The 54462-nt window shown below is 72.2% G+C and carries 58 protein-coding genes (2 of these 58 only partly in view); 36 read left to right on the top strand and 22 right to left on the bottom strand.

The features are described from left to right. From JOD46_RS05020 to JOD46_RS05035, 4 genes are all read left to right on the top strand, one after another. Positions 1-482 carry the final stretch of a substrate-binding domain-containing protein gene (locus tag JOD46_RS05020; protein WP_204392094.1) on the top strand. 616 nt of this gene lie to the left of the window's left edge, so the window shows 482 of its 1098 coding nt (coding positions 617-1098); the start codon falls outside the window, past its left edge; the stop codon is at positions 480-482. A gap of 117 nt (positions 483-599) precedes the next feature. Then, the gene (locus JOD46_RS05025; protein ID WP_307834914.1) at positions 600-1640 is read left to right on the top strand and encodes an ABC transporter permease; all 1041 of its coding nucleotides are present in this window, start codon (positions 600-602) and stop codon (positions 1638-1640) included. Next, positions 1637-2452 carry an ATP-binding cassette domain-containing protein gene (locus JOD46_RS05030; RefSeq protein ID WP_204392098.1) on the top strand — a complete coding sequence of 272 codons (816 nt, stop codon included), beginning with the start codon at positions 1637-1639 and terminating at the stop codon, positions 2450-2452. The genes JOD46_RS05025 and JOD46_RS05030 overlap by 4 nt, the downstream gene beginning before the upstream one ends. Next, the gene (locus tag JOD46_RS05035) at positions 2449-2805 is read left to right on the top strand and encodes a putative quinol monooxygenase (RefSeq protein ID WP_204392100.1); all 357 of its coding nucleotides are present in this window, start codon (positions 2449-2451) and stop codon (positions 2803-2805) included. Before JOD46_RS05030 ends, JOD46_RS05035 begins: the two co-directional genes overlap by 4 nt. Positions 2806-3063: 258 nt before the next feature. On the opposite strand, the gene JOD46_RS05040 is transcribed toward JOD46_RS05035, so the two are convergent. Then, positions 3064-4086, bottom strand: a complete 1023-nt coding sequence (locus JOD46_RS05040) for an LLM class flavin-dependent oxidoreductase (protein ID WP_204392102.1) — start codon at positions 4084-4086, stop codon at positions 3064-3066. 141 nt (positions 4087-4227) lie between these two features. Between JOD46_RS05040 and JOD46_RS05045 the strand changes: the two genes are divergently transcribed. Further along, positions 4228-5094, top strand: coding sequence for an AraC family transcriptional regulator (locus tag JOD46_RS05045; protein WP_204392104.1), 867 nt, complete (start codon positions 4228-4230; stop codon positions 5092-5094). A gap of 30 nt (positions 5095-5124) precedes the next feature. Here JOD46_RS05045 and JOD46_RS05050 read toward each other — a convergent pair whose 3' ends face one another. After that, positions 5125-5727, bottom strand: a complete 603-nt coding sequence (locus tag JOD46_RS05050; RefSeq protein WP_204392106.1) for a helix-turn-helix domain-containing protein — start codon at positions 5725-5727, stop codon at positions 5125-5127. A gap of 77 nt (positions 5728-5804) precedes the next feature. On the opposite strand from JOD46_RS05050, the gene JOD46_RS05055 reads away from it, so the two are divergent. From JOD46_RS05055 to JOD46_RS05065, 3 genes are all read left to right on the top strand, one after another. Then, on the top strand, positions 5805-6731 hold the full coding sequence (locus tag JOD46_RS05055; protein ID WP_204392108.1) for an NAD(P)/FAD-dependent oxidoreductase: 927 nt from the start codon (positions 5805-5807) through the stop codon (positions 6729-6731). A 62-nt stretch (positions 6732-6793) separates the two neighbouring features. Beyond that, complete coding sequence (locus tag JOD46_RS05060) at positions 6794-7069, top strand: putative antibiotic biosynthesis monooxygenase (RefSeq protein WP_204392110.1); 276 nt, start codon at positions 6794-6796, stop codon at positions 7067-7069. Positions 7070-7140: 71 nt separating this feature from the next. Then, positions 7141-8049, top strand: a complete 909-nt coding sequence (locus JOD46_RS05065; protein ID WP_204392112.1) for a hypothetical protein — start codon at positions 7141-7143, stop codon at positions 8047-8049. A 10-nt stretch (positions 8050-8059) separates the two neighbouring features. Here the strand turns inward: JOD46_RS05065 and JOD46_RS05070 are convergent, their stop codons facing one another. Next, on the bottom strand, positions 8060-9064 hold the full coding sequence (locus tag JOD46_RS05070; RefSeq protein ID WP_204392114.1) for a hypothetical protein: 1005 nt from the start codon (positions 9062-9064) through the stop codon (positions 8060-8062). 175 nt (positions 9065-9239) lie between these two features. Between JOD46_RS05070 and JOD46_RS05075 the strand changes: the two genes are divergently transcribed. Genes JOD46_RS05075 through JOD46_RS05105 form a run of 7 tightly spaced genes read left to right on the top strand, consistent with a single transcriptional unit; the run spans position 9240 to position 17378 of the window. Beyond that, positions 9240-10484 (top strand): ABC transporter substrate-binding protein, encoded by a 1245-nt coding sequence (locus JOD46_RS05075; protein WP_239562590.1) that lies wholly within the window; start codon positions 9240-9242, stop codon positions 10482-10484. An 8-nt stretch (positions 10485-10492) separates the two neighbouring features. Then, positions 10493-11509, top strand: coding sequence for a carbohydrate ABC transporter permease (locus tag JOD46_RS05080; RefSeq protein WP_204392118.1), 1017 nt, complete (start codon positions 10493-10495; stop codon positions 11507-11509). Then, a complete protein-coding gene (locus JOD46_RS05085) occupies positions 11506-12438 on the top strand; it encodes a carbohydrate ABC transporter permease (RefSeq protein ID WP_204392120.1) in 933 nt (310 codons plus the stop codon). Before JOD46_RS05080 ends, JOD46_RS05085 begins: the two co-directional genes overlap by 4 nt. Beyond that, the gene (locus JOD46_RS05090) at positions 12435-14195 is read left to right on the top strand and encodes an amylo-alpha-1,6-glucosidase (protein WP_204392122.1); all 1761 of its coding nucleotides are present in this window, start codon (positions 12435-12437) and stop codon (positions 14193-14195) included. Before JOD46_RS05085 ends, JOD46_RS05090 begins: the two co-directional genes overlap by 4 nt. Positions 14196-14254: 59 nt before the next feature. Further along, entirely contained in the window at positions 14255-15559 is a 1305-nt protein-coding gene (locus tag JOD46_RS05095) for an ABC transporter substrate-binding protein (protein WP_204392124.1), read from the top strand. Between the two features lie 2 nt (positions 15560-15561). Further along, positions 15562-16485 carry a carbohydrate ABC transporter permease gene (locus tag JOD46_RS05100; RefSeq protein WP_307834915.1) on the top strand — a complete coding sequence of 308 codons (924 nt, stop codon included), beginning with the start codon at positions 15562-15564 and terminating at the stop codon, positions 16483-16485. Beyond that, positions 16482-17378, top strand: coding sequence for a carbohydrate ABC transporter permease (locus tag JOD46_RS05105; protein ID WP_204392126.1), 897 nt, complete (start codon positions 16482-16484; stop codon positions 17376-17378). Before JOD46_RS05100 ends, JOD46_RS05105 begins: the two co-directional genes overlap by 4 nt. A 7-nt stretch (positions 17379-17385) precedes the next feature. Here JOD46_RS05105 and JOD46_RS05110 read toward each other — a convergent pair whose 3' ends face one another. Next, positions 17386-18042, bottom strand: coding sequence for a GntR family transcriptional regulator (locus tag JOD46_RS05110; protein ID WP_204392128.1), 657 nt, complete (start codon positions 18040-18042; stop codon positions 17386-17388). Between the two features lie 133 nt (positions 18043-18175). Here JOD46_RS05110 and JOD46_RS05115 point away from each other — a divergent pair, with 133 nt between their 5' ends. From JOD46_RS05115 to JOD46_RS05135, 5 genes are read left to right on the top strand one after another with little or no spacing between them, the layout of a single operon-like run. Continuing rightward, a complete protein-coding gene (locus JOD46_RS05115) occupies positions 18176-20239 on the top strand; it encodes a beta-galactosidase (protein ID WP_307834916.1) in 2064 nt (687 codons plus the stop codon). Positions 20240-20249: 10 nt separating this feature from the next. Beyond that, the gene (gene gcvPA, locus JOD46_RS05120) at positions 20250-21677 is read left to right on the top strand and encodes an aminomethyl-transferring glycine dehydrogenase subunit GcvPA (protein WP_204392130.1); all 1428 of its coding nucleotides are present in this window, start codon (positions 20250-20252) and stop codon (positions 21675-21677) included. Continuing rightward, positions 21674-23248: an aminomethyl-transferring glycine dehydrogenase subunit GcvPB gene (gcvPB, locus tag JOD46_RS05125; protein WP_204392131.1), complete on the top strand. Its 1575-nt coding sequence runs from the start codon at positions 21674-21676 to the stop codon at positions 23246-23248. The genes gcvPA and gcvPB overlap by 4 nt, the downstream gene beginning before the upstream one ends. A 1-nt stretch (position 23249) precedes the next feature. Further along, entirely contained in the window at positions 23250-24389 is a 1140-nt protein-coding gene (locus JOD46_RS18880; RefSeq protein WP_204392133.1) for an ATP-NAD kinase family protein, read from the top strand. Continuing rightward, positions 24379-25137: an SDR family NAD(P)-dependent oxidoreductase gene (locus JOD46_RS05135; RefSeq protein WP_204392135.1), complete on the top strand. Its 759-nt coding sequence runs from the start codon at positions 24379-24381 to the stop codon at positions 25135-25137. The genes JOD46_RS18880 and JOD46_RS05135 overlap by 11 nt, the downstream gene beginning before the upstream one ends. 11 nt (positions 25138-25148) lie before the next feature. Here JOD46_RS05135 and JOD46_RS05140 read toward each other — a convergent pair whose 3' ends face one another. The 4 genes from JOD46_RS05140 to JOD46_RS05155 form a co-directional block, all read right to left on the bottom strand. Next, the gene (locus JOD46_RS05140; protein ID WP_204392137.1) at positions 25149-25556 is read right to left on the bottom strand and encodes a VOC family protein; all 408 of its coding nucleotides are present in this window, start codon (positions 25554-25556) and stop codon (positions 25149-25151) included. A gap of 65 nt (positions 25557-25621) precedes the next feature. Then, positions 25622-26599: a zinc-binding dehydrogenase gene (locus tag JOD46_RS05145; RefSeq protein WP_204392139.1), complete on the bottom strand. Its 978-nt coding sequence runs from the start codon at positions 26597-26599 to the stop codon at positions 25622-25624. 74 nt (positions 26600-26673) lie between these two features. Beyond that, positions 26674-27162 carry a MarR family winged helix-turn-helix transcriptional regulator gene (locus JOD46_RS05150; RefSeq protein ID WP_239562592.1) on the bottom strand — a complete coding sequence of 163 codons (489 nt, stop codon included), beginning with the start codon at positions 27160-27162 and terminating at the stop codon, positions 26674-26676. An 88-nt stretch (positions 27163-27250) separates the two neighbouring features. After that, entirely contained in the window at positions 27251-28111 is an 861-nt protein-coding gene (locus JOD46_RS05155) for an alpha/beta fold hydrolase (RefSeq protein WP_204392141.1), read from the bottom strand. An 81-nt stretch (positions 28112-28192) separates the two neighbouring features. On the opposite strand from JOD46_RS05155, the gene JOD46_RS05160 reads away from it, so the two are divergent. Then, positions 28193-28999, top strand: coding sequence for a patatin-like phospholipase family protein (locus JOD46_RS05160; protein ID WP_204392143.1), 807 nt, complete (start codon positions 28193-28195; stop codon positions 28997-28999). Positions 29000-29031: 32 nt separating this feature from the next. Here JOD46_RS05160 and JOD46_RS05165 read toward each other — a convergent pair whose 3' ends face one another. Further along, a complete protein-coding gene (locus JOD46_RS05165; protein ID WP_204392145.1) occupies positions 29032-29343 on the bottom strand; it encodes a hypothetical protein in 312 nt (103 codons plus the stop codon). Between the two features lie 110 nt (positions 29344-29453). Next, positions 29454-31190, bottom strand: a complete 1737-nt coding sequence (locus JOD46_RS05170; RefSeq protein ID WP_204392147.1) for an L-aspartate oxidase — start codon at positions 31188-31190, stop codon at positions 29454-29456. A gap of 71 nt (positions 31191-31261) precedes the next feature. Here JOD46_RS05170 and JOD46_RS05175 point away from each other — a divergent pair, with 71 nt between their 5' ends. The 6 genes from JOD46_RS05175 to JOD46_RS05200 all read left to right on the top strand — a co-directional run bounded on the left by JOD46_RS05175 (position 31262) and on the right by JOD46_RS05200 (position 38220). Next, complete coding sequence (locus JOD46_RS05175) at positions 31262-32254, top strand: LysR family transcriptional regulator (RefSeq protein ID WP_204392149.1); 993 nt, start codon at positions 31262-31264, stop codon at positions 32252-32254. Between the two features lie 203 nt (positions 32255-32457). Beyond that, positions 32458-33810, top strand: coding sequence for a sensor histidine kinase (locus tag JOD46_RS05180; RefSeq protein WP_204392150.1), 1353 nt, complete (start codon positions 32458-32460; stop codon positions 33808-33810). 32 nt (positions 33811-33842) lie between these two features. Continuing rightward, on the top strand, positions 33843-34442 hold the full coding sequence (locus JOD46_RS05185) for a VOC family protein (protein ID WP_204392152.1): 600 nt from the start codon (positions 33843-33845) through the stop codon (positions 34440-34442). Between the two features lie 108 nt (positions 34443-34550). After that, positions 34551-35588, top strand: a complete 1038-nt coding sequence (locus JOD46_RS05190; protein WP_204392154.1) for an iron ABC transporter substrate-binding protein — start codon at positions 34551-34553, stop codon at positions 35586-35588. A 77-nt stretch (positions 35589-35665) separates the two neighbouring features. After that, positions 35666-37141 (top strand): ABC transporter permease, encoded by a 1476-nt coding sequence (locus JOD46_RS05195; protein ID WP_307834917.1) that lies wholly within the window; start codon positions 35666-35668, stop codon positions 37139-37141. Beyond that, positions 37138-38220: an ABC transporter ATP-binding protein gene (locus JOD46_RS05200; protein WP_204392156.1), complete on the top strand. Its 1083-nt coding sequence runs from the start codon at positions 37138-37140 to the stop codon at positions 38218-38220. The genes JOD46_RS05195 and JOD46_RS05200 overlap by 4 nt, the downstream gene beginning before the upstream one ends. A gap of 28 nt (positions 38221-38248) precedes the next feature. Here the strand turns inward: JOD46_RS05200 and JOD46_RS05205 are convergent, their stop codons facing one another. Together JOD46_RS05205 and JOD46_RS05210 are read right to left on the bottom strand one after the other, a co-directional pair. Continuing rightward, a complete protein-coding gene (locus JOD46_RS05205; protein WP_204392158.1) occupies positions 38249-38602 on the bottom strand; it encodes a hypothetical protein in 354 nt (117 codons plus the stop codon). Beyond that, positions 38599-39588: an SDR family NAD(P)-dependent oxidoreductase gene (locus JOD46_RS05210; protein ID WP_204392159.1), complete on the bottom strand. Its 990-nt coding sequence runs from the start codon at positions 39586-39588 to the stop codon at positions 38599-38601. The genes JOD46_RS05205 and JOD46_RS05210 overlap by 4 nt, the downstream gene beginning before the upstream one ends. Positions 39589-39640: 52 nt before the next feature. Here JOD46_RS05210 and JOD46_RS05215 point away from each other — a divergent pair, with 52 nt between their 5' ends. Further along, on the top strand, positions 39641-40216 hold the full coding sequence (locus JOD46_RS05215) for a TetR/AcrR family transcriptional regulator (protein ID WP_204392160.1): 576 nt from the start codon (positions 39641-39643) through the stop codon (positions 40214-40216). Continuing rightward, positions 40216-41094, top strand: coding sequence for a LysR family transcriptional regulator (locus tag JOD46_RS05220; RefSeq protein ID WP_204392161.1), 879 nt, complete (start codon positions 40216-40218; stop codon positions 41092-41094). Before JOD46_RS05215 ends, JOD46_RS05220 begins: the two co-directional genes overlap by 1 nt. 19 nt (positions 41095-41113) lie before the next feature. On the opposite strand, the gene JOD46_RS05225 is transcribed toward JOD46_RS05220, so the two are convergent. After that, the gene (locus JOD46_RS05225) at positions 41114-41407 is read right to left on the bottom strand and encodes a putative quinol monooxygenase (protein ID WP_204392162.1); all 294 of its coding nucleotides are present in this window, start codon (positions 41405-41407) and stop codon (positions 41114-41116) included. A 68-nt stretch (positions 41408-41475) separates the two neighbouring features. Beyond that, a complete protein-coding gene (locus tag JOD46_RS05230) occupies positions 41476-42150 on the bottom strand; it encodes a type 1 glutamine amidotransferase domain-containing protein (protein ID WP_204392163.1) in 675 nt (224 codons plus the stop codon). 202 nt (positions 42151-42352) lie between these two features. Here JOD46_RS05230 and JOD46_RS05235 point away from each other — a divergent pair, with 202 nt between their 5' ends. From JOD46_RS05235 to JOD46_RS05250, 4 genes are all read left to right on the top strand, one after another. Next, positions 42353-43279: a lytic transglycosylase domain-containing protein gene (locus tag JOD46_RS05235; RefSeq protein ID WP_204392165.1), complete on the top strand. Its 927-nt coding sequence runs from the start codon at positions 42353-42355 to the stop codon at positions 43277-43279. Positions 43280-43376: 97 nt separating this feature from the next. Beyond that, a complete protein-coding gene (locus JOD46_RS05240; protein WP_204392173.1) occupies positions 43377-44219 on the top strand; it encodes an aldo/keto reductase in 843 nt (280 codons plus the stop codon). Between the two features lie 2 nt (positions 44220-44221). Then, the gene (locus tag JOD46_RS05245; protein ID WP_204392175.1) at positions 44222-44965 is read left to right on the top strand and encodes a formylglycine-generating enzyme family protein; all 744 of its coding nucleotides are present in this window, start codon (positions 44222-44224) and stop codon (positions 44963-44965) included. Between the two features lie 39 nt (positions 44966-45004). Continuing rightward, a complete protein-coding gene (locus JOD46_RS05250; RefSeq protein ID WP_204392177.1) occupies positions 45005-45481 on the top strand; it encodes a DNA alkylation repair protein in 477 nt (158 codons plus the stop codon). Positions 45482-45499: 18 nt separating this feature from the next. Here JOD46_RS05250 and JOD46_RS05255 read toward each other — a convergent pair whose 3' ends face one another. Both JOD46_RS05255 and JOD46_RS05260 read right to left on the bottom strand, forming a co-directional pair. Continuing rightward, positions 45500-46930, bottom strand: a complete 1431-nt coding sequence (locus JOD46_RS05255) for an APC family permease (RefSeq protein WP_204392179.1) — start codon at positions 46928-46930, stop codon at positions 45500-45502. A gap of 121 nt (positions 46931-47051) precedes the next feature. Next, positions 47052-48029 (bottom strand): MarR family transcriptional regulator, encoded by a 978-nt coding sequence (locus tag JOD46_RS05260; protein ID WP_204392181.1) that lies wholly within the window; start codon positions 48027-48029, stop codon positions 47052-47054. 86 nt (positions 48030-48115) lie between these two features. Between JOD46_RS05260 and JOD46_RS05265 the strand changes: the two genes are divergently transcribed. Together JOD46_RS05265 and JOD46_RS05270 are read left to right on the top strand one after the other, a co-directional pair. Further along, entirely contained in the window at positions 48116-48697 is a 582-nt protein-coding gene (locus JOD46_RS05265) for a dihydrofolate reductase family protein (RefSeq protein ID WP_204392183.1), read from the top strand. 7 nt (positions 48698-48704) lie between these two features. After that, positions 48705-49178 (top strand): pyridoxamine 5'-phosphate oxidase family protein, encoded by a 474-nt coding sequence (locus JOD46_RS05270; RefSeq protein WP_307834918.1) that lies wholly within the window; start codon positions 48705-48707, stop codon positions 49176-49178. A 23-nt stretch (positions 49179-49201) separates the two neighbouring features. Here JOD46_RS05270 and JOD46_RS05275 read toward each other — a convergent pair whose 3' ends face one another. From JOD46_RS05275 to JOD46_RS05300, 6 genes are read right to left on the bottom strand one after another with little or no spacing between them, the layout of a single operon-like run. After that, a complete protein-coding gene (locus tag JOD46_RS05275; protein WP_204392187.1) occupies positions 49202-49963 on the bottom strand; it encodes an ABC transporter permease in 762 nt (253 codons plus the stop codon). Beyond that, a complete protein-coding gene (locus JOD46_RS05280; protein ID WP_204392188.1) occupies positions 49960-50691 on the bottom strand; it encodes an ABC transporter ATP-binding protein in 732 nt (243 codons plus the stop codon). Before JOD46_RS05280 ends, JOD46_RS05275 begins: the two co-directional genes overlap by 4 nt. Further along, a complete protein-coding gene (locus tag JOD46_RS05285; RefSeq protein ID WP_204392191.1) occupies positions 50684-51283 on the bottom strand; it encodes a TetR family transcriptional regulator in 600 nt (199 codons plus the stop codon). Before JOD46_RS05285 ends, JOD46_RS05280 begins: the two co-directional genes overlap by 8 nt. Positions 51284-51331: 48 nt before the next feature. Then, complete coding sequence (locus JOD46_RS05290; protein ID WP_204392193.1) at positions 51332-51964, bottom strand: TetR/AcrR family transcriptional regulator; 633 nt, start codon at positions 51962-51964, stop codon at positions 51332-51334. A 15-nt stretch (positions 51965-51979) separates the two neighbouring features. After that, the gene (locus tag JOD46_RS05295; protein ID WP_204392195.1) at positions 51980-53278 is read right to left on the bottom strand and encodes an ABC transporter permease; all 1299 of its coding nucleotides are present in this window, start codon (positions 53276-53278) and stop codon (positions 51980-51982) included. Then, the gene (locus tag JOD46_RS05300) at positions 53275-54018 is read right to left on the bottom strand and encodes an ABC transporter ATP-binding protein (RefSeq protein WP_204392197.1); all 744 of its coding nucleotides are present in this window, start codon (positions 54016-54018) and stop codon (positions 53275-53277) included. Before JOD46_RS05300 ends, JOD46_RS05295 begins: the two co-directional genes overlap by 4 nt. Positions 54019-54130: 112 nt before the next feature. On the opposite strand from JOD46_RS05300, the gene JOD46_RS05305 reads away from it, so the two are divergent. Then, positions 54131-54462: the start of an RNA polymerase subunit sigma-70 gene (locus tag JOD46_RS05305; protein ID WP_307834919.1), read on the top strand. Its footprint extends 604 nt past the window's final position; 332 of the gene's 936 nt are visible here — the first part of the coding sequence; the start codon lies at positions 54131-54133; the stop codon falls past the right edge of the window.

The raw sequence follows: 54462 nt of genomic DNA on the forward strand, positions 1-54462 counted from the left end.
CGAAGAACGGAGACGAGGAGTCGACCGGAACCTACTCCGGCGGCGACTACGAGATCGTCGGCAACGAGGCCTCGCAGGGTGCCGAGGATGGCGGTCGCTCCGCCGCCGAGACGCTGCTGTCGAAGAACCCGGACATCAACGTCGTCTACACCATCAACGAGCCGGCCGCTTACGGCGCCTACGAGGCGTTCAAGGCCGCGGGCAGCACCGACGGGCTCATCGTCGTCTCGGTCGACGGCGGCTGCGCGGGCGTCGACGCGGTGACCGAGGGCATCATCGGGGCGACGAGCCAGCAGTACCCGCTGAAGATGGCGGAGCTCGGCGTCCAGGCCGTCTACGACCTCGTCACCACCGGTGAGACCCCCGAGGTCAGCGAGGGGCTCGACTTCTACAACACGGGCGTCGCGCTCGTCACCGACGACCCGCAGGACGGCGTCGAGTCGATCGACACCGCCGAGGCCGGCGACATCTGCTGGGGCTGATTCCGACGGCCGCGTGAGCGCGCGGTCGGGCGACGGATGCCTTGGCAGCCGATCCGCCCGACCGCGCGCCCCGCGCGCAGCATCCGCCACCTCTCGCACTCTCGGAACGGAGCCAACGTGACTCAGCACACGACCGAGCCGTCGACATCGGCGCTCGACCTGGCCGAGGAATTCCTCGACCGCACCACCCCGCTCAGCCGCATACGCAACACGCTGCACCGGCACCCGGCCATCAGCCCGGCCATCGTGCTCGTCGTCGCGGTGATCGTGTTCGGCCTGCTCAACGATCGATTCCTCAACCCGACGAACCTCTCGCTCATCACCCAGCAGGTCGCCGTCGTCGGCACCATCGCCGTCGCCCAGACGCTCATCATCCTCACGGCGGGAATCGACCTGTCGGTCGGCGCCGTCATGGTGCTGAGCTCGATGGTGATCGCGCAGACCACGGTGCAGATGGGCCTCCCCGCCGTCCTCGGCCTCTTCCTCGGTCTGGTCGTCGGCATGGCCGCCGGCGCGCTCAACGGCGCACTCGTGACGCGTCTGAAACTGCCGCCCTTCATCGTCACGCTCGGCACGCTCAACATCTTCCTCGCCCTCACCCTGCTCTACTCGGGCGGCGCCACCGTCCGGGGAGGCGAGATGCCCGAACTGCTCACCTGGACCGGCGCGACCTTCCCGCTCTTCGGCGTCAACATCTCGGTCGGCGTGATCATGATGCTGCTGCTCTACGTCGTCATGTCCTACGTCCTGCACAAGACGGCGTGGGGACGCCACGTCTACGCGGTCGGCGATGATCGCGAGTCGGCGCGCCTGGCGGGCATCAGCGTGAACCGGGTGCTCATGAGCGTCTACCTCGCGGCGGGTGCGATCATCGCGATCGGCGCCTGGATTCAGATCGGCCGCTCGAACGCGGCGTCCCCGAACGCGGGCGCCGACCTCAACCTCGACTCGATCACCGCCGTCGTGATCGGTGGCACCAGCCTCTTCGGCGGACGCGGAACCGTGTGGGGCACGCTGCTCGGCGCCCTCATCGTCGGCGTCTTCCGCAACGGCCTCGCCCTCGCCGGACTCGACGTGCTCTGGCAGACCTTCGCGGTCGGCGTCCTCATCGTCGTGGCGGTCTCCGTCGACCAGTGGATCAGGAAGGTACGCGCATGAACGCCGATCGGACCGTGAACGAGACATCCGCAGAGGTTGCGGCGAACGAGGACGGCCGCGAGCCGATCCTCCGCGCACGCCGACTGGTCAAGACGTTCGGTCGGGTGGTGGGTCTCGACGGGGTGAGCCTCGAGCTCTACCCGGGCGAGGTGCTCGCCGTGATCGGCGACAACGGCGCCGGCAAGTCGACCCTCATCAAGTGCCTGACCGGCGCGGAGATCCCCGACGAGGGCCAGATCTGGCTGGATGGCCGCGAGGTGCACTTCAAGCGCCCGCAGGACGCGCGCGCCGCCGGCATCGAGACCGTCTACCAGAACCTCGCGGTCTCGCCGGCCCTCGACGTGGCATCGAATCTCTACCTCGGTCGCGAGATCCGCAAGAAGGGCGTGCTCGGCTCGGTCTTCCGCCTCGTCGACCAGAAGGGCATGCGGGAGAGCGCGAAGCGCGAACTCACCTCGCTCGGGATCTCGACCTTGCAGGATGTCACGGTCGCCGTCGAGAACCTGTCGGGCGGCCAGCGGCAGGCCGTCGCCGTCGCCCGCGCGGCGGCGTTCGGCTCGAAGGTCGTCGTGCTCGACGAGCCCACCGCGGCGCTCGGCGTGCGCGAGTCGAACCAGGTGCTCGAGCTCATCATGAGCCTGCGCGACCGTGGCATCCCGGTCATCCTCATCTCGCACAACATGCCGCACGTGTTCGAGGTGGCCGACCGCATCCACGTGCAGCGCCTCGGCAAGCGTGCGGCGACGATCACGCCGCAGTCGCACACCATGACCGATGCGGTGGCGATCATGACGGGAGCGAGCAAGGGATGAGGGACGCCACGGAGGGCGGGACGGTCGAGCTCGTCGCCGAGTTCACGGCGCTGCCCGGTCACGAGGACGAGGTCGAGGCGCTGCTCGCGGACCTGGCGGTCGCAGTTCGAGCCGAGCCAGGATGCCTCGTGTTCGACTCCTACGCCGTGACCGCCCCACCGCCGGTGGCGGAGGAGGCGGCCGCACCCGCCCCCGACGGGCGACGCTTCGTCGTCGTCGAGTCGTACCGCGACACCGAGGCGTTCGAAGCGCACCTCGGGCAACCTCACGGCGCGGTGTTCAACGCGGCGCTCGGGCCGCTGATCGCGGAGCCGACCGGATCGGTCCTGCGATTCCTGCGGCCGGTGCGATAGGGGTCGCTCCGGCGACGGAACGCGGCGGGCCGCGCGAGTCAGGACTCGCGCGGCCCGCCGGCGTCCCCGGTGTCGCCCGCGCGACGCGGGGCGGTTCGAGCCGCCGTCGCCCTGGTCGTCGGGTCCGATCAGCCGCAGCTCAGGGTGCGGTCCAGTCGAGCAGGAGGTCGAGGACGGCCTCGGGTCGTTCGAGCGCCGGGAGGTGTGCGACGTCCGGCAGCGTCTGCGGAGCAGGTCAGCGGATGGCGCGGGTGCGCTCTATCGCCACCCGAGCCCCGGCGCCACATGCGTCAGGATCGACTCGAGCACGTGCGCGTTGTAGTCGACGCCCAGCTGGTTGGGCACGGTGAGCAGGAGGGTGTCGGCGGCCGCGATCGCCTCGTCCTCGCGCAGCTGCTCGATGAGGACATCGGGTTCGGCGGCGTAGCTGCGGCCGAACACCGCACGGAAGTCGTCGATCACGCCGAACTGGTCGGAGCGGTCGCCGCCGCCGACGAAGTACCGGCGGTCCAGGTCATTGACGATCGCGAAGATCGAGCGGCTCACCGAGACGCGCGGCTCGCGCTCATGCCCCGCCTCGGCCCAGGCCGCGCGGAACGCCTCGATCTGCTTGCGCTGCTGCACGTGGAAGGGCTCGCCCGACTCATCCTCCTTGAGCGTCGAACTCATGAGGTTCATGCCCTGCTCGGCCGCCCACACGGCGGTCGCGTCGGAACCCGCGCCCCACCAGATGCGGTCGCGCAGGCCGGGCGACTGCGGCTGGATGCCGAGCGGCCCCGGGTGCGGGTTCGGGAACATCGGGCGCGGGTTCGGCTCGGCGAACCGTGCGCCGTCGATGACCTTCAGGAACACCGTGGTGTTGTCGCGCGCGACATCCGCCATCGTCGACCCCTCGGGGGCCTCGTAGCCGAAGTAGCGGTAGCCCTCGATGACCGACTCGGGTGAACCACGCGAGACGCCCAGCTGCAGGCGGCCGCCCGCGATGAGGTCGGCGGCGGCGGCATCCTCGGCCATGTACATCGGGTTCTCGTAGCGCATGTCGATCACGCCCGTGCCGAGCTCGATGCGACTCGTCTTCGCACCCGCCGCCGCGAGCAGGGGGAACGGGCTCGCGAGCTGGTTCGCGTAGTGGTGCACGCGGAAGTAGGCGCCGTCGGCACCGACCTCCTCGGCCGCGACCGCCAGGTCGATCGACTGCAGCAGCACATCCGACGCCGATCGCGTCTGCGAGCCGGGGGAGTCCGACCAGTGGCCGAACGAGAGGAAACCGATGCGCTTCATATGGGGCTTCAACGCTGGGCGCGGCGGGGCATTCCACGGATGGCGCGGACGGCCCGGTGCGCCAACCGACCGAATCGGACCACGATAGTCGGGTGCGCGCGCTGCGCGACGAGCAGGCTGGAGGTCGAAAGGGGGGTCACCGTGATCGGGGCATTGAACGGACTCGTCGAGCACATCGAGTCGCACCTCACCGAGGAGATCGACATCGCGGCTCTGGCGGCCGACGCCGGCACGACGGAGTACCACCTGCGCCGGATGTTCTCGTCGCTGGCCGGCATGCCGTTGTCGGAGTACATCCGACGACGACGCATGACCGTCGCAGCGTCGGAAGTGATCGCGGGCCGCGAACTGCTCGACGTCGCCGTGCGGTCCGGGTACGGCTCGGCCGAGGCCTTCGCCCGGGCGTTCCGCTCGGTGCACGGCGTCGGCCCCGGCGACGTGCGCCGAGACGGTGGTCCCCTTCGCAGCCAACCACAACTCAGGTTCCGCCTGACGATCGAAGGGAACACGCCCATGGACACTCGCATCGCCGATCGACCCGGCTTCCGACTCGTCGGGCACGCCGCGCGCGTGCCGCTCATCCATGACGGACCCAACCCGCACATCCAAGCGCACATCGCCTCGCTGCCGGAAGCCGAGCACCTTCGGCTGAAGGTACTCGGGGACACCGAACCGACGGGCATCCTGCAGGTGACCGACGACGTCGATCCGGATTCCGCCGAGGGCACCGAACTCACTTACCTGCACGGCGTCGCCGTCGCCGACGGGACGCCGGTGCCCGACGACCTCGACGTGATCGACGTCGCCGCGGGCACGTGGGCGGTGTTCCGCGCCTCCGGGCCGTACCCGGCGGCGCTCCAGGCGACCTGGGCGGCGACCGCCGCCGACTGGTTCCCGTCGAACCCGTGGCGGCTCCGGCCGGGCCCGTCGATCGTGGCCGTGCTCGACCGTGCCGCCGACTTCAGCACCGCGACCACCGAGCTGTGGCTGCCGGTCGAACGCGCCTGAGGCGAGGGCAGGTGCGCGCGCCGGCCGCGTTCAGCCGTGGTCGGCGCGCCGGCGCGGCTCCGACTTGGCGCGGACGTGCACGCTCTCGCCCTGACGTCCGAAGAGGCTGAGCACCTCGGCCGGCGTGCCGTCGGCGCTGCCGAACCAATGCGGCAGCCGGGTGTCGAACTCGGCCACCTCGCCCGCGCCCATCACCAGGTCGTGCTCGCCGAGGATGAGCCGCATCCGCCCGGAGAGCACGTAGAGCCACTCGTAGCCCTCGTGGCTCTTGGGCTCGGGCCGGCTCTGGCCGGCGGGGATGAGGATCTTCCACGCCTGCACGCCGCCGGGGTTCGGCGTCAACGGGATGACCGTGCGGCCGTGCACCCGGCGCGGCTTCAACCGCACCCGAGGGTCGCCGACCTCCGGTGCACCGACCAGTTCGTCGAGCGGGACGCGATATGCCTGGGCGAGGGGGAGCAGCAGTTCCAGGCTCGGCCGGCGCTGACCCGTCTCGAGGCGCGACAGCGTGCTCTTGGAGATGCCGGTCGTCTCGGAGAGCTCGCTGAGCGTCAGCCCGCGCTGGGATCGCAGGCGCTTGAGCCGCGGACCGACGGCGTCCAGGGCCGCCTCGATGGGCGTCGTGTCATCCATTCACCCATTCCACCGCGCGCGTCCCGGAAACGGCAACAGAAGTTGCTGCACTGAACGGAGGCATCCATGGTGGCACTATGAGTCGATTCGATGTCGTGATCATCGGCGGAGGCGCCGCCGGCCTGACCGCCGCGCTCGTCCTGCTCCGCGCGCAACGCGCGGTCGCCGTCGTCGATGCGGGCACGCCCCGCAACGCACCGGCCCAGGCCATGCACGGGTTCCTCTCGCGCGACGGCACGCCGCCGCGCGAACTGATCGCCGCCGGGCGGCAGGAGGTCGAGCACTACGGCGGCGTGCTGATCGACGACACCGTGACCGGTGCCGAGGCCGCCGAGACACCCGGCTTCCGCGTGCGGCTCGCCAGCGGCCGCGACCTGGCGGCTCGGAAGCTCCTCGTCGCGACCGGACTGACCGACCACGTGCCCGACCTCCCCGGCATCCGCGAGCGGTGGGGTCGTGACGTGCTCCACTGCCCGTACTGCCACGGCCACGAAGTCCGCCACCGGTGGCTGGGAGTGCTCGGGGGTGATGCCGACGCCGTGCAGCACGCGCTGCTCATCCGGCAGTGGTCGGAGGATCTCACCCTCTTCTCGCACACGGAGACCGTGAGCGACGAGCAGCGCGCGCGGCTCGCCGCCCGCGACATCCGCATCGTCGAGGGCGCGGTCGCCGGGCTGGTCGTGCGAGACGACCGTCTCCGCGGCGTCGAACTGGCGGATGGCACCGTGATCGCCCGCGACGCCGTCTTCGTCCGGCCACGATTCATCCCGAACAGCGCCCTGCTGACCCGGCTCGGCTGCCGGACCGACGAGCACGGCTGGGTCGAGCACGATCCCACCGGCCGCACGTCCGTACCCGGGGTCCGGGTCGCGGGCAACGCCGCCGACCCCAGGGCCCAGGTGATCACCGCGGCAGGCCAGGGCTCGGCCGCCGCGATCGCCCTCAACGCCGAACTCGTCGACGAGGACGTCGAGCAGGCGCTCGCGGCGCGATCCGCCCGCTGACGGTCCTTCCGTCGCCCCATCACACCCCCCATCGACCCCACCGCAGAACGAGGAGAACACCCATGCCCGCTACCGAATCCACCACGACGGCCACGTCGCGGCCGTTGCCGCCTCCCACCACCCATCAGCTGGCCCTGATGATCTGGATCGCGGTCTTCCCGACCCTCACCGCCCTCAACCTGATCCTCGGGCCTGTGCTCGACGGCATGCCCACCGTGCTCCGCACGCTCGCCCTCTCGACGATCGCGGTGCCCATCGTGATCTACGGGATCATGCCGTGGCTGCATCGCGCCCGCCGCGCCCTCGTCGCGCGCCTCGCCGCACGGCGCACTTCCTGAGTGCGGTGCGCGCGCCGAGCGTCAATCATCCGGACGATTCGCGGTCGATCGCCGGCACCTAGCGTTGCAGCATGGAATCGCGGATCGCCCCGTCGGAGTTGCGACGGTTCATCGGCAGCACCGAGGACTCGGTCTCGCCGAGGGCCGTCGCCGGGCTGTACGGACGAGCCGAGATGCTCGCGCGGCTGCCGCTGCGGGTGCAGCGCTGGATCGTGTCGAAGGCCCGCGGCCCCGAGTACATGGGGTTCGTCGTGGAGCCGTACTGCACCTTCCTGGCGTACGAGATCCGCGACGAGGCCGCCGCGAGCCGGTTGCTCCCGCCCGGCTATCGCCTGCTCGCGACCTCGATGTTCGAGGGCGAGACGCAGCGCACCTGTGCGATCCTCGGCGCGTTCAACGTCCATGCCTCGGTCTTCTGGGGTGCTCGCGTCGAGCTCTACCTGATCGCGGAGAACCTGCGGACCGGGATGCTCACGTGGGTGATCTGCGACGTCGAGTCCAACACCATCAACTACGACCCCGGCCAGGGGTTCTCCCCTGCGACGACGGATCGCGCGATCGTCACGACGTCGCACGCCGGCGAGGTGATCGTCGACATCCGAAGCCGCGAACGTCCGAACGACCTGGTACTCACCGCGCGCCTCGAGGACGCCGCCATGCGATCGCTCGACCAGCGACTGTGGGTCGAGGGCAACCTGTCGGTCGACTACGGCGGACGGCTCGCCCACGAGGGTTCGGAGCCGTTCGGCCTGGTGTTCGACCCCGGCGAGATGAGCCGGGCGCTGCACCTGCCGATGGACTCGGTCGTCGTCGAGCGGAACACGTTCGGCGCCGAGTTCCTGGCCGAGTCGCCCTTCTCGGCGGCGTGCTTCCCCTTCGCGCAGCACTTCCTCACGACGAGCTACCCCCGGTCGAGCCCGATCCGGGACGAGCGGGCCCTGGCCGACCTGGTCCGCGTCCAGGCGGATCAGGCGCGCTGACGAGTGACCGTCAGCCGGCGACGCGCATGACGAGGGCGAGGAACGCGGCCGCCTCAGCGGGAGCGGATGACTCGGGCACCGTCACCTGCGCGAGGTTCACGCCATCCGTCGCGATGATGCGATCGAGGCCGCCGGGATGCTCTTGCAGCACCGCCGCGGACGCGCCCTCGACCTCGATCGGCGCCGCGTCGGTCAGGCGGGCCATGGCCCAGCCTCCACCCGGCGTGAGATCCGTGGTGAAGCCGGGTGGATCCGACCAGGTGCAGCGCGCGAAGCCCACGGCCGCCTCGGCGCCCAGCGGGATGGGTCCGAGGTAGCCGCCCGAGGTCTGGCCAGTCGTGGCCCCCGGGGCATCCGTCGACGTCTCGTCGGCCAGTGCGTCGGCCAGCGCCGTGCAGTCGAGCGGATGCCACGTGCCGGCGGGCAGTTCGACCGGCGTGGACGGGTACTCGCTCGCTCGCTGCTCGACCAGTGCCGCGACCGCATCGATGCCGTCGGCGGGGAGGAGGCCGGATCCGTCCTCGACCTGCAGGAGTCCGCCCAGCCAATATCCCGCGGTGACCCGCCCGAAGTAGCACGCGCCTCCCGTGCCAGCGGCATCCTGCCCCCAGCAGGTGAGCCCGCCCGGATACGAGAACTCGGCGATCTGGTCCTCGAGTCCACCGGCGGGGATGACGGTGAGCACGGCTGAGAAGGCGTAGTCGCCGCCGCCCCATCCGCACGTGATCCCGCCCAGCACGTCGACGGGCGAGACGCTCCCGCCGGTCTCGGGGTCGATCCGGATCACGTCGGCCCCGACGAGTTCGTCGATCTCGGCCTCGGTGACCATGGCGTTGCAGTCGCCGCCGAACGCGAACGGCGGCGGCTCGCCGGGCGCGACCGCAACCGCGTGCGCCGCGGGCGCGGGGTCCTCGGGCGCGATGGTCGCGGGCAGATCGGCGGACGGGGAGGCGGCGCACCCGGCCAAGAGCAGCACGGCGGCCGCCGCGGGGGCCAGGTGTGAGGGACGAGGCACTCGACGACCGTATCGTGCGCTCACCAAAGGTCGGGCTTGACGTTCCTGCGTTCTGTATACAAAATACTGAGTGCCGGACACGCCGGCGAACGACCAACGACGGAAGAGGTGGGGCGCGATGCGCCGTGCGAACTCAATGACGAGGCGTCTGCTCGCAGCCGGCGCGATCAGTGCGATGACGATCGGCCTGGCGGCGTGCAGCGGGGGAGGCGGCGGCGCATCCGACGAGGACACCGTGGTCTGGTCCACGTGGGGCACGCCCGAGGAGCTGACCCGCTTCGAGGAGTTCAACACGGACTTCATGGAGCGCCACCCCGACATCACGGTCGAGCTGCAGCCGGTGGCGAGCTACGGCGACTACCACTCCAAGCTCCTCGCGCAGCTCACGAGCGGCACCGCACCCGACGTCTTCTACATCGGCGACGACATGCTCGGGCAGTTCGTCGACGCCGACGTGCTCCTCCCGCTCCGCGACCTGATGGAGTCGGACGAGAGCCAGACCAAGCCGGACGACTTCTTCCCGGGCCTGTTCGGCGTCGCGGAGCGCGACGGCGAGTACTACGCCGCCCCCAACGACTCGAACCCCGACGTGCTCTGGTACGACAAGGCGGCGCTGAAGGCGGCGGGCATCACCGAGGACCCGGCCACCCTCGCCGAGCAGGGCGAGTGGACGACCGAGAAGTACCTCGAGATGAACGACCAGCTCGCGAAGGCCGGCCTCATCGGCTCGATGTTCTGGAACTACTGGGCCACGCACTACAGCTGGATCTCGGCGCAGGGCGGCACGGCCTACGACGAGGACGGCACGTTCGTCGGCAACACCGACCCCGCCACCGTCGACGCGGTGACGACGCTCGGCGAGGAGTTCCAGGACGGCACGTTCGTCGTCGCCGACACCATGCCCGAGGGTGCGGGAGCCGACAGCGTCTTCGTCACGCACGGCGCGGGATTCTTCGTGCAGGGCCGCTACACGATCGGCACGCTGACGAGCGCCGGCGTCGAGGACGACTACGACATCGTCCGCTGGCCCACGCCCGACGGCGCCGAGGCCCCCACGGGGGTGGCCGCGTCGTACCTCGCCATCAACGGCCGCACCGAGGCGACGGATGCCGCGTTCACCTTCTGGACCGAGTTCCTCTCGGCCGAGGGGCAGACCTTCCGCCTCCAGGGCGGCGGCAACGCCGTGCCGTCCATCTCGGGCGCGGACGACGTGGTGCTCGAGGACGGCTACCCGGCGCACGCGCAGAGCTTCCTCGACATGCGCGACATCGGCTTCGCGAACCACCCCGCCGAGGCGCGCGTGCCCGGCCTGTCGGGCGACATCAGCGCGCTGTTCCTCGAGCTCTACGAGGGCAAGGCCGACGCGCAGGCGACGCTCGACGCCGTGGCCGACCTCGTCGCCGAGCAGTCGGGGGAGTGAGTCGACCCATGGCGATCACGACGGGCGGCGCGACGGGGACTCCCGTCGCGCCGCCCGCGCCCGCAACGCAGCCCGCCGCGCCCGCGACTGCCGAGTCCGGCGCCTCGCGGCGCGGCGCGACCGGCCCCCGCCGCGAGGCCGCCTGGCGCCGCCGCGACCGCCGGTGGGGCTACGTCTTCGTCGCGCCCCAGCTCGTGGGCATGGCCGTCTTCGTGCTGCTGCCGTTCGCCGCGAGCCTCGTGCTCGCGTTCGCGTCGTGGAACGGGCTCACCGCGCTCGAGTGGGTCGGCTTCGACAACTTCGCGGCGCAGCTCCAGGACGAGCTGCTCCTGAAGTCGATCGTCAACACGCTCCTGATCGCGCTGATCACGGTGCCCGTCGGCCTCGGCCTCGCGGTCGTCGTCGCCGTGGCGCTCGAGCGGCTGCGCACGCGCACGCTCTACCTGATCCTGTTCTTCGCCCCCGTGGTCACGAGCACCGTCGCCGTGGCCATGATCTGGCAGCAGCTCTTCCGCGCCGACGGGGTGCTCAGCACCGCGATCGCGAGCGTGTTCGGCGTCGCCCCGCCGGACTGGCTCAACGACCCGAGCCTCGCCCTCCTCGCGGTGTGCATCGTGTCGATCTGGTCGTCGCTCGGCCTCAACGTGATCATCTTCCTCGCCGGGCTGCAGAACATCTCGCCGTCGGTCATCGAGGCCGCGCGCATCGACGGCGCAGGCGCGTGGCGGCTGTTCCGCAGCATCCGACTGCCGCTGCTCTCGCCGATCGTGTTCTTCTCGTCGATCGTCGCGTTCATCTCGTCGCTGCAGACCTTCGACACGGTGTTCGTGCTCACCGCGAACGCGGGGCCCGACAACGCGACGCGCACGATCGTCTACCACATCTACGACCTGGGCTTCGGGCGGTTCGAGTTCGGGCCCTCCAGTGCCGCCTCCGTGATCCTGCTGCTGCTGACCCTCGTCATCACCGCGATCCAGTTCGGCGCGCAGAAGAAGTTCGTGCACTACGAGGACGACGCCGCATGACCGCCGCAGACCTGATCCCGCCGCTCGTCGGCGAACCCGACGTCGAGCGCGTCGACGCCGAGCGCGCCGGCCGCGTCGGCCGCCCCGGACGGGACCGCACCCGCCGCTCGCTCGGACGCATCCTCATCCACGCGGCCCTCGCCGTCGCGGGCTTCGCGATGGTCTTCCCGTTCGTCTGGATGCTGCTGACCTCGTTCAAGACGCTCCCGCAGCTGCTCCAGGATCCGCTGAGCTTCTGGCCCGACCCGTGGACGCTCGACAAGTACGTCGACGCGTGGAACGCCGTGCCGTTCGGGCAGGCGTACCTGAACAGCATCTACATCTGCGTGCTCGCGGTCGTGGGCACGCTGCTCACCGCGTCGATGGCGGGCTACGCGTTCGCCCGCATCCGCTTCCGGGGTAGCCGGGTGCTGTTCATCGTGTTCCTCGCGACCCAGATGATCCCGAAGCAGGTCACGCTGATCCCGTTCTACCTGCTGATGGCGAAGTTCGGATGGGTCGACTCCCACCTCTCGCTCATCGTGCCGGCGATGCTCGTGAACCCCTTCGCGGTGTTCCTCATGCGCCAGTTCGTGCTCAGCCTGCCGAAGGAGCTCGAGGAGGCCGCGCTCGTCGACGGCGCGGGTCGCTGGCGCACGTTCTGGACGATCATCCTGCCGAACCTCAAGCCCGGTCTCGGTGCGCTCGGTATCATCGTCGCGCTCGACGTGTGGAACAGCTTCCTGTTCCCGCTCGTGCTGCTGAACTCGCCCGACCTGTTCACGGTGCCGCTGCTGCTCGCGAGCTTCCGCGGCCAGTTCGGCTCGGTCGACTACGGGCTCGTCATGGCGGCGTCGGCGCTCGCCACGATCCCGATGCTCGTGGCGTTCGTGATCGGGCAGCGGCGAATCCTGAACAGCATGGCCGCCTCGGGGCTGGGCGGGCGATGAGCGTCACCTCGGTCGCCGCGCGCCGCGTCGTGGGGCGAGCGGATGCCGCATCCGCCGCCGCACGCGCGGGCGCGCACCTCGACCTCGTGCGGGCCCCGTTCACGCTGCCGCGCTCGCGGATCCTCATGCTGCGCGAGGGCGACCGGCTGCGCGTGCACACGTCGGAGTACGAGCGCTCGCTCGCCGAGTGCGTTGCGCTCGACGCGCTCGAGGTGTGCGACGCCGCCGGGGCGCCCCTGCCGATCACGCGCGTGCTGCCGCACGTCATCGAGTTCGGCGGCGGGGCGACGCTCACCTTCGCGGGCACGACGGCGTGGTCGGTGGGTGTGCCGGCCGGCGGTGTCGCCGTCGTGCGCTGGACCGGGCGGGCCGGCGAGGAGGCGGAGGAGCTCCGGATCGGCGGGCGGCACGCGGCATCCGTCGTGTTCAGCCTCGACGCGTCGCGCGAGGTCGAGTTCGCGCGATCGGACCGCCACGACGAGCACCTCGAGGCGACCCGCCGGGTCTGGCTCGACTGGTTCGCGAACTGCCCGGCGGTGCGGCCCGACCTGGAGGACATGGCCGCGTTCTGCTGGTGGGTGCTCGGCGCCAACGTGGTCGAGCTGCCGCACCTCGGCGACGCGCGCGCCGTCGTGCCGTCGAAGATCGGCTACGTCGGCCTCTGGCAGTGGGACGCGTACTTCATCGCCGTCGGCCTGCGCCACGGCGACCCCGAGCTCGCACGCGAGCAGCTCGACCTGGCCCTGCGGTTCCCGACCCCCGAGGGGCAGCTGCCGGACGTGGTGCACGAGGCGGGCATCCTCGCAAGCAGCGACGACCTGCCCGCCGCCGACCGCGAGACGCTCCGCCGCGCCGGTTCGGCCGTCGCCGACCCGTCGGCGCCCGTGCCGCTGACCAAGCCGCCGCTCGCGGCCTGGGCGCTTCGCAAGGTGCTCGAGGCCGACCGCGCCCGCGGCGACGACGCCCAGATCGCCGACTGGGCGCGCCGCATGATCGCCACCATCCGCCGCTCGCAGGACTGGTGGTTCGCCCGATCCGACCTCGACGGCGACGGCCTGCCCGAGTACGGGCACCCCTACTCGTCGGGCCTCGACGACAGCCCGGTGTTCGACGGCCCGCTGCCGACGACGACGCCCGACCTCGCGGCCTACCTCGTGCGGCAGGACCTCGAGCTCGCCGCGCTCGTCGAGCGGTGGGGCACGGGCGCCATCGCCGGCCGGGGCCCCGAGGCGGATCGCGCGGCCGCGGCATCCGCGCATCGCGAGCGCGCGCAGCGGACGCTCGAGCGCCTGCTCACCCTCTGGGACGAGCCCCGCGGACGATTCCGGTCGCTCGCCGCGGGCGAGCCCGTCGACAGCGACACGATCGTCGGCCTCATGCCGCTGCTCACCGGCGGCCTGCCCGAGGCCATCGTCGACCGCCTCATCACCGCACTCGACGACCCGCGCCGGTTCGCCACGCCTTGGCCGATCCCGACCGTGGCCGTCGGCGACCCCGACCACGACCCGCAGCGGATGTGGCGCGGCCCGGTCTGGGTCAACACCAACGCGCTCGTCGCCGAGGGCCTCGAGCGCTCCGGCCACGGCGAGCGTGCGCGCCGGCTCGCCGAGCGCACGGTCGAGCTCGTCATCCACGCCGGCGGGCCGCATGAGTACTTCGAACCGAACACCGGCGAACGGGCCGCGACCGCGACCACCGCCTTCGGATGGTCCGCAGCACTGTTCCTCGACCTCGCGGTCGCCCTCTCGCACGACTGAGCGATCCGCATCCGCATCGGCGCCCCGCCGACGCATCCCCCTTCCGACAAAGGAGTCACATGAAACGCCTCACCCTGCTCGCCCCCGCCGCCGCGCTCGCCCTGCTCTCGGGGTGCGCGATGGGCGGCACGGGCGCCGCCGCACCCGTCGAGCTCGACCCCGACGCGACGCCGACCGGCGAGATCACCGTCTGGTCGTGGGATGTCGCGGCGACCGCGCTCTCGCGCCTCGCCGACGAGTTCGAGGCCGAGCACCCCGGCACGTCGATCGAGGTCGTCGACGTCGGCTACGACAACGCCTACGACAAGCTCTCCGTCGGCCTGCAGGCGGGCAGTGGACTGCCCGACGTCGTCACCATCGAGACCGACCGCGCGCCCGGCTACATCGCGGAGTTCCCGACCGGGCTCGTCGACCTCACCCCCGTCTTCGCCGAGCACGAGGCGGAGTTCGACCCGTTCAAGTGGTCGGCGCACAGCGACGCCGACGGGGCGCTCGAGGTCGTGCCGTGGGACTCGGGCACGGTCGGCCTCTTCTACCGCGCCGACTACTTCGAGGCGGCCGGCGTGGACCCGGCCTCGCTCGAGACCTGGGACGACCTGATCGAGGCCGGCGAGCGGATCAAGGCCGAGACCGGCCACACGCTGCTCTCGCTCGACGTCGCGACCGGCGGCGGCTTCCAGATGCTGCTCCAGCAGCAGGGCCAGGGGCTCTTCGACGAGCGGGGCGACATCACGGTCGCCTCGCCGGAGGCGGTCGAGGCCCTCACGCTCCTGAAGACCATGAACGAGCGTGGGCTGCTGAAGAACGTGAAGGGATGGGATGGCCGCGTCACCTCGGCGAAGAACGGCGACTCCGCCGTCACGCCCGAGGCGGTCTGGTGGATCGGCACCCTGCTCGGCGATGCGCCCGAGCTCGCCGGCACCTACGGCGTGACCGAGCTGCCGGCCTTCGAGGAGGGCGGCGTGCGCACCTCGAACTCGGGCGGCTCCGGGCTCGCCATCCCGGCGCAGGCCGAGAACCCCGACCTGGCTGCCGCGTTCATCGAGTACGCGCTCGCCGACGCCGACCACCAGGCGTCGATGATGGCCGAGGAGGGCCTGTTCCCCTCCTACCTGCCCGCGCTCGAGGACGAGTACTTCTCGGCGTCGCAGGAGTACTTCGGCGGCCAGCCCGTGTACGAGCTCTTCGCGGAGCAGACCGCGCAGATCCCGAGCATCACCTTCACGACCGACAACGCCGAGGCGAGCGACATCGTCGCGAACGCGGTCGTCGCCGCCGTGCTGAACGGCGCCGACCCGGCGACCGTGCTGCAGGATGCCGCGGAGCAGATCGCCACCGCGACCGGCCGCGAGATCGCCGAGTAGCCGTGGCCTCCACCTCACTCGTGCTGCGCGAGCGAGGCGGAGCCGAGACGACACGCCGGCGGGCGCTGGGGCGCAGGCTCCAGCGCCCGGGGGCGTGGTTCTCGCTTCCGGCCGCGGTGCTGCTCGTCGTCTTCTTCGCCTACCCGCTCGCGACCTCGCTGTGGCAGAGCCTGCACGCGACCGCCGGCGGCGTCACCACCTGGGTCGGGCTCGAGCAGTACGCGCGACTGTTCGAGGACCCGCTCGTGGGCAAGAGCCTCGCGAACGCCGGGATGATCCTCGTGGTGCAGGTGCCGCTCATGATCGGCCTCGCGGTCGGGCTCGCCTACCTGCTGAACCAGGCGTGGCTGCGGTTCCGCGGGGGATTCCGGCTGCTGGTCTTCCTCCCCGCGGTCACCACGCTCGTCGCGTACGCGGTCGTGTTCCGGGTCATGCTCGCGACCGACGGCGGCGCGATCAACCAGCTCATCGGCCTGGTCGGCATCGCGCCGGTCGACTGGCTGAACAACGAGTGGTGGGCGCGCGTCGCGCTCATCGCGGCCATCACGTGGCGCTGGACCGGCTACAACATGGTGATCATCCTCGCTGGACTCCAGTCGATCCCGGCCGAGCTCTACGAGGCCGCCCGAATCGACGGTGCGGGGCGCTGGCAGACCTTCACGAGGGTCGTGCTCCCGCAGCTGCGTCCCGTGCTGATCTTCACAACCGTCACGTCGACCATCGGGGCCCTGCAGCTCTTCGACGAGAACTGGATCCTCACCGAGGGCGGCCCGAACGATGCCACGCTCACGCCGGTGCTCTACCTCTACAAGGTCGGCTTCCGGCAGTTCGACTTCGGCTACGCCTCGGCGATCGCGTGGCTGCTCGTGGGGATCACCGCGGTCATCGCGTTCGTGCAGTTCCGACTCATGAGGGAGAAGCCATGACCGTCGCACCCATCCGGCCCGCGGTCCGCGAGACGATCGCCTCATCGCGCGCCGTCGCGCCGGCATCCCGAGTGCGCCGTGCCGTGCTGCGGTCGCCGGTCTACCTGGCGCTCGCCGTCGCCGCCGTGGTCTCGGTGCTGCCCTTCGCGTGGATGGTCATCGCCTCGACCCACACCACGGCCGACCTCTTCGCGACGCCGCTGCCGGTGCTGCCGGGCGGCGAACTGTGGGCGAACCTCGCGCGCCTCGAGGAGTCGGTGCAGTTCGGGCGCGTGATGCTGAACAGCGCGCTCATCGCGGTGATCTATACGGTCTTCAGCTCGATCGTGAGCGTCATGTGCGGCTACGGCCTCGCGACCTATCGGTTCCGCGGTCGCGGGGTGCTGCTCGGCATCGTGCTCGTGACGATGATGATCCCGATGCAGGTGCTGCTCGTGCCGCTGTTCCAGATGATGGCCAGCGCCGGATGGATCGACACCTACCAGGCCGTGATCCTGCCGTTCCTCGCGAACGCGTTCGGCATCTTCCTCATGCGCCAGGCGTTCCTGGACTTCCCGGTCTCGCTCGTCGAGGCCGCGCGCATCGACGGCGCCGACGAGCTCCGCACGTTCTACCGGATCGTGCTGCCGGTGGCCCGCCCGCAGGTCGCGGCGCTCATCATCTACACGTTCATCAGCCAGTGGAACGCGTTCATCTGGCCGTTGCTCATGCTGAACACCGAGTCGAACTACACGGTGCCCGTGGCCCTCAACACGATGATCGGGCTCTCGCGCGTCGACTACTCGGGGCTCATGCTCGGGTCGCTGCTCGCGACGCTCCCGCTGATGCTGCTGTTCCTGGTCTTCCAGCGGCAGTTCGTGACGGGCCTGCTCGGGGGAGCGGTCAAGGGGTGACGCCTCGTCAGGCGGTGAAGTACGCGCTCGAGGCGTTCTCGACGATGCGTCGCATGCCGTTCATCCAGTTCGCCTTCAACGCGATGGATGCCGCCGCCACGTCGCCCTGTGCGAGGTGCCGGGCGATCTCGGCATGCTCGGCGGCGACGCGCTCGACCATCACGTCGTTGGGCACGAGCAGCGACTCGTACCGGTGGAAGGCGCCGCGCGTGCTCTCGATGACCTCGAGCAGCCGGCGGTTCGGACACGCGGAGAGCATGATGGCGTGCCACTCGTCGTCCTTCGTGACGACGAGTGCGTGCTCGACGACCTCCTGCTGGAACTCCGCGCTGAGCTCCTCGAGCCGACGGCCGATGGCCGTCAGCTCGTCGCGGGGGGTCAGCTCGAGGGCGAGGGTCTCCAGCGCGGCCATGACCGGGGCGAGCTCCTCGAACTCCGTGGCGGAGAGCGGCACGAAGCGGAAGCCCTTGCCGTTCTCGCTCGTGATCTGCCCCTCGCTCTCGAGGGCGATGAGCGCCTCGCGCAGCGGCGTGCGGCTGACGCCGAGCTCGGCGGCGAGCTGCACCTCGTTGATGCCCTCACCCGGGCGCACCTGCCCGGCGCGCATGCGCGCGAGCAACTCGTCGCGCACCTGCGAACGCAGGTTCTTGCGTTCGATCGCCATCCATCCTCCAGCCGGTCGAGCCGACGCCGTAAGCCTAGGGCTTGACCCTCGTCGACTTGCGGCTTAGCGTGTCTGTATACAGAATACAGTGCGCAGAACGACCTGTACAGACATCCGACCCGAGAGGACCCGCGTGACCGACGCGACGCCGCGCCGCATCCGCCTCGATGCCCTCGCCTACGGCGGCGACTACAACCCCGACCAGTGGCCCGAGGCGGTCTGGCACGAGGACGTGCGCCTGATGCAGGAGGCCGGGGTGAACCTCGTGAGCCTGCCCGTGTTCTCGTGGCCGCAGCTCGAGACCGCCCCAGGCGTGTACGAGTGGGAGTGGCTCGACCGGGTCATCGAGGTCCTGTGGGCCGGCGGCATCCGCATCGACCTCGCGACCGCGACCGCCACGCCGCCCGCGTGGCTCGTGCGCGCGCACCCCGAGATGCTGCCGTGGGATGCCGACGGCCGCCGGCTCGAGTTCGGGTCGCGCCAGGCATACTGCCCGAGCTCGCCCGTCTGGCGCGAGCACGTGGCGCGGATGGCGCGCGCGATGGCCGAGCGCTACGGACAGCACCCCGCGGTCGTGCTCTGGCACGTCTCCAACGAGTACGGCGACCACGTCGCCCGGTGCTGGTGCCCCGAGTCGGCGGCGCACTTCCGGCGCTGGCTCGAGGCCCGCTACGGCGACCTCGAGGGGCTCAACGAGGCCTGGGGCGTCAACGTGTGGGGCCAGCGCTACACCGCGTGGGAGCAGGTCGAGCCGCCCCGCCGGGCGACCGGCCCGATCAACCCGACCCAGCTGCTCGACTTCGAGCGCTTCAGCTCGGACGCACTGCTCGAGCTCTTCCGCGTCGAGGTCGACGTGCTCCGCGAGGTCACGCCCGAGCTGCCCGTCACGACGAACTTCATGAGCCTCTTCCGCGAGCTCGACTACTGGCGCTTCGCCGAGCACGAGGACCTCGTCACCGATGACGCCTACCCCGACCCGGCCGACCCGCTCGCCCACGTGCCGGCCGCCCTGAACTACGGGCTCATGCGCTCGCTGAAGGGCGGCCAGCCGTGGCTGCTGCTCGAGCAGGCCGCGAGCGCCGTGAGCTGGCGCGACGTCAACGTGCCGAAGGCGCCCGGCCGGATGCGCCTCGACAGCCTGCAAGCCGTCGCGCACGGCTCCGACGGGGCGATGTTCTTCCAGTGGCGGCAGGCCCGCTACGGCCAGGAGAAGTTCCACTCGGCGATGCTCGGGCACCGCGGCGAGTCGTCCCGCACGTTCCGCGAGACAGCCGCGCTCGGCCGCGAACTCCAGCGGCTCGCGGCGGTCCGCGGCACCCGCGTGCGCAGCCGCGTCGCGCTCGTCGTCGACTGGGACTCGTGGTGGGCCTCGAGCGCGACCGAGTCGCTCCCGTCGCAGCGCCTGGGCTGGCTGCAGCAGGCGCGCGACTGGCACGCCGCGCTGCACGCGCTGGGCCACCCCGTCGACACCGTGCGAGCGATCGGCCCGTTCGACGGGTACGACCTCGTCGTCGTGCCGAACCTCTACGTGACGGATGCCGCGCAGGCGGCGGCGCTCGCGGCGTACGCCGCTGAGGGCGGCACCGTGGTCGTCGGCCCGTTCTCGGGCGTCGTCGACCCCACCGAGAAGGTGCATCCGAGGGGCGCGCCCGGGCCGCTGCGCACGCTGCTCGGCGTCGAGGTGGACGAGCCGTGGCCGGTGGCCGACGGCGCGGCCGGGCGGATCGACCTCGACGGGGACCGCCACGAGGCGCCCGTCTGGACCGAGTGGATCGAGGCCGGCGCCGAGGCATCCGTCGTCGCCCGGTTCGCCGGCGGCGTGCTCGACGGGCGGCCCGCGATCACGCGCCGCGCGCACGGCACAGGCACCGCCTGGTACGTCGGGAGCGTGCTCGCCGCCGACGGCCTCGTCGCCGTCATGCGGCGCGCCCTCGCCGACGCCGGCCTCCCCGCCCGCGACCGCACCGACCCGCATCTCGAGGCCGTCACGCGCGCCGACGACCGCACCGACTACACGTTCGTGCTGAATCACGGCCCGCGCGAGCTCACGGTCGACGCGCCCGAGGGCGCGACCGACCTGCTGGCCGACCGGGTCGTCGGAGCGCAGCTGGTCGTCCCGCCCCTCGGCGTCGCCGTCCTCGCCTCGCCGCGCGCGAGCGAGCCCCCGTTCATCACCCTGTCCCAGACCACCGAGTGAGGCACCACCCATGAACCGACCGTTCGTCCATCCGTACATCCCGAACACCGCGCCCGACGTGCGCGCCGAGATGCTCGACACCGTGGGCGCGGCATCCGTCGAGGACTTCTACGCCGACGTGCCCGCCGACCTCCGGCTCGGCCGTGACCTCGACCTGCCCGAACCGCTCGTCGCCGAGCAGGACCTCGCCCGCCACGTCTCCGGGCTGCTCGCGAGGAACGTGCCGACGACCGAACGGCTGAGCTTCCTCGGGCAGGGCACCTACCACCACCACGTGCCCGCGGTCGTCGACGAGGTCATCGGCCGCAGCGAGTTCCTCACCGCCTACGCCGGCGAGCCCTACGAGGACCACGGTCGCTTCCAGGCGCTCTGGCAGTACCAGTCGCTCATGGGCGAGCTGCTCTCGATGGACGTCGTGAACGTGCCGACCTACGACGGGTTCCAGGCGACCGCGACCGGCCTGGCGATGGCCGGGCGCATCACCGGCCGGCGCCGCGTGCTCGTCGCGAGCGACGTGCTGCCCGCGAAGCTCTCGAAGGTCCGCGACTACGTGCGCGTGCACCTCGACCTCGAGTTCGTCGACCCCGTCGAGGGCACGGCGGATGTCGCGGCCATCGTCGCGCGACTCGGCGACGACGTCGCCGCGATCTGGGTCGAGACCCCGAGCCGCACGGGCGCCGTCGAGCACCGGTTGCAGGCCCTCGCCGACGCCGCGCACGCCGTCGGCGCGATCCTCGTCGTCGGCACCGACCCGGTCGGGTACGGCGTGCTGACGCCGCCGGCCGAGCAGGGCGCCGACATCGTCTGCGGCGACATCCAGTCGCTGGGGTTGCACCAGTGGTACGGCGGCGCGCACGGCGGCTTCATCGCCGTGCACGACGACCCGCGCTTCGTCATGGAGATGCCCTCGCGGCTGTTCGGGCTCGCCACGACCGACGTGCCCGGCGAGGTCGGGTTCGGCGACGTGGCCTACGACCGCACCTCGTTCGCGCACCGCGAGGAGGGGAAGGAGTGGGTCGGCACCGCGGCCGCGCTCTGGGGCATCGCCGCCGGCGTGCACCTCGCCCTCATGGGACCGCAGGGCATGCGCGAGCTCGGCGAGGTGCTGCTCGCCCGCACCGCCTACGCGCAGCGCGCGCTCGGCGCCATCCCCGGCATCCGCCTCACCGACCGCGCGGTGCACCTGCGCGAGTTCGCGATCGACGTCGCCGGGGCCGGCCTCACGGCCTCAGGCATCGTCACGGCGCTGCGCGCCGAGGGCATCGAGCCCGGCGTGCCAGCCGGCGAGCACGAGCTCGTCGTGTGCGTCACCGAGACGACCTCGCAGGCCGACATCGACCGGCTCGCCGCCGCCGTCACCGGTCTCGTCGCGGCATCCGCCGCCGAGGCCGCATCCACGCTCGACCCCATCGCCGAACCCGAGGAGCACCGCGCATGAGCCTGCCCATCGCCCCGAAGCCCGCCCACCGACGCTTCCACCAGGCGCGCTGGGACGAACCCGTCATCTTCGAGCTCTCGACACCGGGCGAGCGCGGCGTCCTCGTCACCTCGATCGAACCCGGCGTGCGCGACGCCGTCGGCGACGTGGTCGCCGCCCTCCCCGACGGGCTCGCCCGGCAGGCCGCGCCCGCCCTGCCCGAGATGGGCCAGATGCGCGTGCTCAAGCACTACCTGCGGCTCTCGCAGGAGAACCTCGGCGCCGACTTCAACGTCGACGTCGGGCAGGGCACGTGCACCATGAAGTACGCGCCCAAGGTCAACGAGCGGCTCATCGCGACCCCGAAGCTCTCGGCGATGCATCCGCTGCAGGACCCGGCCGACGCGCAGGGCGCGCTCGAGATCATCTGGCGCACCGAGCGCATGCTCGCCGAGATCTCGGGCATGGACGAGGTGTCGCTCCACACGCAGGGCGGCTCGGCCGCGATCTGGGCGAACATCGCCATGATCCGCGCGTACCACGAGGCGAACGGCGACGGCGAGCAGCGCCGCGAGGTCATCACGACGATCTTCAGCCACCCGTCGAACGCCGCCGCCGCGAAGGCGGCCGGGTACGACGTGATCACGCTCCACCCCGACGCCGACGGCTACCCCGACCTCGCGGCGCTGAAGCGCGCGCTCTCGCCGCGGACTGCGGCGATCATGGTCACCAACCCCGAGGACACGGGCATCTACAACCCCGCGATCCGGGAGTGGGTCGACGCGGCGCACGCCGTCGGCGCGCTCGCCTCGTACGACCAGGCCAATGCGAACGGCATCCTCGGCATCACCCGGGCGCGCGACGCGGGCTTCGACGTCTGCCACTTCAACGTGCACAAGACCTTCGGCACCCCGCACGGTTCCGGCGGGCCCGGCACGGGCGCCAACGCCGTGAGCGCGGCACTCGCGCCGTTCCTGCCCGGCCCCCGCGTCGTGCGGGAGGGCGACCGCTACGAGGTGCGCGAGGCCGGGCCGCAGTCGATCGGGGCGATCGGGCCGTTCCACGGCGTCGTGCCGAACATCGTGCGCGCGTACGCCTGGATGATGGCGCTCGGCGCCGAGGGCCTGCGCGCCGTCGCCGAGACCGCGGTGCTGAACAACAACTACCTGATGAAGCGGATCCTCGAGATCCCCGGCGCCTCCGCGCCCTACGCGACCGGCCGCCGGCGCATCGAGCAGGTGCGCTACTCATGGCAGGAGCTCTTCGAGGAGACCGGCATCACCTCGGAGGAGATCGGCATCCGCGCCAGCGACTTCGGCATGCACTACTGGACGAGCCATCACCCCTACGTCGTGCCCCAGCCGTTCACGCTCGAGCCGACCGAGTCGTACTCGAAGGCCGAGCTCGACGAATACGCCGACGTGCTGGCCGAGATCGCCCGCGAGGCGCGCGAGACGCCCGAGGTCGTGCGCACCGCGCCGCACCACCAGACCGTGCACCACACCCACCACGACGACCTCGACGACCCCGAGCGCTGGGCCGTCACCTGGCGGGCGTACCGGCGCAAGTACCCGCAGGCCGTCGGGGCATGACGTGATCGGGCTCATCGTGAACCCCGTCGCGGGCATCGGCGGCCCGGCCGGCCTCGCCGGAAGCGACGGGACCGACGTGCAGCGCCGCGCCGGTGAACGGGGCGCGCGGCCGCGGGCGGCCGAGCGCGCCGCCACCGCGCTCGCCGTCGTGGCATCCGCCCGGCCCGATGAGCGGATCGTGACCGCAGCCGGCCCCATGGGCGCGGACGCGGTCCGCGCCGCCGGGCTCGAGCCCATCGTCGTCTGGCACCCGCGCACCCCCACCTCGCCGTCGGACACCACGGCGGCCGCCCGCGCTCTGGCCGACGTGGGCGTCGAGCTGCTGCTGTTCGCCGGCGGCGACGGCACGGCACGGGATGTCGCGGCCGGCCTGCCGCCGACGGCGGTCGCGCTCGGTATCCCCGCCGGGGTCAAGATGTACTCCCCGGTGTTCGCGATCGGCCCGAGCGCGGCCGGCGCGCTCGCCGCCGCCTGGCTCGACGAACGCGGCCTCCCGACGGTCGAACGCGAGGTGCTCGATGTCGACGAGGCGCAGTTGCGGCGGGCCCGAGTCGAGCCGCGGCTGTACGCGACCGTCCGGGTGCCCTACCGGGCGGGGCGCACGCAGGCGCGCAAGGCCGCGACGCCGGCCGACGAGCGTGCGGCCGTGCGCCTCGCCGCGCGCGGGGCGGTCGCTCGGATGCGGCCCGGCGTGCGGTACCTGCTCGGGCCGGGCGGCACGATGGCCGACGTCGCCCGAGAACTCGGCGTCGAGGCGACCCCGCTCGGCGTCGACGTCGTGCTCGACGGCCGGGTCCTCGTCGCCGGCGCGTCCGAGCAGGAGTTGCTCGACGAGATCGGCCGCGGGCCGGCGCAGGCGGTCGTCTCCATCATCGGCGGCCAGGGCTTCCTGCTCGGCCGCGGCAACCAGCAGCTCTCGGCGCGCGTCGTCGAGGCGCTCGGCGACGACCCGCTGCTGGTGGTCGCCCCCGAGCAGAAACTGATCGACCTCGAGGGGCGCCCGCTCCTCGTCGACACCGGCGACGCCAGCGTCGATGCCCGGCTCGCCGGCTTCGTGCGCGTGGTCACCGGCCCATCCACCATCAGCATCTACCCAGTCCATGCACCAGAGAACGAAGGAGCGGCAGACCATGCGGCTTGAGCAGAAGAAGGCCATCGTCACCGGCGGGGCGGGCGGCATCGGCCGCGCCACCGCCATGGCCCTCGCGGCGGAGGGAGCCGAGGTCGCGGTCGTCGACCTGGACGGCGAGGCCGCCGCCGCGGTCGCCGCCGAGATCCGCGACGCGGGCTTCCGGGCGATCGCCATCCAGGCCGACGTGTCGAGCGGGGCCGACATCGAACGCGTCGTCGCGACCACGGTGGCCGAGTTCGGCGGCGTGGACGTCGTCTTCAACAACGCCGGCATCATCCGCCGAACGACCGCCGTCGAGACCACGGCCGAGGAGTGGGACCGCGTGTTCGGCGTGAACGTGCGCTCCATCTTCCTCATGTGCAAGCACGTCGTGCCGATCATGGCCGCCGCGGGCGGCGGCTCGATCGTCAACACCGGTTCCGGATGGGGCCTGAAGGGCGGAGGTCGAGCGATCTCGTACTGCGCCTCCAAGGGCGCGGTCGTCAACATGACGCGTGCGCTCGCGATCGACCACGGCCCGCAGGGCATCCGCGTGAACTCGGTGAACCCCGGCGACGTGAACACCGGCATGCTCCGCGACGAGGCCCAGCAGCTCGGCGAGGACACCGCCGCCTTCCTCGCCGAGGCCGCCGACCGGCCGCTGCGGCGGATGGGGGACCCGCGCGAGATCGCCGCGGCCGTGGTCTGGCTCGCGAGCGACGAGTCGAGCTACGTCACGGGCTCGGCGCTCGTCGTCGACGGCGGCGGGATCGCCTAGCGTCCGCGCGCTCAGGCGGCAGCGGCATCCCGCGGCGGGTTGTACATGAACTCGAAGCGGATGCCGTTGTCGTCCTCGACGAACGACGCGTAGTACCGGTCGTTGAAGCGCGGGAACGGCTTCGGCCCGCTGACCGCCGTCCAGCCCGCAGCGAGCGCGATCGCGTGCAGGCGGTCGACCTCGTCGCGCGAGTCGACGGCGAACGCAAGGTGCTGCCATCCGACACGGCCGTGCCGGTGCGGGCCGCTGCCGGGTTCGCGGGCGGGGAAGAGGATCAGCTCCTCCTGGCCCTTGTACCAGGACACGCCGTTGTCGGCGTCCTGCCGGGTGCAGCCGAGCGCCTGCATGACCGGGTCGAACTGCGCGATGGCGCGGGGCAGGTCGTCGACGGAGAGTCCCAGGTGATCGAAGAGCGACATCCGCTCATCGTACGGGCGGAGCGGGGGCGGGCCGCGCGCGGTCCACAGCACGTCCCGCGGCGGAACTACGGCCGCAGCAGCACCTTGCCTGCGCGACCCGGGGTGCGACTCGCGGCCACCGCGTCGCCGATCTCGTCGAACGAGTAGACGCCCGCGACCGGCAGGGTGAGCTCGCCCGATCGGATGTGCTGCATGAGCTGCCCGAAGAGCATCGCGCGCGTGGCGCCATCCATGTCGCGGCTGACGCGGCTGCCCCAGAAGCCCTTCACCGTCAGCTGCTTGAAGATGACGTCGGATGAGGCGAGCTGCATCACCGGCGACGCCATCGCGCCGAACACGACGAGCGTGCCGTTCTCGGCGAGGAGCGAGAGCACCTCGCCCGCGGACGTGCCGCCCACCGAGTCGACGCCGGCGACGATCGGGGCCCCGCCGGTGATGGCGGCGACCTCGTCGCGCCATCCGTCGTCGTCGGTCGCGACGATGTTCGCGATGCCCGCCTCGCGGAGCTCGTCGACGCCCTCGGCTCGGCGGACGAGCCCGACGACGTTGATGCCGCGGGCCGCGCCGATCTGCGCGACCATGCGGCCGACGGCGCCGTTCGCCGCGTTCTGCACGAGCCAGTCGCCCGCCTCGAGGTCGAGCGAGTGCATGAGGCTGACGGCGCTGAACGGCATGGCGACGAGCTGCGCGGCCGCCTCGTCGGGCACGCCGTCGGGCACCGGGATGAGCCCGGCGGCGTCGGCGACGAAGTACTCGGCCCACACGCCGAAGGTGCCGCCGCTGACGACGCGCTGGCCGACTGCGAGGTTCGCCACCTCGGCGCCGAGCGCGTCGACGATGCCGACCGCCTCGGTGCCCGCCGGCGCGGGCAGCTCGGGCGTGAAGCCGTAGTCGCCGCTCACGGTCAGCAGGTCGTGGTTGTGGATCGTCGCGAGCAGGGTGCGCACGCGCACCTGGCCGGGGCCCGGCTCGGGCAGCGGGCGGTCGCCGACCTCGAGCACCGAGGCCGGGTCGCCGAAGGCGGAGTGGGTGAGGGCGCGCATGAGGCGGTTCCTTTCGTCTGGGGTTCGATGGGACGTGCGGGCGCCGGCGCGGGGGCCGGGCGCGCCGCGGAGCGCTACCGTGCGCCGGGTGACGCCGACGCCCGGGCCGCGGAGCCGCTGCGCGGTTCGTGGGCGGATGCCGCTGCCGCGTGCATCGACGACGTGATCTCCTGCAGCGTGCGGATCAGCGACTCCGCATCGGCGTCGCGCACGCCGGCCGCCTCGGCGATGCGCGAGGGCAGGTGCGCGAGTTCACCGCGGAGGGCGGTGCCGCGCTCGCCGAGGGCGAGCGTGACCACGCGCTCGTCCTGTGCGCTGCGGGCCCGTGTGACGAGCCCGGACTGCTCCATGCGGCGCAGCAGCGGCGACAGCGTGCCTGAGTCGAGCTGCAGCAGGTCGCCGAGCGAGGTGACCGTCTGCTCGCCCTCGCGCCACAGGGCGACGAGCACGAGGTACTGCGGATAGGTGAGGCCCCACCGCTCGAGCAGGGTGCGGTAGAGCTGCGTCGTCGCCCGCGAGGCGGCGTACAGCGAGAAGCACACCATCTCGTCGGTCACGGCCATGGCAAAATCATTGCACACGATTGAATTGTGCACAACTCAATGCCCTGACGATCGCGTTCGACGCCCGAATCGCCGCTCGATCGACCGCTCAGGCGGTGCGGCGCGCGGCCGGGGGCGCGGTCCAGTCGAGCAGGACGTCGAGGAACGCCTGAGGTCGCTCGAGCGACGGGAGGTGCGCGACATCCGGCCAGTCGATGCGCCGCGCGCCGGCGATGCCGTCGACGACACGCGACGCCGCGTCATCCGTCGTCTCGAGGTCGTGGCCGCCGACGATCACCAGCGTGCGAGCGGCGATCCCGGGCAGACGCTCGAGCGCAGGCGGATCGAGCTCGTCGGGATCGGCGTCGGACTGCCACGATGCCGCGATGTCGAACGCGCGGCGCTGCATCACCCGCACCGCCGCGACGACGTCGGGGTCGACCTCGCTCGCGTCTCGCCGCGGCCCGACCACCCAGGCGTCGACGTTCGCCTCGACCGCCGCGTCGAGATCGTCGCGCGCGAGGGCGTCGCGCTCGGCGTCGAAGAAGGCCCGCAGGTCGGGGGTCAGCTCGGCGAGCAGGCTGCCGCCGGGCGGGCACAGGAGCAGCGACTCGACGAGCTCGGGCGCGCTGAGCGCGACCTCGACGGCGACGCCCGATCCGAACGACGCACCCACGAGGTGGCAGCGGTCGATGCCGAGGCGCCGCAGCGTCTCGAGCACGTCGGTGACGTGCGACCACGCGCCATCCGGCTCGGCCGTCGACTCGCCGAAGCCGCGCAGGTCGAGCCGCACGGCCGAGCGCGTCGTCGTGAGCTGCGCCCACTGCGGATCCCACATGCGCCGATCGGCGATGCCCGCGTGGATGAGCACGACGGGAACGCCGGATGCGGCGGCATGATCGAATGCGATGCCGGACGGGGTCACGCCGGTGACGGGCAGGGCCGGTTCCGGACGGTCGAAGGAAGGCACCGGGAAAGCATATGGGCGGGACCTTCGCCCCGCGCTCGACTCGAGCGGCCGTGCTTCGCTGGCACCGGCGAGGGGGTCAGCATGGCGTCGTCCGCGGGCACGAGGCCGTCGCCCGATGAGAGTGGTGGCCGGGCGAGCGACGACCGCTCGCTCGGACTGACGCTCGGCGGAGGGGGAGTGTTCGGCGCCGCGCACGTCGGGGTGCTCCAGGTCCTGGCCGAGCGCGGGCTCCGACCCGAGATCGCCACCGGCACCAGTTCCGGTGCGCTCGTCGCCGCCGCGTACGCCGCCGGACTCGATCCCGAGACGATCGAGCGGGCGACACGCGAGTTCCGGTGGCGGAGCATCGCCACCTGGTCGAGGCGCCCGAGATGGGGACTGCTGGACTCCGGCGTGCTCGAGCAGGAGGTGCGCCGTGCGCTCGGCAGCGACCCGTTGATCGAGGACCTGCCGCGCCGTTTCGCCGCGGTGGCGACGGACCTTCGCACCCGTCGCGCCGTCGTCATCGACGAAGGACCGCTGAGCCGCGCTCTCCGCGCGACCATCGCCGTTCCCGGGCTGCTTCCGCCGGTGCCGCACCGCGGCGCGCTGCTCGCCGACGGCGGCATCGTCGACAACGTCCCGTTCGCCGCTGCCCGCGCGCTCGGAGCCGACCGGGTCATCGTCGTGCGGCTGCACGCGAAGTGGGAGAGCGTCCGCATGATGCGCACGGCGACGCGCACGGCCGAGCTCGTGCGCGATCCCTCCGTTGTGCTCATCCAGCCGGAGATGGAGCGGATGGCCCAATGGCGGACGACCGACGTGCTGCGCCTCATCGAGGAGGGACGGCGCGCGGCGACGGCGGCGTTGGACGGCGCGGCCTGGCGCGACGTGGGACGCGCCCCCTGAGGCCGCCGCCGGGCCGCAGCCGCAGTCGCGCCCTACTGGTCCGACCCTGCGGGGCTCCAGGCCCCGCGGGGGCGCTCGCGCCAGAACAGGCCGAGCCACCCGCCGCTTCGCACACGCGCGCTGCGGTCGAGCCGTCGGCGCAATCGCCGAACCTCGGCCTCGAGCTCGTCGACGTACGCGAGCAGGTTCTGCTCGGCCGTCAACGCGCGCCGGGAGAGTTCATCGATCTCGGCGGCGCGAGCGCCGGCCGAGTCACGGGCGCCGCAATGCTGGTCTTCGTCGGGCCGCCGGGACGTCGGCGGCTGCACGTCGTGCGGCGCATTCCCGTTTCCCCGGCGGTGCATGCTTCCCCAATCTCGCGATCGCGGGCTCCTGTCACACACGCTAGCGAGGCGGGCGAAAGGGGGCGAGTCCTCCGAATCGGGGACAGGGTGGCGTGCGCGCGTCCGCCGGACTACTCGAGCAGCTTGCCCGCCGTCGACACCTCGCGGTCCATGAGCGCCGTGATCTCCTCGGGGATCGGCGGGATGGCCTCGCGCGTGACGCCCGTCGAGGGTGACCAGACGAGGTTGACCTGGAGCGCAGCATCCGTCTCGGGGAAGTCGGAGCGGTTGTGGCATCCGCGGGTCTCGCGCCGTTCGAGCGCGGCCTCGAGGGTGGCGCGCGCCGCGAGCGCGGCCGACTTCAGGTCGAACGCGTGCGCGAGGTCCTGGTAGCCGGCGAGGTCGGGGTGCACGCCCACATTCCGCATGCGCTCCTCGATCGCGTCGAGCTCGGCGAGGCCCGTCAGGAGGCCCTGTTCGTCGCGCACGACGCCGGCGTGCTCGGTCATGGTGTTCCGGATGGCGCGCTGCAGGGCGCGCACGTTCTCGGGGCCGTCGGCCGCCAGCAGGTCGTCGATCTCGGCGCGCGCCGCCTGCACCGCCGACGCCGATCGCGTCTGGGCGGCGAGGCCCGCCGAGTAGTCCGCTGCGGCCTGCCCCACGATGCGCCCGAAGACGAGCAGCTCGATGAGCGAGTTGCCGCCGAGCCGGTTCGCGCCGTGCAGGCCCGAGGAGGCCTCGCCGATCGCGTACAGCCCCGGCACATCCGTGCCGTGGTCGTCGGGGCGCACCCAGACTCCGCCCATCGAGTAGTGCGCGGTCGGCGCGATCTCGATCGGCTCCTTCGTGATGTCGAGCATCTGGAGCTCGAGCATGGTCTGGTACACGCGGGGGAGGCGCTGCATGATCGTCTCCCGGGGCAGGTGCGAGACATCCAGCCAGACACCGCCGTTGGGGGTGCCGCGGCCCTCCTTGATCTCGGTGTAGGCCGCGAGGGCGACGCGGTCGCGCGTCGAGAGCTCCATGCGCTCGGGGTCGTACTTCGCCATGAAGCGCTCGCCGAGGCCGTTCGTGAGGATGCCGCCCTCGCCGCGGGCCGCCTCGCTGATGAGGGTGCCGGCCGCGTTCTCGGGCTCGAGGATGCCCGACGGGTGGAACTGCACGAGCTCGGGGTCGCGCACGCGCCCGCCCGCCTCGACGGCGAGCCGCCACGAGTCGCCCGTGTTCTCGTCGCGCCGCGAGGAGGTGCGACGCCAGATGCGGTTGTGCCCGCCGGCGGCGAGGATCACCGCGTCGGCGTGGATCAGGTAGCGCGTGCCGTCCTCGAGGTCGAAGCCGTACGCGCCGAAGACGGCGCCGTCGTCGTTGACGAGGAGGCGCGTGACGTAGACCGTGTCGAGAATCGGCACGCCGAGCTGCGCGGCCCGGTTGACGAGCGTGCGCTGGATCTCGAGGCCCGTGTAGTCGCCCGCGAACGCGGTGCGGCGGTAGGTGTGCGCGCCGAAGAAGCGCTGCGAGATGCGGCCGTCCTCCTCGCGGGCGAACGGCATGCCGTAGCGCTCGAGGTCCTGGATGCCGCGGGCCGCGTTCTTCGTCACGATCTCGACCGTGTGCGGGTTGGCGAGCAGGTAGCTCTCCTTCAGCGTGTCGGCCGCGTGCTGCTGCCAGCTGTCGTCGGGGTCCATGGTCGCGAGCGCGGCGTTGATGCCGCCGGCCGCGAGGGAAGTGTGCGCGTCGGACTTCGCGCGCTTGCCGAGTGCGAGCACGTCGACGCCCGCTTCGGCGAGCTCGATCGCGGCGCGCAGGCCTGAGCCGCCCGTGCCGATCACGAGGACGGTGGTGGAGATCTGGCGCTCTGCAGTACTCATGCGCTCCACGGTAGGTTTGCGGTTCGAATGCGTCCAATGCATCTTCAACGTAGAGGCGATGCGCGTACGCTATGGATGTGAACCTCGAGCAGCTGCGGTCCTTCGTCGAGGTGGCGCGGTTCGGCAACTTCACGCGCGCCGCCGAGGAGCTCTACCTCGCCCAGCCCTCCTTGAGCCGTCAGATCGCCGCGCTCGAGCACGACCTCGGCGCCGAGCTCTTCCACCGGGCTCGCGGTGGCAGCACGCTGACCGTCGCCGGGGAGTCGCTCCTGCCGCTCGCGCGCCGCATGCTCGCCGACGCCGAATCCGTCCGGCGCGAACTCGCCGAGCTCGCCGGACTCGAACGCGGCCGGGTGCGGCTCGGCGCGACGCCGACCCTCTGCATCAGCCTCGTCGCCGAGGTGCTGAGCGCGTTCCACGCCGACCATCCGGGCATCGAGCTGCACCTCTCCGAACAGGGCTCGCGGCGACTCCTCGACGAACTCGCGGGCGGCGAGCTCGACCTCGCGCTCGTCACCACGACGGATGCCGCGACCGCCGCGCGGTTCACCGTGACGCCGCTGCTCGTCGAGGAGCTCGTGGTCGTGTCATCCGCGGCCGCGCCGCCGGTCGCCGGGAGCGACAGCCTCGGGCTCGCCGAGGTCGCGCGCCTGCCGCAGATCGTCTTCAGCTCGACCTACGACCTGCGGGCCGCGACGGATGCCGCGTTCCGCGCCGCCGGCCTGACCCCGCAGGCCGTGCTCGAGGGCGCCGAGATGGACGCGGTGCTGCGCTTCGTCGAGCGCGGGCTCGGCGTCGCGATCGTGCCGGCGATGGTCCTCATCGACCGCCCGGGCCTGCGTTCGGTGCGGCTCGAGACGCCGACGCTCACCCGCACCATCAGCCTCGCGAGACCGGCGGATGTCGCGCCGACCGGCGCGGTCGAGGTCATGCAGCGCACCATCGCCGCGACCGCCACGGCGTTCGCCGCGCGCGCGGGGGAGACCATGCGGCTCGCGCCGGCGGCGGCACCGGACGGCGGGAGGCGCGAGCACCGCGACGCCCGGCCCGAGGCTCGGCAGTAGACTCGGCCTGAACCGCGGCCGCGACGCCGCGGCCGAGCGAACCGGGGGGTGCGTTCGTGGCAGACGACGTCGAGACGTCCGCGCCGCAGCCGTCGCGCGCCTCCGGTGCCGCGCGTGCCGGCCGCGCCGACCGCGCCGACCCGTCGTCCGGTGCTGCCCCGGCCCCACGTCGCTCCCCGAGGTCATGGCCTGCGCTCACCGCGGTGACCTGGGTCGCGTGCATCCTCGTCACGCTGTCGGTGATCGCGAGCCCGGCGACCGAGCTCGCCCACGCCAATCCCTCGCTGCATCTCGCGCTCGACGCCGTCGACATGTGCATCGCGCTGCTCGTGGCCTACCTGCTGCACAATCGCTTCGCCCGGCGCCACCGGCTGCAGGACTGGCTCCTCTGCGTCGCGCTCGTGATCTTCGGCCTCGCCGGGCTGGTCGTCACCACCGTGATCGAGGAGGTCATGGGGATCCGGGACGGCCGGCTCAATGTGTGGCTCCCGCTCGCGCTCCGCGTGATCGGCGCGGTGCTCATCCTCGTCGCCGCGCTCGTCGGCGATCGGCCGGGACCGGGCCGGCTGCGGTACTGGTCCGTCGCCGCGCCGGTGCTGCTGATCCTCGTCGTCGGCGCCGTGCTCTGGGCTCTGGACGACTCGCTGCCCGTCGCCGTGCCGCCCGACCGGGCCGCCGAGGTCTTCGATCGGAGCTTCGCCGGCCACCCGCTGCTGCTGGCCGGTCTCGCCCTGTCGGCCGCCTGCTTCCTGATCGCGTCGCTGATCGTGACGAGGCAGGCCGCACGCAGCAACGACGAACTGCTGCGATGGCTCGCGCCGGCCAGCGCCGTCGCGGGCTTCGCGCGAGTGAACTACCTCCTCTATCCGACGCTCTACACCGATTGGCTCTACACGGGCGACCTCCTGCGCACCGCGGGCTACGCCCTGCTGCTCGTCGGCGGCCTGCGCGAGCTCCGGGTCTACTGGGGCGCGCAGGCCCACGTGGCGGTGATCGAAGACCGCCGCCGCCTGGCCCGCGAGCTGCACGACGGACTGCTCCAGGAGCTCACCTACATCCGGGTGGCGTCGTCGATGCTGCCGGAGGACACCCCGACGAAGGGCGAGATCACGGATGCCGCGGTGCGCGCGCTCGACGAGGCGCGGGCCGCGGTGAATTCCCTCGGCAGCCTCGACGACGAGCCGCTCGGGTTCGTGCTGCACCGCGCGGCGCGCGAGCTCGCCGAACGGTACGACGTCGACTTCCAGGTGGATGTCGACGACTCGATCATCGCGGACGCCGACCAGCGGCACGCCCTCATGCGGATCGTGCGCGAGGCGGTGGTCAACGCGGTCCGGCACGGGGGTGCGCGCACCATCTGCGTGCGCCTCTCGCAGCTCGGCGACACGCAGCGCCTCACGATCGAGGACGACGGCGCGGGCTTCGCGGTGCACGCCAGCGGCGGGGCCGGCGGCTACGGGCTCGTGAGCATGCGCACGCGGGCGAAGGACCTCCCCGGCACGCTGCGCATCGACTCGACGCCGGGAGAGGGGACGATCGTCACGGTCACGTGGTAGCCGCTCGCGCCACGGCGCTCCATACTGGGCACATGACCACGGCGACGGCCGATCCGGTCGGCGACATCCTCGGCGACTACCGCGCGTTCACCGAGCAGCAGCGCGACCGGCTGCTCGCCCGGGGCATCGACATCGCGCCGTACGAGCTCGGCCACCTCGCGTTCCGACTTCCGGAATGGGACCAGTACGTGCACGTGCGGACCCTGCTCGAACGCCACGCCACCGCCAATGCCGAGGGCGTCTGGAACGGGCGGCCGATGTCGATGATCCTGCTCGCCGAGCCGCTCGAGGTCCTGGACGGCAAGCGCATCCCGCTCATCGAGCTCATCCCGCCCGTCCATCAGCGCGTCTACAAGATGGGCATGGAGCACTTCGGGGTGGTCGTCGGCGAGGAGGTCGACGCGTTCTCCCGCACCCACCGCGCGGTGCTCACGGGCCAGCAGTTCCAGAACGAGTGGAACGAGCCGTACTACATCCTGTTCGAGGACTTCACGCACGTGAAGTTCCACCGCCGCTCGTTGCGCGAGGTGATCGAGCTGCAGGGCGGCACGTTCGACGGCATCCACCACGTCGAGGGCTGGGTCCCGCAGCGGATCGTCACGGCGACGGGCCCGAACCCGCTGCCGCGGTGAGCCGGCCCGGGGCGCTCGTTCGCCTGCACGGTCACGCGGCGTGCGCGGCATCCGAAGTGCTTTAGGATAGCCTTACCTCCCCGCTCGGACTGGAAGGTCCCGTCTTCGATGAGTTCACGCCTGCGCCGCGCGCTGTTCCTGCCCGCCGCCGTTGCCGCCTCGGCCCTCCTGCTCGCCGGCTGCGCCGCTGGCGGATCCGGCGAGCCCGCGGCCGACCCCGACGCGCTCGTCGTCTACAACGCGCAGCACGAGGAGCTCACCCAGGAGTGGGCCGACGCGTTCACCGAGGAGACCGGCATCGACGTCGTGCTCCGCAACGGCGACGACAGCGAGCTCGGCAACCAGCTCGTGCAGGAGGGTGCGGCGTCGAAGGCCGACGTGTTCCTCACCGAGAACTCGCCGGCGATGTCGCTCGTCGAGCAGGCCGGCCTGCTCGCGCCCGTCGACGAGACGACGCTCGCGCTCGTGCCCGAGCAGTACCGTCCGGCGTCGGGCGAGTGGACCGGCATCGCCGCGCGCTCGACCGTGCTCGTCTACAACCCCGACCTCATCTCCGAAGACGACCTGCCCGCGTCGCTCATGGACCTCGCGAAGCCCGAGTGGAAGGGCCGCTGGGGCGCCGCCCCGGCGAAGGCCGACTTCCAGGCGATCGTGTCGGCCGTGCTCGCCACGCAGGGCGAGGAGGCCACGCGCGACTGGCTCGAGGGCATGGCCGAGAACGCCACCGACTACCGCAACAACATCGTGACGATGAAGGCCGTCAACGCCGGCGAGGTCCCGGTCGGCGTCATCTACCACTACTACTGGTACCGCGACCAGGATGCGGCGGCCGAGGACAGCGGCAACACGAAGCTGCACTACTTCGGCAACCAGGACCCGGGCGCGTTCGTGAGCGTGTCGGGCGGCGGCGTGCTGGAGAACGCGCCGCACCCCGACGAGGCCCAGCAGTTCCTCGCGTTCATCGCGGGCGAGCAGGGCCAGAAGATCCTCGGCGAGGGCTACAGCTTCGAGTACCCCGTCGGCTCGGGCGTGCCCGCGAAGGCCGAGCTCCCGCCGCTCGACAGCCTCGACGCGCCGGTCATCGACCCGTCGACCCTCAACGGACCCGAGGTCATCCAGCTCATGACGGAAGCCGGACTGCTCTGACCACCACCGCGACCCGTTCACCGGCGGTCGAGACGCACGGGCGTCGACCGCCGGCGGGACTGGTCGCACTCGTCGCGGTGCTCGCCGTCGGCGCACTCGTGCCGATCGGGTACGTCGTGCAGGCCGCGGTCGCGATGGGATGGGCCGAGCTCTCGGCGCTCGTCTTCCGGCCGAAGGTCGGCGAACTGCTCGTCAACACCGTGCTGCTCGTCGTGATCGGCGTGCCCGCGACCGTCGTGCTCGGCGTGGGCGGCGCGTGGCTCGTCGAGCGCACCGCGCTGCCCGGCCGCCGCACGTTCGCGGTCGCGTTCGCGGCGCCGCTCGCGATCCCCGCGTTCGTCGCGAGCTACGGCTGGGCGAGCGCCATCCCTTCGATCAGCGGACTCTGGGGCGGCGTACTCGTGTCGGTGCTCGCGTACTTCCCGCTCGCGTACCTGCCCGCGCTCGCGGCGATCCGCGGGCTGGATCCAGCGCTCGAGGAGTCCGCACGGGCGCTCGGCATGGGGTCGTGGGCCGTCTTCGCCCGCGTCGTGCTGCCGCAGCTGCGCCTGGCGATCCTCGGCGGCGCGCTCGTCGTCGGCCTGCACCTGCTCGCCGAGTACGGCGCGTTCGCGTTCCTGCGCTTCGACACGTTCACGACCGCGATCGTCACCGCCTACCAGGCCACCTTCGCGGGGCCGAACGCGGCGGCCCTCGGCCTCGTGCTCGCGGTGCTCTGCCTGGTCCTGCTCGGCCTCGAGTCGCTCGCGCGGGGTCGCGCGCGCTACGCCCGCATCGGCAGCGGCACGCCGCACCCGCCGGCGCGTCTCGAGCTCGGCCGGCTCCGGGTGCTGACGACCGTCGGGGCGATCGCCCTCGTCACGGCCTCGATCGTCGTCCCGCTCGCGAGCGTCGTGCGCTGGCTGTTCCGCGCCGACGCGACCGACCTCGGCGGGCTCGCGCCGGCGACCGTCCAGACGCTCGGGCTGTCGATCGGCGGCGCGGTGTGCGCGATCCTCGTCGCCCTGCCATTCGCCTGGCTCGCGGTCCGCTACCCGAGCCGCATCTCGCGACTGCTCGAGGGGTCGGCCTACCTCGCAAGCAGCCTGCCGGCGATCATCGTCGCGCTCGCGCTCGTCGCGACCACGCTCGCCTTGGCGCCCGCGCTCTACCAGACGGCGTTCACGGTCATCGTCGCGTACGTGATCATCTTCCTGCCGCGTGCGCTGGTGCCCCTGCGCGCCGGGCTCGCGCAGGTGCCCGAGTCGCTCGAGGAGGCCGCGCGCTCCCTCAGCGTGCCGCCGTGGGCCGCGCGCCTGCGGGTGACCGCGCCCCTGCTGATGCCGTCGGTCGCGGCGGGCGGCGCGCTCGTGGCGCTCGGCGCCGCCAACGAGCTCACCGCGACCCTGCTGCTCGCGCCCACCGGCACCCGGACCGTCGCGACGAGCTTCTGGACCGCGGCATCCTCCCTCGACTACCCGGCCGCCGCGCCGTACGCCGTGCTGCTCGTGCTGCTCTCGGTGCCCGCGGTCGCCCTCATGTTCGCCAACGCCACCGGACGGAGCCTCCGATGACCCTTCGCCTCAGCGGCGTCTCGAAGTCGTTCGGCAGCACGGAGGTGCTGCGCGACGTGAGCCTCGAGGTGCCCGACGGCACCCGGCTCGCCCTCGTGGGCTCATCGGGCAGCGGCAAGAGCACGCTGCTCCGCCTGGTCGCGGGCTTCGAGCGACCCGACTCGGGCACGATCTCGCTCGACGGTCGCGAGCTCGCGGGCCCCGCGACCTCCGTGCCCGCGCACCGCCGCGGCATCGGCTATGTCGCGCAGGACGGCGCGCTGTTCCCGCACCTCTCGGTGGCCCGCAATATCGCCTTCGGGCTGCCGCGCGCCGAGCGGAGGCCCGCGCGCGTCGCCGAGCTCATGGAGCTCGCCTCGCTCGATCCGGCGCTCGCCGACCGCATGCCGCACGAGCTCTCCGGCGGACAGCAGCAGCGCGTCGCGCTCGCGCGCGCCCTCGCCCTGCGGCCGAAGGTGATCCTGCTCGACGAGCCGTTCAGCGCGCTCGACACGGGCCTGCGCGCCCAGACCCGCCGTGCGGTCATCGAGGTCCTCGAGCGAAGCGGCGTCACGGCCGTGCTCGTCACGCACGACCAGGAGGAGGCCCTCTCGTTCGGGCAGCAGGTCGGCGTGCTCGCGGGTGGCCGCCTCGTGCAGGCCGGCGACCCGGCCGCGGTGTTCGACGCACCCGTCGATGCGGGGGTCGCCGAGTTCCTGGGCGACGTGGTCGTCGTTCCCGCGAAGTCGGCGGGTGCCGCGCTCGCCGACTGCGCATTCGGATGCCTCGCGGTGCGCCACGACCGCAGCGGCGGTGCCGAGCGCGTGTGCGCCATGCTCCGCCCCGAGCAGCTCCGCCTCGAGCCGGCCGACTCCGAGGGCAACGCGACCGTGGTCGACGTGCGCCGTACGGGCGCGTCGGCCGAACTGAAGCTGCGGCTCGGCGCCACGGAGTTCCCCGTCGAGGTGAGCCACCGCGTGCCGCTGCACGAGGCGGCCCGGTTCGTGCCGGGATGCCCCGTGCGCGTCGCCGTCGACGGCGGCGTGGTGCTCTACCCGGAGCCCGACCAGCCGCCGGTGCGCGCGACGCCCGTCGACTGACGTCCGCGCCCGCCCACGCGGTCGCAGGTCAAGGCGCGAGCAGCGTCACGATCGTCGCGCCGTGCACCACGGCGATGCCGAGGTTGCTGAGCACGACGGGGTTCCGCCGTGCGTCCTCGACGGTGATCGCCGTGCCCACCTTGTAGACGACCTGGATCCCGAGCAGGCCGATCGCGGCCGACTCGACGAACGCGCGATCGGCGCCGATCAGCCACCCGGCGAGCAGCGCGACGCTGGCGAGGAGGATGGCCGCGTAGATCGCGAACAGGATGTCGCGCGCAGGGGTTCGATCGCCGTACGCCGCGACGACCCAGCCGCGCTCCCTGCGCATCGACGCGAGCACGGGCACGAGCACGTTGAGCGTCAGGGAGACGACGATCACGCCGCGGCCCCGTCGCGAAGCCACGCCGGGAGGTAGGGCGCCGTCGCCTGCTCGAGCCACGACCACAGCTCGGCCTGGCGCGTCTCGAGTCGCGTGCTCGGTGCGGCCTGCGTCACGCGCCCGATCTCCACGTAGCCGCCGTGCAGCCCGGGGTGCGCATCGCCGAGTGCGAGCTCGACGGCGTGCCGGCTCGTGCGCCCGGGCGTGGTCGCGCCGGGCAGCACGCTCATCGCGGGCATCATCCAGCGCCACACCCAGTACATGTAGCCGGGCATGTCGCGCCCGAGTCCCGTGCCCGCGACGAGGCCGGGGTCGTAGGTGTTGAGTCGGTGGCCGTCGTCGGCGAGCCGACGTGCCCACGGATGGGAGAGGGTCACGAGCGCGAGCTTGCTCGTGGCGTAGGCGGTTCCGCCGTGCTCCCGCTCGTCGCGGAACCGCTCCCCACCGGTGGGTTCCGGCATCGGCGTCGCGAGTGCGGCGGGCGGCTGCCAGACCGGATCGGGCACGAGGTTGAACGACGCTCGCCGGCCGCGGTGCGTCGACGAGCCGAGCAGCACCGCGTGACCGTGGTCGGCGAGCAGGGGCCGGATGCCGCGCAGCAGGAGGTGCTGCGCGATGACGTTCACCGTGAAGGCGAGCTCCCATCCCTGCGCGCCGCGGCGACGCCGATCGGTGAACTGGGCGCCCGCGTTGAGGATCGCCGCGTCGAGCCGGCCGACCCGCCCGGAGCGCACGAGGTCGCCCACGTCGTCGAGCGCGCGGGAGACGTCGGTGAGGTCGGCGAGGTCGGCGCGCAGCGGGTGCGCGACCAGGCCGGCGTCGCGGGCACGTCGTGCCGCGGCATCCAGCCGCTCGCGATCACGGCCGATCAGCACGAGCGTCGGGCGCGACGGATGTCGCACCAGGTGGCCGAGCATGCCGGCGCCGATGCCGCTCGTGGGGCCGGTGAGGAGGACGGTGGGGGAAGTGATGTCAGAGTGTGTCATAGCGGCACGACTACGCTGATGTCACAATGTGACACAAGGGTAGGATTCGTGCATGCCACGCTGGCCCGAGCACACCCGCACGCGACTCGTCGACGCCGCGTTCGGGCTGTTCGTCGAACAGGGCTACTCGGGCACGACCGTCGAGCAGATCGCGACCAGGGCCGGCGCGACCTCGCGCACCTTCTTCCGCCACTTCCGCGACAAGGACGAGGTGCTCTTCGCCGATGACGACGAACTGCTGCCCGAGCTCGTCTCGTCGATCGGCCGCCCGCGCGACGCCGCCGACGCCGGCGCGATGATGCGGGCCGCGCTCGGCGAGCTCGCCGACCGGTTCGAGCCCGACCGGCCCCGGCTGCAGCTGCGCCAGCGCATCATCGAGCAGGATGTCGGACTGGCCGGGCGCGAACTCGCGAAGCAGGCCCGCTGGCAGCGTGTCGCCGCCGACGCGCTGCGCGAGCGCGGGTTCGAGCGCGAGGATGCCGAGATCCTCGCCGCGATCGGCTTCGCCCTCTTCACCGGCGCGCTTCACGAATGGCTCGAGGTCGACGACGGCACCTCGCTCCGAGCCCACGTCGAGCGCCGTTTCCCGCGGGTCGCCGGCGCCATGAGCCGACCGGTGCCAGGCTGATGCGCTCCGTCTCGCTCGACGCCCTCGCCGCCTTCGTCGCCGTCGCGCGCGTCGGATCGGTGACCGGCGGCGCCGACGAGCTGGGCCTGACCCAGTCCACGGTGTCCGCGCAGTTGCAGGCGCTCGAACGCGACCTCGGGTACCGGGTCTTCGACCGCTCCTCCCGTGGCGTCACGCTCACCACCCGCGGTCGCGCGCTGCTCGCCAGGGTGGGCGGCCCCGTGGACGCCGCGGTCGACGCCGTCGCCGACGCGACCGGGCGCACGGCGTCCGAGCACACGGTCTTCCTCGGCGGGCCCGCCGAGTTCCTGTCCACCACGGTGCTGCCGAGGTTGGCCGAGTGGGCGGGTCCAGACCTCGACGTTCGCGTGCGGTTCGGCGAGACCTCCGACCTGCTGTCCGCGCTCGAGGCCTCGGAGCTCGACCTCGTGCTGAGCACCGTGCAGCCGCGGATCCGCGGCGTCGAGTTCGCGCCGCTCGTCGACGAGCAGTTCGTGCTCGCCGTCCCGCCCGCGCTCGTCGACGCGTTCCGCGCCGACCCCGACGCGGTGCCGGTCGTCGCGTACGGCGAGCAGCTGCCCATCATCCGCCGCTACTGGCGCTCGGTGTTCGACCGGCGACCCTCGGCGCTGCGGGTCCTGGCGACGGTGCCCGACCTCCGCGTGCTGGCCGAGCTCGCCGCCGGCGGCGTCGGCATGACCGTGCTGCCGACCTACCTCGCCGACCCCTACCTGCAGGCGGGCCGGCTCGTCGATCCGGTGCGGCCCGCCGAGCCGCCGATCAACACGCTCTACCTCGCCCGGCGACGCTCGCGCCCCGGGGCGGCTCCCGCGGCGGAGGCCGTCGCCGAGCGGCTCCAGGCGATGCTGCGCGACTGAGCCCGCCCCGCGGCATCCGTCACGGTTCGATCGCGATGCCGAACTCGCGCTCGCGGTGCGCGAGCAGCGGCACGGCGCCGTGCAGTGCCAGCCGGGCGAAGTGCTCGGATGCCGCGTGCGCCTGGAACGAGGCCTCGTCGACGTAGGCCTCGAAGAGCCGGAACGTGCCGGGGGCGTCGATCGACTCCGCGGCCCGGTACGACAGGTTGCCGGGCTCGGCGCGGCTCGCGGCGACCAGCTCGCGGAGCAGCTCGCGCACCGTGGCGGCCTCGCCGTCACGTGCGACCCAGCGGACGGTGCAGACGTAGGTCATGGGTCCTCCTCGTGGTGTGCGGATCGGCCCGCCGCGACCCGGCGGGTCGCGGCGGGGCCGGGGCCGGGTCAGGCCGAGAGCAGCGCGACGATCTCGCGGCCGACTCGGGTGGCGGACTGCGGGTTCTGCCCGGTGACCAGGCGCTCGTCGACGACGACCTGCTCGGTGAAGTCCGCGCCGGGCACGTGGGTCGCGCCCTTGGCCTCGAGCGCGTCGGCGAGCAGGAACGGCACGACGTCGGTCAGCTCGACCGCCGCCTCCTCGGCGTTCGTGAACGCCGCGACGCGCTTGCCGGACACGAGCGGGGTGCCGTCGGCGAGCGTGATGCCGACGAGGGCGGACGGACCATGGCACACGGCCGAGACCACGCCGCCGCGCTCGTACACGGTGCGGCCGACCGCATCGACGGCGGGGTCGCCCGGGAAGTCCCACATGGTGCCGTGGCCGCCCACGAACAGCACCGCGTCGTAGGCCGACGCGTCGACGTCGGCGAGCTTCGGGGTGTCGGCGAGCTGCGCGGCGATCGACGGATCGGCGAAGAACGCGTTCTGGACCTCGTCGGATTCGTCGCGGCCGTCCTGCGGCGGCACGCCGCCGGCGATCGACGCGACGTCGACCCGGAACCCCGCCTCCGTGAACTCCCTCCACGGATGCGCGGCCTCGCCGACGTAGTACCCGGTCTTCCGGATGCCGCCCAGGTCGTCGTTGCTGGTCAGCACCAGCAGCACGCGCTTCTCGGTCATCGAATCCTCCTCAGTCGCTTCTCGTCCGATGATCGATTCGACCGTACGGATGGCGCGTGGTCGCGGCGCAACCAGCACCGCGATCCCGGCCATCGGGAATCCGATCGCCGCAGCGCGGGACGTCTGGCCGCGCCGGGAGCGCGGTATGGGCGACGCGGTTAGGCTGGATCGACGGGCCGACGCCCGAATGGAGCCACAGACGATGACCTGGGATGACGACTCGTACGGCGACCCGCTGCGTCGCCGGACCGGGCGAGCGTCGGGGCGGCAGATCGCGCTCCAGGTCGCCGGCTACGTCGGGCTCGTCGCCGCGGTCGTGGGCCTGATCATCGGGGCGATCTTCGCCGTCACCGCGGTCGGGGTCGCCGTGAAGCCCGGCGGCTTCGCCGCCGCCGCGGCGTCGGCGCGAGGGCAGGGGGTCGGGCTGCCGCCGGTCAGCACGTCCGCCGCCGACGGAGCCGACACGACGGGCGGCGCCGCGGCGACGGAGGATCCCACCGCAGTGACCGGATCGGAGGTCGCGCCGCTCGTGGAACCCGCACCGCCGCCCGAGCCGGAGGCCCAGCCGCAGCCCGAGGTCGAGGAGGACTGGCTCTCGCGGACCGCCGCGGCGACGGGCATCCCCGCACGTGCGCTCTCGGCGTACGCGCTCGCGCACGTCTCGATCGCCCAGGCCGAGCCCGAGTGCGGCATCGACTGGACCACGATCGCCGCGATCGGCGCGATCGAGTCCGGGCACGGCTCCCACGGCGGCTCGGCGCTCGATGCGAACGGCGTCGCGACGCCCGCCATCCTCGGCCCGGCGCTCGACGGCGACGGCTTCGCGGCGATCAGCGACACCGACGACGGGGCGCTCGACGGCGACACCACCTGGGATCGCGCGGTCGGGCCGATGCAGTTCATCCCCTCGACGTGGGAGCGATGGGGCATCGACGCCAACGGCGACGGCGTCGCCGACCCCAACCAGATCGACGATGCCGCGCACGCCACGGCGCTCTACCTGTGCGCGTCGGGTCCGATGACGAGCGCCGAAGGATGGCGCGCGGCCGTGTTCTCGTACAACCACGACGACGACTACGTCGACGAGGTGGCTCGCGTCGCGAACGAGTACGCGGCATCGCTCGGCTGAGCGCGCCGGGGGCGACACGGCGGGGAATCGCCCTCTACCCTCGGAGCATGGGGACGACATCGCGCCGGTCGCGCCGCGGCATCCGGAGCGCACGCTGATGTCGTTCGAGCTGCCCGGCCCGGGCGTCGTGCTCGGCATCGCCTCGCTCGTGCTCAAGGAGAACGCGACGATCGACCACGCGCTCGACGTCGTGCACGCCGCCGTCGATGCCGGCGTGCTCGCGATCGACACCGCGCGAGCGTACGCCACAGTCGACGACGACGCGGCGGGGGAGCGGATCGCGCAGGCGGCGCGGGAGCAGTCGCCCGGCATCCCGATCATCACGAAGGCCGGCCACTTCCGCCTCGGCCGGAAGGCGTGGGATTCCGACGCGAGCGCCGAGCGCGTGCGCGCCGACGCGCTGCGCAGTCGCGAGGTGCTGGGCGCCCCGCCCTCGCTCCTGCTGCTGCACCGCGCCGACCGCGTCGACGACCTCGACGCCCCGGTGCGCGAGCTCGCCGCGCTCCGCGACGAGGGCGTGGTCGAGGCGATCGGCCTCTCGAACGCGACGATCGAGCAGCTCGACCAGGCCCGTGCGATCAACGAGCTCGACGCCGTGGAGAACCGCTTCGCGCTCGGGATCGACCGCGCCACCGAGTACCGGTACTGCGTCGACGCCGGCATCCCCTTCCTCGCGTACGCGCCGTTCGGCGGCCCCAAGGCCGACCCGCTCGCGACCCACGTGCCGCGCGTCGCCGCGCTGGCGCGGGCCCGCGGCGTCTCGGTGCATCGGGCCGCGCTCGCCGCCATGCTCGACGCGATGCCCGGGGCCTGGCCCGTCATCGGCTCGACCCGCGTCGAATCGGTGCTCGACTCGATCGCCGCCGCCGACCTCGAGGTCGACGACGACCTGCGCCGGGCGTTCGCCGACGACCTCCGTTCGCGCGGCGTCGGGCTGTAGGGATGGACGACCTCGAACTGGCCCGCATCGAGGGTGGGACGGTCACGCTCCACGACGCCCGCCGGAAGGTGCGCTGGAGCGTCGAGCTCGAGCCGTTCGAGATCGGCGTGTACCCGGTGACGCAGGCGCAGCTCGGCGAGCTGCTGGGGGAGACGGCGACCCACCCGCGACGCCCGGCGACCGAGGTGAGCTGGCTGCGCGCCATCCGCTTCTGCAACGCCGCCTCGGAATGGGAGGGGCTCGACCCGGCGTACACCTTCGACGGCGAGGACGTCACCTGGCACGTCGACGACGACGGGTACCGCCTGCCGACCGAGGCCGAATGGGAGTTCGCGTGCCGCGCGGGGTCGACCGGCCCCCACTACGGGCCGCTCGCCGAGATCGCCTGGACGAGCGCCGACGGCGTGCGCACCCCGCAGCCCGTCGGCGGCAGGCTGCCGAACCTCAACGGCCTGTTCGACACGCTCGGCAACGTCTGGGAGTGGTGCTGGGACCTGCTCGACCCCGCCCGATACGACGACTACCGCGTGTTCCGCGGGGGCGGCTTCGCGGATGACGCGTGGAGCGTGCGCGCCTCGACCCGGCGCGGCGGGGCGCCGCGCATGCATCACGAGGACGTCGGGTTCCGGGTCGCGCGCGGCGGCTTCGATGCGACGGATGCCGCGCAGGGATGGTCGGCGCAGGCCGACCTCGAACGCGCCGACGTCCCCGGTCCGCTGCCGCCCGGCTGGACGCCGCGGCGCTGAGCGGTCTCCCGGCCGACGGCGGTGGCGGAGAATCGAGGAGTGCCGACGCCCGCCGCCGACTTCATCGACCGCACGCTCCGCGCCGAGGGCTCCGAGTTCCGCGCCGCGGACGACGCCGAGCGGATCGGCGGCGGCCTGCGGTTCTACGGCGCCTCGGTGGGCGCGATCCGCGGGACCGTGCGCGACGCCGGCCGGCGCCATCCGGGCCCGACCCACGACGAGGTCACGGCGCTCGCCGCCGAACTGTGGTCGGAGCCCGTGTTCGAGCGGCGGCTCGCGGCGATCGTCCTGCTGCAACGGCACGTCGGGATGCTCGTCGGCCGCGACCTCACGCGGCTCGAGGGCTTCCTCCGGGGCGCGCGCGTGCCCGAACTCGTCGATCCGCTCGCGCTCGACGTCGTGCGCCCCCTGCTCGACCGCCTCGAGGGCGCCGACGCGGTGCGGGCGCGGCGGATCACCGACCGGTGGTCCGCCGAGCCCGACGCACTCCTGCGGCGCGCGGCGTCCCTGCTGTGAGGTGCCGCGCCCGCAGGGCTACTCGCCCGCGGCCAGTCGCTCCCGGTCCTCCTCGAGCAGGGCGTCAGCGCCCTCGTCGCCCTCGGCGATGACCTCGTCCTCCTGGAGCGACATGCGCAGGCGGCGGCGGAAGAACCGCGTCATCACGAGGAGGGCCACGAACCCGATGCCGAGCCAGATGAGGCCGTAGGTCATCGCCTGGGCGCTCACATTGAGCCAGAGCACCACGGTGAGCACCACGCCGATGGCCGGCAGCACGACGTTGCGCACGACCTGCCACGCGGTCTTCACCTCGCGACGGCGGACCGCGAAGTGCAGGATCACCGCGAGGTTCACGACCGTGAAGGCGATCAGCGCGCCGAAGTTGATCATCGAGAAGACGAAGTCGAGGTCGGCCACGGCCGCGCCGAGCGACACGACGCCGACGAGCACGACGGCGACGGCCGGGGTGCGGAACTTCGGGTGCACGTACGAGAGTCGGCGCGCGAGCGGGCCGTCGCCGTTGCGGCCCATCACGTAGATCATGCGCGAGACGCTCGCGTGCGAGGCGAGGCTCGACGCCGCGGCCGCGGCGATCGCCGCCGAGACGAAGAAGATCTGGAAGAGCATGCCGCCGACGGAATACGCGATCTCGGGCAGCGCCGTGCCCTCGGTGAAGCCCTCGGTCACCGGGAAGAGCGACTGCGCGAACCACGCCGCGGTGAAGAAGATCACGCCGCCGATCACGAGCGAGAGCACGATCGCCTTCGGCACGGTGTGCGCGTCCTTCGCCTCCTCCGTGTACATGGTGATGGCGTCGAAGCCGATGAAGGAGAAGCACACGATGGTCGCGGCGCTGATGACCGTCGCGATCTGCACGTTGGCGTGGTAGAGCGGCTCGATGCTGAACGCAGTGCCGTTGCCCGCGCCCTGCTGCAGCGCACCGAACGCGAGCAGCACGAAGACCGCCATGAGCACGACCTGGAAGACGACGAGCGTGCCGTTCACGCGCGACGTCGACGAGATGCTCCAGAGGTTCAGCAGCGTGATGAGCGCGACGTAGCCGACGACCCAGATCCAGCCGGGCACCGCCGGGAAGAACGACTCGAGGTACTGGCGCACGAGCAGCGCGTTCACGAGCGGCAGGAGCAGGTAGTCGAGCAGTGCGGTCCAGCCGACGAGGAAGCCGGCGTTGGGGTGGATCGTCTCCGACGCGTAGGTGTAGGCCGAGCCGGCCGACGGGTAGACGCGCGTCATCCGCCCGTAGCTGATCGCGGTGAAGAGCATCACGACGAGCGCGAAGAGATAGGCGAGCGGCACGACGCCGCCGCTCTCCTCCGAGACGTAGCCGAACGTGTCGAACACCGTCATGGGCGTCATGTAGCCGAGGCCGAGGCCGACGATGGCCCAGAGGCCGAGGGAGCGCCGGAGCTTCGTCGGGTGTGCGCTGGTCAGTGCGGTGGTGGTCATGGTGGATCCTGTCGTCGCCATTGTCGAGCGGGCCGACACTACGTCAGCCGGGCGCGCGGATGGCTCGACACGGTGGCGATCCCCGGCGACGCGAGGCGCCGCGATGTCGAAGCGCACGCCGTCACCGTCGCGTGGCCAGGGCGTCGCCGATGTCGGTGCGGGAGTAGACGACTTCACGCCCGTTGCGTCGCCGGGCGACGAGGCCGGTTCGGCGGAGGACGCCCAGGTGGGTGCTGACGCCGCCGGGGCTCCACCCGGTGCGCTCCGCGAGTGCCCGAGTGGAGGCCGGATGGTCGAGGAGCTCGAGCAGCAGGGCACGGCGCCGGCCGATGAGCTCGCCGAGCGCTCGATCGGCTCCATCGCCCCGGTCCCACAGGTCTCCCACGCCGGACGGCTGGTACGTGAGTGCCGGGGGCCAGGGCGCATCGACGCGCGGCCAGACGCCGAACGCGAAGACGGACGGGATGAGCATCATCCCGCGGCCGGCGAGGTCGACCTCGCGGGAGTCCATCGCGACGGGGGAGACGGTCAGGAGCTCACCGTCCCACGAGACCGTGCGGCTGAGGGCGGTGAACGCGGAGGTCCCGCCGGCCGCGACGAGGCGACGTGCGCGCAGGGCGATCTCGGACTCCAGGAACCCGGTCATCCGCGGCCACCACGGTGCCAGCGCGGCGTCCCAGAACGAGCGCATCTGCCCGATCAGGTCGGCGATGGCCGCTTCGGGTGCGTCGACGAATCGCCGCAGGTCGACGGGGACGCCCTCGGGGAAGGCCCGACGGACGTCGGCCGCCACGACGTCGGCGGGAGTGCGGGCGATCCGCTCGAGTTCCTCGTCGATCCCGGGGTGCGGCGTCACCGGGGGCGGCGCATTGAAGTTCGGCCACATCCTCCGCCCGAGCGGATTGATCGCGTAGAGCAGGTCGAGGTCGAGCCCCGACAGGGCGGGCAGGGTCGATGCGACGAACCGGTGGTGCTCCGGGAACTCCGACGGCAGCCGCAGGACATAGGTCGCCGCGGAGAGCTCGATCAGCGGCGCGATGGCGAACCGGGTGCGCAGGAGGTCGTCGCGGCCGAATCGGAAACGGATCTGCGCTCCCATGGATTCAGGATAGTCGGAATCATTTCGCATCCGAGGACCGGCGGGGGAGCGTGGAACGGTGACGGAACATGGAAGGGAGACGCATCATGAACGAGGTCGTGATGCACAACGTGGTCTCGGTCGACGGGTTCATCGCCGACGAGGCGGATGGCATCGGTCACCTGTTCGACTGGTACTTCGCCGGTGACGTCCCGGCGGGCGAGACGGGGTTCACCGTGTCACCCCAGTCGGCGGCGTACCTCGAGTCGGTCTGGGCCGAGACCGGATGCCTCATCATCGGCCGGCACCTCTTCGACCTGATGAACGGCTGGGACGGCATCCCGCCCGCGGGGATCCCGCACGTCGTGGTCGTCTCGCACCGGCCCAAGCCCGATGGCTGGCATCCCGAGGCGTCCTACTTCTTCGTCGACGACCCGGCAGGGGCCGTGCAGCGGGCGAGGGAACTCGCCGGTGGCCGGAACGTCGGCGTCGCGGCCGGAGACGTGGGCGCCCAGATGCTGGCGGCCGGGCTCGTCGACCGGGTCGCGATGGATGTCGCGCCGGTGCTGTTCGGGTCGGGCAAGCGCTTCTTCGGCGCGCTCGACGAGCCGCTCCAGCTCGAGGACCCGGACGTGGTGATCCGAGGCGAGGGCGTGCTCCATCTTGCGTACCGGGTGCAGCGTGGATGAGGAACTCGTGCTCCATGCCCGACAGCTCGTGGCCTCGAACCGCTACCTGGCGCTCGCGACCGTCGATGCGGAGGGGCGCCCGTGGTGCAGCCCGGTGTACTTCGCGGCCGACGACGAGCTGGAGTGCTTCTACTGGATGTCCGCGACGACGTCGCGGCACTCCCGCAACATCGTCGCGAATCCCGAGGTGAGTCTCGCGGTCTTCGATTCGACGGTGGAGCCGTATCACGGGCGCGGCGTGTACTCGACGGGCCTCGCGGAGGTGGTCGCCGGCGACGAGCTGCAGGGCGCGCTCACCGTCTATCCCGGCGACCCGTCGCGCGGCGGGTCGCCGATCACGGCCGAGGAGGTCAGCGACCCGTCGCCGTGGCGGCTCTACCGCGCCCGCGCCGCCGCGATCTGGGTCCTCTGCCCTCGGCCGCCGCGGCAGCCCTGCCCACGCCACGGGCGTGACGACGATCACCGGGCCCGGGTCCGCTGATCGGGACCTCGGGCGATGCGCTCTCAGCGGTCGAGCTGCATCCGCGCCCACGTGACGGCGATCGCCCCGCCGAAGGCGGCGGGAACGACGAGCACGCCGAGCAGCGCCGGCCACGGCACGCTCGCCGGGTCGATCGCCCACAGCGCGGGCGCGACGAGCGGGAACCACGTGCCGACCCCCAGCACCGCGCACACCTGCGCGGCGATGAGGAGCACGATCGCGGTCGCGATCCCGGCGAGGACGCTGCGGGCGAGGCTGGCGACCCATCCCGCGGGAACCGCGAGGAAGGCGGTGAGCAGGGTCAGCACGGGGATCCGCAGGAGTTCCGCCGCGCCATCCGGGTCGCTGCGGTCGAGCCCGGATGCGATGCCGACGACCGCGAGCAGGAGCGTGATGGCCGCCGCGAGGAGGGCGGCCCAGGCGAGGTAGACGGCGAGCTTGCCGAGCGCGAGGGTCGACCTGCGCACGGGCAGCGCGAAGAGCGCGGCGACCGTGCCGTCCGCGAACTCGCGACCATAGAGCCAGGCGATGAGGATGCCGCAGGCTCCGAAGCCGCCCGCCGCGAGGATCTGCGCCGCCGTGCCGACGAGCAGGGCCCAGCCGTCGGCGTCGGCGAGCGGTCCGAGGCGTGCGAGCACGCGCTCGTCGCCGGCAGCCGCCGCGGCGAGCAGTCCCGTCGTGAGCGCGGCGAGGGCGACCACCACGATGCCCGTGGTCCAGGGCAGCACCCGCGAGGCGACGGCTTTGCGCGTCTCGACGGCGACCGCCGTCCCGAAGCCGGTCATGCCGCCCTCCGCTCGAGGTCGTCGGCGTGCACGAGCGCGAAGAACGCCCGCTCGAGGTCGGTCGCGCCGGGATCGAGGCTGCCGATCAGACGGCCGTCGTTCATGACGCTGATCCGGTCGGCGATGCGGGCGACCTCGTCGAGGTGGTGGCTCGAGACGAGGATGCCGGCGCCCGCCGCGGCGCGCCGGACGATCGCCTCGCGGAGCAGGATGACACCGGCGGGGTCGAGCGCGTTGGTGGGCTCGTCGAGCACGATGAGGTCGGGGTGGTGCTGGAGCGCGGCCGCGAGCCCGATCCGCTGTCGATTGCCGAGCGAGAGCCGGCGCGCGCGCACTCGCGCGTAGCGTGCGAGGCCGAGTTCCTCGATGGCCGCGTCCGCGAGGCCGCCGGCCTCGTTTCGCGTGGCACCGTGCAGCCGGGCGGCGAGGCGCAGGTTCGTGCGGAGGTCGAGCTCGCCGTAGGCGAGGGCCTGCTCGACGAGGTGGCCCACGCGCGCCCAGGCGCCGGACGGCAGGTCGGGCAGCGCGACCCCGTCGATGCGCACCACGCCGGAGTCCGGCCGGAGCATTCCCAGCATGAGCCGCATGAGCGTCGTCTTCCCCGCGCCGTTCAGGCCGACGAGCGCGTGGATCTCGCCCGGCGCGATCGCGAGGTCGACCCCGTGCACGCCGGCACCGCCGGCGAATTCCCGCCGGACGGCGACCAGTTCGATCCGCGGTTCACTCATCGGAGCCTCCCGCTCGGCTCGGCGCCGCCGCGGTCGGCACGTCGAGCACGTCGAGCGCGCGTTCGATCGAGGCGCCGAGGCCGGTCGACTCGTCGTCGGCCCAGGCGAAGAGCCCCGCGACGAGCGCGGCCAGCACGGCGGCGGCGGCGATCCGCGCGTCGTGCTCGGTGGCGCCGTCCTCGACCAGCTGGGCGATGAGGGCACGCTCGGTGTTGCCCGTCGAACGCCAGGTCGCCGCGCGCAGCGAGGGGGTCTGCGCGGCGATCCGCACGCGCCGGCGAATGGCCGGATGCTCGGGCTCGGGCACAGCCCGCCATGCCTCGCGGATACCGCGGACCGCTCGCGTGAACGTCGGGAGCTTCCTCGGCTGGCGGGCGACGCCCTCGACCAGCATCGGGTCGTACGGGTCGTCGAGGAGGAGCGACTCCTTCGTCGGGAAGTACCGGAAGAAGGTCATCTCGGTCACGCCCGCTGCGGCGGCGATCTGGGCGACCGTGGTCTGGTCGTACCCCTGGCGCTCGATCAGGTCGAGTCCGGTGTCGAGCAGTCGGGCGAGGGTGCGCTCGCGTTTGGTGGTGCCGGTGGTGGTCACAACCAGAATGTTAGTCACTCACATTCGAGGCGGCAAGAGCCGGCCCCCTCACCCCAGCTTGCGGATGACCCGTTCGAGCCGCGCGGCGAGCTGCGCGTCGTCGGGAGGCGCCGCGCCCTCCTCGGCACCGCGAGCCCATGCCAGGCCGATGTAGCGCATGAGGCCCGCCAGCAGGTGCGTCGTGATCTCGGCCTGTTCCGGGATCTCCGCGAGCTCCTCGTGGCCGGCGCCCTCGCGCAGCGCATCCTGGCGCAACCGGAGCTCGATGATCTCCCGCAGTTCGCCCTCGACGGCGGTGAGGCGCTCCATCTGCCGCGCGAGCAGCATCGGATTGCCCGAGATCGCACGGATCCGGCGCATGATCAGCTGCGGATCGGTCGGGATGTGCTCGGGCTCGATCCGGACCAGCCGGACCGCGCCGGCCAGGAGCGGGCCGTCCGAGACGATGAACTCCCGTGCGGCCCGCTCGTCGATGGTCGGCACGTCGGGCCCGAGCAGCGCGGCATCCTTCGTCTTGAAGTGGTTGAAGAACGTGCGCTGGCTCACGCCCGCGCGGGCGCAGATCATGTCGACCGTCACGTCGTCGTAGCCGTGCTCGAGCACGAGCTCGACCGCGGCGCTCTCGATCGCGGCGGTGGTCGCGGCGACGCCGCGACGGCGGGGTGCGGCTGCGGTCGACATGATCTGCTCCTCGGTCTACTCGTACCGTAGCGACTCGATCGGATCCTGTCGGGCCGCTCGCCGGGCCGGGAGCACACCCGACAGGAACGCGATCAGCATGATGACGAGGATGACGACCACGACCGTGCTCGGCTCGAACAGCAGCAGCGTCAAGCCGGGCAGGTCGGCCAGCACGGTGCCCGCCGCCACCGACGAGATCGCCGATCCGACGCCGATCGCGGCGAGAGCTCCCAGCGCGGCCCCGAGGAACCCGATGACCACGGCCTCGAAGCTGAACAGCCCGAACACGCGCCCGTTCGACATGCCCATCGCCTTCATCAGGCCGATCTCGCGGGTGCGTTCCTGCACGCTCATCAGCAGCGTGTTCACGATCCCGAAGGATGCCGCGATGAGGGCCACGATCGCGAACGCGCTGAGCACGCCGATGATGCCCGTGATGACGGTCTGGATCACCCCGAGCTGGTCCTCGACGGTCTGCCCGGCGAGATCGGCGTCCGAGAGGTCCGCCTTCACCGAGGTCACGTCGGAGGAGGTCACCTGGCCGCCGTCGCCGGAGCCGGCGAGGTAGGCCACGGCGACCGCGTACGCGTCCGGCTGGCCGGGGGCGGCCTGGGCGTCGGCGATCAGGTCGGTCACGGCCTGGTTCACTCCGGCGCCGGACGCGAGCAGGCTCGTGCGGGCGATGCCGACGATCTCGACGTCCGTGGTCTCGGCGGCGTTCGCGGCATCCGTGTAGCCCAGGGTCACGGTCTGGCCGACCGCCGATTCGGCGTCGTCGAAGCCGAGCGCGTCGACGTAGTCCTCGGGGAGCAGGATCTGCGGCTCGTCGGCCTCCTGGTCGAGCTGCGTGCCGGCGACGAGGTCGCTTCGGGCGATCGAGGACGTGGGGTTCACGTCGAGCTCGAACTTCCCGTCGGCGTCGCCGGCTGCCGCGATCCAGTCGACCGTGATCGGGCGCACCGGCTCGACACGGTCGACGCCGTCGATCGCCCGCGTGGCGTCGAGGTCGTCGTCGTTGAGGAGCGTGCCCGAGCCGAGCGGGTTCGCCTGGCTCGACTGCTGCCGCCCCTCGGGGTCGTACTCGTTCGGACCCTCCGAGGTGTCGGTGGACGCCGCCGGCGTGACGAGCAGCACGTCGCCGGTGCTGAGCGAGGCGACCTGCGTGGTGACGTAGTCGTTCACCCCGGCGCCGAGCGCCGTGGTCAGCGTGAGCGTGAAGGCGCCCACGAACAGGCTCAAGACGGTGAGGGTCGTGCGCAGCTTGCTGCGGAAGGCGTTGCGGGTGGCGGTCGCCACGACGTCGGCGGTCCTCATCGGGCGCCTCCGATCGCCATGGCCGGTTCCGCGGCATCCGCGCGATCGACGATGAGACCGTCGGCGATCGTGATGCGCCGGTCGCAGCGGGCGGCGAGGTCGTCGTCGTGGGTGACGACGACCAGCGTGATCCCGCGGTCGCGGTGCAGGCCGAAGAGGAGGTCCTCCACCCGGCGGCCCGTCGCGGAGTCGAGGTTGCCGGTGGGCTCGTCGGCGAAGATGACGTCGGGCTCGTTGATGAGGGCGCGGGCGATGACGACGCGCTGCTTCTGCCCGCCCGACAGGTCGGTGGCGCGGTTCCTCGCCTTGTCGGCGAGGTCGAGTGCCTCGAGCACGGCCATGCCGCGGCGGGTGCGTTCGCGCTTCGGCACTCCGGCGACGAGCAACGGCAGGGTGACGTTCTCGAGCACCGACTGCTGCGCCGTGAGGAAGAACTGCTGGAACACGAACCCGAAGCGCTCGTTGCGCAGCCGGTTGAGGGAACGCGGGGGCGCGCTCGCCATGTCGGCGCCGTCGACCTCGACGCGGCCGCCCGTCGGCCGGTCGAGCAGGGCGAGCACGTGCATGAGCGTGGACTTGCCCGAGCCCGACCGACCCACGATGGCGAGGGACTCGCCGCGCCGCACGTCGAGGCTCACGCCGCGCAGCGCCTCGAACCGGCTCTCCCCGGTTCCATAGCTCTTCGTGAGGTCGGCCGCGCGGAGGACCGGTGATTCGGGGGGCGGGGGTGCGAGTGACATCGGCGTTCCTTTCAGTTCATGAAGCAAGGAATTGCAGTGACTGCAACTAAAGCTTCACAAGCTGCAGAATGGCTGAGAACGTGACGAGAGACACGACAAGCGCGCAGCCGGTGTGAAGATGGCAGCCGTGGATGCCCGATTCACCCGAGCCGTCGAACCGCATCGGCACGAGCTGCTCGTGCACGGCTACCGCATGCTGGGCTCGGTCCACGATGCGGAGGACGTCGTGCAGGAGACGATGCTGCGGGCGTGGCGCGCCTTCGACCGGTACGACCCCGCACGCGCATCGGTTCGCACCTGGCTGTACCGAATCGCCACGAACGTGTGTCTCGATGCGCTCGAATCGAGGCGAGCGAGGCCGCTGCCCTCGAGCGCCGGCCCCCCGTTCGATGATCCCGATGCACCGTTCGAGCCCGCCGCGGAAGTGCCATGGCTCACGCCGTT

Origin of the sequence: Agromyces aurantiacus, assembly GCF_016907355.1 — a bacterium.
GTDB classification, from domain to species: domain Bacteria; phylum Actinomycetota; class Actinomycetes; order Actinomycetales; family Microbacteriaceae; genus Agromyces; species Agromyces aurantiacus.

What these genes read in the sequence shown, in the direction of transcription:
- JOD46_RS05190 (WP_204392154.1), top strand. Translation starts at nt 34,551, where the DNA reads ATGAGTTCACGCCTGCGCCGCGCGCTGTTCCTGCCCGCCGCCGTTGCC.
- gcvPA (WP_204392130.1), top strand. Translation starts at nt 20,250, where the DNA reads ATGAACCGACCGTTCGTCCATCCGTACATCCCGAACACCGCGCCCGAC.
- JOD46_RS05095 (WP_204392124.1), top strand. Translation starts at nt 14,255, where the DNA reads ATGAAACGCCTCACCCTGCTCGCCCCCGCCGCCGCGCTCGCCCTGCTC.
- JOD46_RS05245 (WP_204392175.1), top strand. Translation starts at nt 44,222, where the DNA reads ATGGACGACCTCGAACTGGCCCGCATCGAGGGTGGGACGGTCACGCTC.
- JOD46_RS05255 (WP_204392179.1), bottom strand. Translation starts at nt 46,930, where the DNA reads ATGACCACCACCGCACTGACCAGCGCACACCCGACGAAGCTCCGGCGC.
- JOD46_RS05065 (WP_204392112.1), top strand. Translation starts at nt 7,141, where the DNA reads ATGGAATCGCGGATCGCCCCGTCGGAGTTGCGACGGTTCATCGGCAGC.
- JOD46_RS05040 (WP_204392102.1), bottom strand. Translation starts at nt 4,086, where the DNA reads ATGAAGCGCATCGGTTTCCTCTCGTTCGGCCACTGGTCGGACTCCCCC.
- JOD46_RS05110 (WP_204392128.1), bottom strand. Translation starts at nt 18,042, where the DNA reads ATGGCGATCGAACGCAAGAACCTGCGTTCGCAGGTGCGCGACGAGTTG.
- JOD46_RS05260 (WP_204392181.1), bottom strand. Translation starts at nt 48,029, where the DNA reads ATGGGAGCGCAGATCCGTTTCCGATTCGGCCGCGACGACCTCCTGCGC.
- JOD46_RS05275 (WP_204392187.1), bottom strand. Translation starts at nt 49,963, where the DNA reads ATGACCGGCTTCGGGACGGCGGTCGCCGTCGAGACGCGCAAAGCCGTC.
- JOD46_RS05140 (WP_204392137.1), bottom strand. Translation starts at nt 25,556, where the DNA reads ATGTCGCTCTTCGATCACCTGGGACTCTCCGTCGACGACCTGCCCCGC.
- JOD46_RS05225 (WP_204392162.1), bottom strand. Translation starts at nt 41,407, where the DNA reads ATGACCTACGTCTGCACCGTCCGCTGGGTCGCACGTGACGGCGAGGCC.
- JOD46_RS05230 (WP_204392163.1), bottom strand. Translation starts at nt 42,150, where the DNA reads ATGACCGAGAAGCGCGTGCTGCTGGTGCTGACCAGCAACGACGACCTG.
- JOD46_RS05035 (WP_204392100.1), top strand. Translation starts at nt 2,449, where the DNA reads ATGAGGGACGCCACGGAGGGCGGGACGGTCGAGCTCGTCGCCGAGTTC.
- JOD46_RS05235 (WP_204392165.1), top strand. Translation starts at nt 42,353, where the DNA reads ATGACCTGGGATGACGACTCGTACGGCGACCCGCTGCGTCGCCGGACC.
- JOD46_RS05200 (WP_204392156.1), top strand. Translation starts at nt 37,138, where the DNA reads ATGACCCTTCGCCTCAGCGGCGTCTCGAAGTCGTTCGGCAGCACGGAG.
- JOD46_RS05055 (WP_204392108.1), top strand. Translation starts at nt 5,805, where the DNA reads ATGAGTCGATTCGATGTCGTGATCATCGGCGGAGGCGCCGCCGGCCTG.
- JOD46_RS05145 (WP_204392139.1), bottom strand. Translation starts at nt 26,599, where the DNA reads ATGCGCGCCCTCACCCACTCCGCCTTCGGCGACCCGGCCTCGGTGCTC.
- JOD46_RS05185 (WP_204392152.1), top strand. Translation starts at nt 33,843, where the DNA reads ATGACCACGGCGACGGCCGATCCGGTCGGCGACATCCTCGGCGACTAC.
- JOD46_RS05090 (WP_204392122.1), top strand. Translation starts at nt 12,435, where the DNA reads ATGAGCGTCACCTCGGTCGCCGCGCGCCGCGTCGTGGGGCGAGCGGAT.
- JOD46_RS05050 (WP_204392106.1), bottom strand. Translation starts at nt 5,727, where the DNA reads ATGGATGACACGACGCCCATCGAGGCGGCCCTGGACGCCGTCGGTCCG.
- JOD46_RS05215 (WP_204392160.1), top strand. Translation starts at nt 39,641, where the DNA reads ATGCCACGCTGGCCCGAGCACACCCGCACGCGACTCGTCGACGCCGCG.
- JOD46_RS05210 (WP_204392159.1), bottom strand. Translation starts at nt 39,588, where the DNA reads ATGACACACTCTGACATCACTTCCCCCACCGTCCTCCTCACCGGCCCC.
- JOD46_RS05075 (WP_239562590.1), top strand. Translation starts at nt 9,240, where the DNA reads ATGACGATCGGCCTGGCGGCGTGCAGCGGGGGAGGCGGCGGCGCATCC.
- JOD46_RS05135 (WP_204392135.1), top strand. Translation starts at nt 24,379, where the DNA reads ATGCGGCTTGAGCAGAAGAAGGCCATCGTCACCGGCGGGGCGGGCGGC.
- JOD46_RS05165 (WP_204392145.1), bottom strand. Translation starts at nt 29,343, where the DNA reads ATGCACCGCCGGGGAAACGGGAATGCGCCGCACGACGTGCAGCCGCCG.
- JOD46_RS05175 (WP_204392149.1), top strand. Translation starts at nt 31,262, where the DNA reads ATGGATGTGAACCTCGAGCAGCTGCGGTCCTTCGTCGAGGTGGCGCGG.
- JOD46_RS05240 (WP_204392173.1), top strand. Translation starts at nt 43,377, where the DNA reads ATGTCGTTCGAGCTGCCCGGCCCGGGCGTCGTGCTCGGCATCGCCTCG.
- JOD46_RS05220 (WP_204392161.1), top strand. Translation starts at nt 40,216, where the DNA reads ATGCGCTCCGTCTCGCTCGACGCCCTCGCCGCCTTCGTCGCCGTCGCG.
- JOD46_RS05105 (WP_204392126.1), top strand. Translation starts at nt 16,482, where the DNA reads ATGACCGTCGCACCCATCCGGCCCGCGGTCCGCGAGACGATCGCCTCA.
- JOD46_RS05265 (WP_204392183.1), top strand. Translation starts at nt 48,116, where the DNA reads ATGAACGAGGTCGTGATGCACAACGTGGTCTCGGTCGACGGGTTCATC.
- JOD46_RS05295 (WP_204392195.1), bottom strand. Translation starts at nt 53,278, where the DNA reads ATGAGGACCGCCGACGTCGTGGCGACCGCCACCCGCAACGCCTTCCGC.
- JOD46_RS05160 (WP_204392143.1), top strand. Translation starts at nt 28,193, where the DNA reads ATGGCGTCGTCCGCGGGCACGAGGCCGTCGCCCGATGAGAGTGGTGGC.
- JOD46_RS05085 (WP_204392120.1), top strand. Translation starts at nt 11,506, where the DNA reads ATGACCGCCGCAGACCTGATCCCGCCGCTCGTCGGCGAACCCGACGTC.
- JOD46_RS05300 (WP_204392197.1), bottom strand. Translation starts at nt 54,018, where the DNA reads ATGTCACTCGCACCCCCGCCCCCCGAATCACCGGTCCTCCGCGCGGCC.
- JOD46_RS05150 (WP_239562592.1), bottom strand. Translation starts at nt 27,162, where the DNA reads ATGGCCGTGACCGACGAGATGGTGTGCTTCTCGCTGTACGCCGCCTCG.
- JOD46_RS05290 (WP_204392193.1), bottom strand. Translation starts at nt 51,964, where the DNA reads ATGTCGACCGCAGCCGCACCCCGCCGTCGCGGCGTCGCCGCGACCACC.
- JOD46_RS05280 (WP_204392188.1), bottom strand. Translation starts at nt 50,691, where the DNA reads ATGAGTGAACCGCGGATCGAACTGGTCGCCGTCCGGCGGGAATTCGCC.
- JOD46_RS05060 (WP_204392110.1), top strand. Translation starts at nt 6,794, where the DNA reads ATGCCCGCTACCGAATCCACCACGACGGCCACGTCGCGGCCGTTGCCG.
- gcvPB (WP_204392131.1), top strand. Translation starts at nt 21,674, where the DNA reads ATGAGCCTGCCCATCGCCCCGAAGCCCGCCCACCGACGCTTCCACCAG.
- JOD46_RS05030 (WP_204392098.1), top strand. Translation starts at nt 1,637, where the DNA reads ATGAACGCCGATCGGACCGTGAACGAGACATCCGCAGAGGTTGCGGCG.
- JOD46_RS05170 (WP_204392147.1), bottom strand. Translation starts at nt 31,190, where the DNA reads ATGAGTACTGCAGAGCGCCAGATCTCCACCACCGTCCTCGTGATCGGC.
- JOD46_RS05080 (WP_204392118.1), top strand. Translation starts at nt 10,493, where the DNA reads ATGGCGATCACGACGGGCGGCGCGACGGGGACTCCCGTCGCGCCGCCC.